At 51.3% G+C, this 57,338-nt stretch carries 51 protein-coding genes, 2 tRNA genes and 3 pseudogenes (1 of these 56 running past the window's edge); 27 read left to right on the top strand and 29 right to left on the bottom strand.

Features of this window, described 5'->3' with window-relative positions:
- The 5 genes from HPC37_RS03360 to fabB all read right to left on the bottom strand — a co-directional run.
- A protein-coding gene (locus tag HPC37_RS03360; protein WP_208121814.1) for a replication-associated recombination protein A crosses the window boundary here: on the bottom strand, positions 1–734 show its 5' portion. It extends 607 nt beyond the left edge of the window; the window shows 734 of its 1,341 coding nt (coding positions 1–734); the start codon lies at positions 732–734; its stop codon lies off the left edge, out of view.
- 14 nt (positions 735–748) lie between these two features.
- Positions 749–1,351, bottom strand: coding sequence for an outer membrane lipoprotein periplasmic chaperone LolA (gene lolA, locus HPC37_RS03355; RefSeq protein WP_208121849.1), 603 nt, complete (start codon positions 1,349–1,351; stop codon positions 749–751).
- A 62-nt stretch (positions 1,352–1,413) separates the two neighbouring features.
- Positions 1,414–4,089 (bottom strand): DNA translocase FtsK, encoded by a 2,676-nt coding sequence (locus HPC37_RS03350; RefSeq protein ID WP_208121813.1) that lies wholly within the window; start codon positions 4,087–4,089, stop codon positions 1,414–1,416.
- Between the two features lie 3 nt (positions 4,090–4,092).
- Positions 4,093–4,590, bottom strand: coding sequence for a leucine-responsive transcriptional regulator Lrp (lrp, locus tag HPC37_RS03345; RefSeq protein ID WP_208121812.1), 498 nt, complete (start codon positions 4,588–4,590; stop codon positions 4,093–4,095).
- Between the two features lie 98 nt (positions 4,591–4,688).
- Complete coding sequence (gene fabB, locus HPC37_RS03340) at positions 4,689–5,906, bottom strand: beta-ketoacyl-ACP synthase I (protein WP_208121811.1); 1,218 nt, start codon at positions 5,904–5,906, stop codon at positions 4,689–4,691.
- A 194-nt stretch (positions 5,907–6,100) separates the two neighbouring features.
- Here fabB and mnmC point away from each other — a divergent pair, with 194 nt between their 5' ends.
- Complete coding sequence (mnmC, locus tag HPC37_RS03335) at positions 6,101–8,110, top strand: bifunctional tRNA (5-methylaminomethyl-2-thiouridine)(34)-methyltransferase MnmC2/FAD-dependent 5-carboxymethylaminomethyl-2-thiouridine(34) oxidoreductase MnmC1 (RefSeq protein ID WP_208121810.1); 2,010 nt, start codon at positions 6,101–6,103, stop codon at positions 8,108–8,110.
- Here mnmC and rnd read toward each other — a convergent pair.
- The 7 genes from rnd to HPC37_RS03300 all read right to left on the bottom strand — a co-directional run bounded on the left by rnd (position 8,107) and on the right by HPC37_RS03300 (position 16,677).
- Positions 8,107–9,261 carry a ribonuclease D gene (gene rnd / locus HPC37_RS03330; protein WP_208121809.1) on the bottom strand — a complete coding sequence of 385 codons (1,155 nt, stop codon included), beginning with the start codon at positions 9,259–9,261 and terminating at the stop codon, positions 8,107–8,109. The genes mnmC and rnd overlap by 4 nt on opposite strands.
- Complete coding sequence (gene fadD, locus HPC37_RS03325; RefSeq protein WP_208121808.1) at positions 9,254–10,954, bottom strand: long-chain-fatty-acid--CoA ligase FadD; 1,701 nt, start codon at positions 10,952–10,954, stop codon at positions 9,254–9,256. The genes rnd and fadD overlap by 8 nt, the downstream gene beginning before the upstream one ends.
- Before the next feature lie 46 nt (positions 10,955–11,000).
- The gene (locus HPC37_RS03320) at positions 11,001–11,549 is read right to left on the bottom strand and encodes a Slp family lipoprotein (protein ID WP_208121807.1); all 549 of its coding nucleotides are present in this window, start codon (positions 11,547–11,549) and stop codon (positions 11,001–11,003) included.
- A 3-nt stretch (positions 11,550–11,552) separates the two neighbouring features.
- A complete protein-coding gene (gene tsaB, locus HPC37_RS03315; RefSeq protein WP_208121806.1) occupies positions 11,553–12,266 on the bottom strand; it encodes a tRNA (adenosine(37)-N6)-threonylcarbamoyltransferase complex dimerization subunit type 1 TsaB in 714 nt (237 codons plus the stop codon).
- A gap of 120 nt (positions 12,267–12,386) precedes the next feature.
- The gene (yoaA, locus tag HPC37_RS03310; RefSeq protein ID WP_208121805.1) at positions 12,387–14,312 is read right to left on the bottom strand and encodes a DNA repair helicase YoaA; all 1,926 of its coding nucleotides are present in this window, start codon (positions 14,310–14,312) and stop codon (positions 12,387–12,389) included.
- A 2-nt stretch (positions 14,313–14,314) separates the two neighbouring features.
- Entirely contained in the window at positions 14,315–15,688 is a 1,374-nt protein-coding gene (radA, locus tag HPC37_RS03305) for a DNA repair protein RadA (protein ID WP_208121804.1), read from the bottom strand.
- Positions 15,689–15,690: 2 nt separating this feature from the next.
- Positions 15,691–16,677, bottom strand: coding sequence for a CYTH domain-containing protein (locus tag HPC37_RS03300; RefSeq protein WP_208121803.1), 987 nt, complete (start codon positions 16,675–16,677; stop codon positions 15,691–15,693).
- A 180-nt stretch (positions 16,678–16,857) separates the two neighbouring features.
- On the opposite strand from HPC37_RS03300, the gene HPC37_RS03295 reads away from it, so the two are divergent.
- The 4 genes from HPC37_RS03295 to HPC37_RS03280 are packed head-to-tail and all read left to right on the top strand — an operon-like array spanning position 16,858 to position 20,759.
- Positions 16,858–17,538, top strand: coding sequence for a TIGR00153 family protein (locus HPC37_RS03295; protein WP_208121802.1), 681 nt, complete (start codon positions 16,858–16,860; stop codon positions 17,536–17,538).
- A gap of 24 nt (positions 17,539–17,562) precedes the next feature.
- Positions 17,563–18,825, top strand: coding sequence for an inorganic phosphate transporter (locus tag HPC37_RS03290; RefSeq protein ID WP_208121801.1), 1,263 nt, complete (start codon positions 17,563–17,565; stop codon positions 18,823–18,825).
- Positions 18,826–18,880: 55 nt separating this feature from the next.
- Positions 18,881–19,489 carry a TIGR04211 family SH3 domain-containing protein gene (locus tag HPC37_RS03285; RefSeq protein WP_208121800.1) on the top strand — a complete coding sequence of 203 codons (609 nt, stop codon included), beginning with the start codon at positions 18,881–18,883 and terminating at the stop codon, positions 19,487–19,489.
- A complete protein-coding gene (locus HPC37_RS03280) occupies positions 19,476–20,759 on the top strand; it encodes a multifunctional CCA addition/repair protein (RefSeq protein ID WP_235961353.1) in 1,284 nt (427 codons plus the stop codon). The genes HPC37_RS03285 and HPC37_RS03280 overlap by 14 nt, the downstream gene beginning before the upstream one ends.
- Here HPC37_RS03280 and HPC37_RS03275 read toward each other — a convergent pair.
- The gene (locus HPC37_RS03275; protein ID WP_208121799.1) at positions 20,746–21,642 is read right to left on the bottom strand and encodes an endonuclease/exonuclease/phosphatase family protein; all 897 of its coding nucleotides are present in this window, start codon (positions 21,640–21,642) and stop codon (positions 20,746–20,748) included. The genes HPC37_RS03280 and HPC37_RS03275 overlap by 14 nt on opposite strands.
- A gap of 89 nt (positions 21,643–21,731) precedes the next feature.
- Between HPC37_RS03275 and HPC37_RS03270 the strand changes: the two are divergent.
- The 5 genes and pseudogenes from HPC37_RS03270 to tilS all read left to right on the top strand — a co-directional run bounded on the left by HPC37_RS03270 (position 21,732) and on the right by tilS (position 29,745).
- Positions 21,732–23,086: pseudogene (locus tag HPC37_RS03270) on the top strand (cation:proton antiporter).
- A 1-nt stretch (position 23,087) separates the two neighbouring features.
- Positions 23,088–26,579: a DNA polymerase III subunit alpha gene (gene dnaE, locus HPC37_RS03265; protein WP_208121797.1), complete on the top strand. Its 3,492-nt coding sequence runs from the start codon at positions 23,088–23,090 to the stop codon at positions 26,577–26,579.
- A 52-nt stretch (positions 26,580–26,631) separates the two neighbouring features.
- The gene (gene accA, locus HPC37_RS03260) at positions 26,632–27,585 is read left to right on the top strand and encodes an acetyl-CoA carboxylase carboxyl transferase subunit alpha (RefSeq protein WP_208121796.1); all 954 of its coding nucleotides are present in this window, start codon (positions 26,632–26,634) and stop codon (positions 27,583–27,585) included.
- A 12-nt stretch (positions 27,586–27,597) separates the two neighbouring features.
- A complete protein-coding gene (gene pdxY, locus HPC37_RS03255; RefSeq protein ID WP_208121795.1) occupies positions 27,598–28,461 on the top strand; it encodes a pyridoxal kinase PdxY in 864 nt (287 codons plus the stop codon).
- A gap of 9 nt (positions 28,462–28,470) precedes the next feature.
- Complete coding sequence (gene tilS / locus HPC37_RS03250) at positions 28,471–29,745, top strand: tRNA lysidine(34) synthetase TilS (RefSeq protein ID WP_208121794.1); 1,275 nt, start codon at positions 28,471–28,473, stop codon at positions 29,743–29,745.
- A gap of 40 nt (positions 29,746–29,785) precedes the next feature.
- Here the strand turns inward: tilS and HPC37_RS03245 are convergent, their stop codons facing one another.
- Positions 29,786–31,129 carry an NCS2 family permease gene (locus tag HPC37_RS03245; RefSeq protein ID WP_208121793.1) on the bottom strand — a complete coding sequence of 448 codons (1,344 nt, stop codon included), beginning with the start codon at positions 31,127–31,129 and terminating at the stop codon, positions 29,786–29,788.
- 187 nt (positions 31,130–31,316) lie between these two features.
- Between HPC37_RS03245 and galE the strand changes: the two genes are divergently transcribed.
- Complete coding sequence (galE, locus tag HPC37_RS03240) at positions 31,317–32,333, top strand: UDP-glucose 4-epimerase GalE (protein ID WP_208121792.1); 1,017 nt, start codon at positions 31,317–31,319, stop codon at positions 32,331–32,333.
- 49 nt (positions 32,334–32,382) lie between these two features.
- Positions 32,383–33,678: an AmpG family muropeptide MFS transporter gene (locus tag HPC37_RS03235; protein WP_208121791.1), complete on the top strand. Its 1,296-nt coding sequence runs from the start codon at positions 32,383–32,385 to the stop codon at positions 33,676–33,678.
- Here HPC37_RS03235 and gloB read toward each other — a convergent pair.
- On the bottom strand, positions 33,675–34,370 hold the full coding sequence (gene gloB / locus HPC37_RS03230; protein WP_208121790.1) for a hydroxyacylglutathione hydrolase: 696 nt from the start codon (positions 34,368–34,370) through the stop codon (positions 33,675–33,677). The genes HPC37_RS03235 and gloB overlap by 4 nt on opposite strands.
- 29 nt (positions 34,371–34,399) lie before the next feature.
- Here gloB and HPC37_RS03225 point away from each other — a divergent pair, with 29 nt between their 5' ends.
- A complete protein-coding gene (locus tag HPC37_RS03225) occupies positions 34,400–35,116 on the top strand; it encodes a methyltransferase domain-containing protein (RefSeq protein WP_208121789.1) in 717 nt (238 codons plus the stop codon).
- Here HPC37_RS03225 and rnhA read toward each other — a convergent pair.
- Positions 35,101–35,565 carry a ribonuclease HI gene (gene rnhA / locus HPC37_RS03220; protein ID WP_208121788.1) on the bottom strand — a complete coding sequence of 155 codons (465 nt, stop codon included), beginning with the start codon at positions 35,563–35,565 and terminating at the stop codon, positions 35,101–35,103. The two genes, HPC37_RS03225 and rnhA, sit on opposite strands and share 16 nt — an antisense overlap.
- 67 nt (positions 35,566–35,632) lie before the next feature.
- Here rnhA and dnaQ point away from each other — a divergent pair, with 67 nt between their 5' ends.
- From dnaQ to HPC37_RS03205, 3 genes are all read left to right on the top strand, one after another.
- Positions 35,633–36,394, top strand: coding sequence for a DNA polymerase III subunit epsilon (dnaQ, locus tag HPC37_RS03215; RefSeq protein WP_208121787.1), 762 nt, complete (start codon positions 35,633–35,635; stop codon positions 36,392–36,394).
- A 91-nt stretch (positions 36,395–36,485) separates the two neighbouring features.
- A tRNA-Asp gene (locus HPC37_RS03210) sits at positions 36,486–36,562 on the top strand.
- A gap of 35 nt (positions 36,563–36,597) precedes the next feature.
- Positions 36,598–36,674 (top strand) — tRNA-Asp (locus tag HPC37_RS03205).
- 45 nt (positions 36,675–36,719) lie between these two features.
- On the opposite strand, the gene tehA is transcribed toward HPC37_RS03205, so the two are convergent.
- Positions 36,720–37,667 carry a dicarboxylate transporter/tellurite-resistance protein TehA gene (gene tehA / locus HPC37_RS03200; protein ID WP_235961349.1) on the bottom strand — a complete coding sequence of 316 codons (948 nt, stop codon included), beginning with the start codon at positions 37,665–37,667 and terminating at the stop codon, positions 36,720–36,722.
- Positions 37,668–37,816: 149 nt separating this feature from the next.
- Entirely contained in the window at positions 37,817–38,263 is a 447-nt protein-coding gene (locus HPC37_RS03195; RefSeq protein ID WP_208121786.1) for a Z-ring associated ZapG family protein, read from the bottom strand.
- Between the two features lie 282 nt (positions 38,264–38,545).
- On the opposite strand from HPC37_RS03195, the gene rplM reads away from it, so the two are divergent.
- Positions 38,546–38,974 (top strand): 50S ribosomal protein L13, encoded by a 429-nt coding sequence (rplM, locus tag HPC37_RS03190; protein WP_208121785.1) that lies wholly within the window; start codon positions 38,546–38,548, stop codon positions 38,972–38,974.
- 16 nt (positions 38,975–38,990) lie between these two features.
- Positions 38,991–39,383 (top strand): 30S ribosomal protein S9, encoded by a 393-nt coding sequence (rpsI, locus tag HPC37_RS03185; protein ID WP_208117633.1) that lies wholly within the window; start codon positions 38,991–38,993, stop codon positions 39,381–39,383.
- A gap of 115 nt (positions 39,384–39,498) precedes the next feature.
- Here the strand turns inward: rpsI and HPC37_RS03180 are convergent, their stop codons facing one another.
- Complete coding sequence (locus tag HPC37_RS03180; protein WP_235961347.1) at positions 39,499–40,395, bottom strand: Dyp-type peroxidase; 897 nt, start codon at positions 40,393–40,395, stop codon at positions 39,499–39,501.
- Positions 40,396–40,542: 147 nt separating this feature from the next.
- Positions 40,543–40,833 (bottom strand): BrnA antitoxin family protein, encoded by a 291-nt coding sequence (locus HPC37_RS03175; protein WP_208121784.1) that lies wholly within the window; start codon positions 40,831–40,833, stop codon positions 40,543–40,545.
- 164 nt (positions 40,834–40,997) lie between these two features.
- On the opposite strand from HPC37_RS03175, the pseudogene HPC37_RS03170 reads away from it, so the two are divergent.
- The 3 genes and pseudogenes from HPC37_RS03170 (at position 40,998) to HPC37_RS03160 (ending at position 42,488) form a co-directional block, all read left to right on the top strand.
- Positions 40,998–41,275 (top strand): annotated as a pseudogene (locus HPC37_RS03170) (type II toxin-antitoxin system RelE/ParE family toxin).
- A gap of 9 nt (positions 41,276–41,284) precedes the next feature.
- Positions 41,285–41,557, top strand: a complete 273-nt coding sequence (locus HPC37_RS03165) for a HigA family addiction module antitoxin (protein WP_208121783.1) — start codon at positions 41,285–41,287, stop codon at positions 41,555–41,557.
- Positions 41,558–41,678: 121 nt separating this feature from the next.
- Complete coding sequence (locus HPC37_RS03160; protein ID WP_208121782.1) at positions 41,679–42,488, top strand: 5'-nucleotidase, lipoprotein e(P4) family; 810 nt, start codon at positions 41,679–41,681, stop codon at positions 42,486–42,488.
- Between the two features lie 37 nt (positions 42,489–42,525).
- Here the strand turns inward: HPC37_RS03160 and selD are convergent, their stop codons facing one another.
- A complete protein-coding gene (gene selD, locus HPC37_RS03155; RefSeq protein WP_208121781.1) occupies positions 42,526–43,617 on the bottom strand; it encodes a selenide, water dikinase SelD in 1,092 nt (363 codons plus the stop codon).
- A gap of 266 nt (positions 43,618–43,883) precedes the next feature.
- Here selD and HPC37_RS03150 point away from each other — a divergent pair, with 266 nt between their 5' ends.
- From HPC37_RS03150 to oppF, 5 genes are all read left to right on the top strand, one after another.
- Positions 43,884–45,524 carry an ABC transporter substrate-binding protein gene (locus HPC37_RS03150; protein WP_208121780.1) on the top strand — a complete coding sequence of 547 codons (1,641 nt, stop codon included), beginning with the start codon at positions 43,884–43,886 and terminating at the stop codon, positions 45,522–45,524.
- Positions 45,525–45,594: 70 nt separating this feature from the next.
- Entirely contained in the window at positions 45,595–46,515 is a 921-nt protein-coding gene (gene oppB, locus HPC37_RS03145; protein ID WP_208121779.1) for an oligopeptide ABC transporter permease OppB, read from the top strand.
- A 20-nt stretch (positions 46,516–46,535) separates the two neighbouring features.
- Positions 46,536–47,447: an oligopeptide ABC transporter permease OppC gene (gene oppC, locus HPC37_RS03140; RefSeq protein WP_208121778.1), complete on the top strand. Its 912-nt coding sequence runs from the start codon at positions 46,536–46,538 to the stop codon at positions 47,445–47,447.
- 11 nt (positions 47,448–47,458) lie between these two features.
- Complete coding sequence (gene oppD, locus HPC37_RS03135) at positions 47,459–48,439, top strand: ABC transporter ATP-binding protein (RefSeq protein WP_208121777.1); 981 nt, start codon at positions 47,459–47,461, stop codon at positions 48,437–48,439.
- Positions 48,439–49,434: a murein tripeptide/oligopeptide ABC transporter ATP binding protein OppF gene (gene oppF, locus HPC37_RS03130; protein WP_208121776.1), complete on the top strand. Its 996-nt coding sequence runs from the start codon at positions 48,439–48,441 to the stop codon at positions 49,432–49,434. Before oppD ends, oppF begins: the two co-directional genes overlap by 1 nt.
- A 27-nt stretch (positions 49,435–49,461) precedes the next feature.
- On the opposite strand, the gene HPC37_RS03125 is transcribed toward oppF, so the two are convergent.
- From HPC37_RS03125 to HPC37_RS03110, 4 genes and pseudogenes are all read right to left on the bottom strand, one after another.
- Complete coding sequence (locus HPC37_RS03125; RefSeq protein ID WP_208121775.1) at positions 49,462–50,115, bottom strand: ABC transporter ATP-binding protein; 654 nt, start codon at positions 50,113–50,115, stop codon at positions 49,462–49,464.
- Positions 50,112–50,908, bottom strand: a pseudogene (locus HPC37_RS03120) (ABC transporter permease). Before HPC37_RS03120 ends, HPC37_RS03125 begins: the two are co-directional and overlap by 4 nt.
- Before the next feature lie 11 nt (positions 50,909–50,919).
- On the bottom strand, positions 50,920–52,074 hold the full coding sequence (locus HPC37_RS03115; RefSeq protein WP_208121774.1) for a capsule biosynthesis protein: 1,155 nt from the start codon (positions 52,072–52,074) through the stop codon (positions 50,920–50,922).
- 8 nt (positions 52,075–52,082) lie between these two features.
- Positions 52,083–53,252: a polysaccharide biosynthesis/export family protein gene (locus tag HPC37_RS03110; RefSeq protein ID WP_208121773.1), complete on the bottom strand. Its 1,170-nt coding sequence runs from the start codon at positions 53,250–53,252 to the stop codon at positions 52,083–52,085.
- A gap of 157 nt (positions 53,253–53,409) precedes the next feature.
- On the opposite strand from HPC37_RS03110, the gene kdsA reads away from it, so the two are divergent.
- Positions 53,410–54,246, top strand: coding sequence for a 3-deoxy-8-phosphooctulonate synthase (gene kdsA, locus HPC37_RS03105; RefSeq protein ID WP_208121772.1), 837 nt, complete (start codon positions 53,410–53,412; stop codon positions 54,244–54,246).
- Here kdsA and HPC37_RS03100 read toward each other — a convergent pair.
- From HPC37_RS03100 to HPC37_RS03085, 4 genes are all read right to left on the bottom strand, one after another.
- Positions 54,232–54,771, bottom strand: a complete 540-nt coding sequence (locus tag HPC37_RS03100; protein ID WP_208121771.1) for a capsular polysaccharide export protein, LipB/KpsS family — start codon at positions 54,769–54,771, stop codon at positions 54,232–54,234. The two genes, kdsA and HPC37_RS03100, sit on opposite strands and share 15 nt — an antisense overlap.
- A 117-nt stretch (positions 54,772–54,888) precedes the next feature.
- Positions 54,889–55,449 (bottom strand): capsular polysaccharide export protein, LipB/KpsS family, encoded by a 561-nt coding sequence (locus HPC37_RS03095; protein WP_208121770.1) that lies wholly within the window; start codon positions 55,447–55,449, stop codon positions 54,889–54,891.
- Complete coding sequence (locus HPC37_RS03090; protein WP_208121769.1) at positions 55,449–56,315, bottom strand: capsular polysaccharide export protein, LipB/KpsS family; 867 nt, start codon at positions 56,313–56,315, stop codon at positions 55,449–55,451. The genes HPC37_RS03095 and HPC37_RS03090 overlap by 1 nt, the downstream gene beginning before the upstream one ends.
- Positions 56,312–57,175, bottom strand: a complete 864-nt coding sequence (locus HPC37_RS03085; RefSeq protein ID WP_235961345.1) for a CgeB family protein — start codon at positions 57,173–57,175, stop codon at positions 56,312–56,314. The genes HPC37_RS03090 and HPC37_RS03085 overlap by 4 nt, the downstream gene beginning before the upstream one ends.
- Between the last annotated feature and the right edge of the window lie 163 nt (positions 57,176–57,338).

Here is a 57,338-nt window from a genome sequence, read left to right as displayed (position 1 = left end):
CGGGCTTGCCGCTCGCCGAGCACGTCGGTGAGCAGTGCTACCGTCAACGTTTTCGCACCGTCTTGCTCGCTCGCCATGTCGATCATCATCTCCAAGCAATTGAGCGCCAAGCGTGCATCGCCGTTGACGTATTCCGCCAGCATGGTGAGCAAATTGTCATCCAGCACAATGGCCTGGCCACCGTAACCGCACTTTTCATCTTGCAGCGCGCGCTCCAGCACGCGTGTGATGGCGTGAGTATCTAATCCCTTCAGGCGATAGACCCGCGCGCGGGATAAAATCGCGCTGTTGAGCTCAAAAGAGGGGTTTTCGGTGGTCGCGCCAATGAAAATAATCGTGCCGTCTTCAATATAGGGCAAAAAGGCATCTTGCTGGCTTTTGTTGAAGCGGTGAACCTCATCAACAAACAAAATCGTGCGTTTATCACAAGTGCGGTTGTGCTGCGCCTGCTCAATCGCGGCGCGGATTTCTTTCACGCCCGATGTCACCGCCGAGATGCGTTCCACCTCGGCGTTGATCCGTTGCGCCATGATTTCTGCCAAGGTGGTTTTGCCTGTACCAGGCGGCCCCCAGAGGATCATGGAGTGAATGTGGCCGGCCTCAATTGCGCGGCGCAGCGGTTTGCCCGGGGCGAGAATATGCTCTTGGCCATAATAATGGTCAAGAGTTTGTGGGCGCATCCTCGCCGCCAGTGGGCGGAAATCGGGGGCGAAATCGAAGGTTAAATTGCTCATCACCGCACTTTGGGTTAGCGTTGGTCGTCTAACTCAACCCCTTTTGGCACTTTGAAGCTAAACACGCTCGCGTCAATCGGCAAGTTGTTGATGTTGCGCAGCTGATACAAATTCGCCTGCCCGTCTTGCTCGATGGTGCTGAAGTTTTTCAACAAGCCGTTGGCATCAATGCGGATTTGGAATTTTTTAATGTTGCTGTTTTTGGCTTTCGGCACCAAGGTGAAGTTGTCGCCTTGCTGGGTAACTTTGTACTGCTGCCACTTGGCCGCGTCATTGGTGGTGAGCAAAATAAACGGCGTGTTGACAATCGCGTCAGCCACTTTTTTGGCGGTCACTTGCTGCACAAATGGGTCGTAATACCACAGCGTTTTACCATCAGCAATAATGTGAGTTTCTTGCGGGCTTTGGGTGTCTAGACGGAACAAATTTGGGCGTTTCACCTGAAATTTGCCGCTGCCTTCTTGCACCAATTTGCCTTGCGTGGTGGTCACGCGCTGGGTGAAATCGGCTTTGTATGATGATACTTGCGATAAGCGTTGTTGCAAATCACCCGCCGCGTCGGCCAGCGCGGTGCTGGCGATGGCGCCCAGTGCAAAAGTGAGTAACGTTTTTTTCAATACTGTCATAACTGTCCTCTTAATCAACCTGTTAGGTTAGACCGCACTTTACCTGCGAAGTTCTAGAAGTCATTGCGCGGGGCTAAGATCTCGCGCTTGCCGTTGGTTGGCGCGGAGACAATCCCCTGCGCTTCCATTTGGTCAACAATGCGCGCGGCGCGGTTAAAGCCGAGTTTGAAATTGCGCTGGATAGACGAAATGGAAATTGTGCCTGTGTTGAGGACAAATTCCACCACAGTATCAAACAGTTCATCGAGCTCATCATCACTGCCGCCGATCGCACTTTGGGTTTCTTCGTCATCTTGCGAAACGGTGATTTCATCAAGATATTGCGGGGTACCACGCGCGCGCCAGTCATCGGCGACACTTTGCACGTCGCTGTCGGTCATAAACGCACCATGAATACGCACCAGCTCTGAGGTGCCAGGGCCGGCGTAAAGCATATCCCCACGCCCGAGCAGCGCTTCTGCGCCGTTGGTGTCTAAAATGGTGCGGGAGTCAATTTTGCTCGCCACGGTAAAGGCAATGCGGCTTGGCACGTTGGCTTTAATCAGGCCTGTGATCACATCCACCGACGGGCGTTGGGTGGCCAAAATCAAGTGAATACCCACCGCACGCGCTTTTTGCGCCAAGCGTGCAATTTGCTCTTCCACTTGTTTGCCGGCCACCATCATTAAATCGGCAAACTCATCGACCACCACTACAATGTAGCTCATTTTTTCCAGCGGTGGCGGCGCGTTGTCCATACTGTCGCGCGGCTTCCAAATTGGGTTTGGAATCGGCATTTGCATCTGCTCGGCTTGTTTGATTTTTTCATTAAAGCCTTCAATGTTGCGCACATAAAGCGCTGACAGCAGCAGATAACGGCGTTCCATTTCGTCCACGCACCAGCGCAGCGCATTAGCCGCTTTTTTCATGTCGGTCACAACCGGCGTTAACAAGTGCGGTATGTCTTGATAAATCGACAATTCCACCACTTTCGGGTCAATCATAATCATGCGCACGTCTTCTGGCTTGCGTTTATACAGCAGGCTCAAAATCATGCTGTTCACGCCCACCGACTTCCCAGACCCAGTAGCACCGGCCACCAGCAAGTGTGGCATTTTGGCCAAATCTACCACCACAGGCTCGCCACTGATGTCTTTGCCCAGCGCCATTGGCAGCAATGCTTTGCTTTCTCTAAACTCGCGGCTGTCAAACACCTCACGCAGGCCAACCGTTTGGCGGTGTTTGTTTGGCGTTTCAATCCCGATATACGGCTTGCCTGGAATCACTTCGGCAATCCGAATGGCACTGAACATCAACGCCCGCGCCAAATCGCTATCCAGCCCTGACACTTTTGAGGCTTTCACGCCAGGTTCCAGCTCAAGCTCATAGCGTGTGACCACCGGGCCGACCAGCACGTCTTTGACCTGCGCTTTTACGCGGAAGTTGGCCAGCTGCTGCTCAATGCGCGCGGAGGTGGCGTGGATTTCGCTTTTGTCGACCGACAAACTCTGGGTTTTCATCGGCTCGAGCAAATCCAGTGTTGGCAATGCGGTGCTCGGTTTGGCTTTTTTGCTTGGCATGCTACTTTGCAGCAATGGGTGAATCAGCGTGCCGTGAGCGGCGTAATCTTGGTATTGCGGCGGCTGTTTTTGCGCGTGCGCTTGAATTTTCGCCAACTCTTCTTCGGCGCCTAGTGCTTTGGCGCGCTCGGCCAGTTCTTGCGCTTTTTGTCGCTCTTGCTCGGCAAAGGCTTTGGCTAATTGCGCTTGCACGGGGTCGAAAAGCGCCTCGTCATCATCACGTTCAACCGCACTTTGATTTTGCGTTAAGAGCTCATCAGGCAAGGTGAGGTCGAAAAGATCATCTTTGGGCTCTTCACGGGCTTCTTTGCCCACATTTTGCGCAATTTCATTCATCGAGCGAATGGTTGGGATGCTCACCGCAGGCAGCTCTGGCACTTCAATCACCGTGGTATGGGAAAAGTCAGGCATTTCCTCAGGCTCGGCCAGTACCGTTGGGCTTTCAATCGGCGGCAATGGTTTGAGCGCGACCGCACTTTCCACCTCAATTGGCTCAAGCTCGGCCAGCTCTTCAGGGCTTTTCACTGCAATCGGGGCAGGCTCCTCACTTGGCGGCATAAATAGCGGATCAAGCTCGCGCGGTTGGGGTTCTTCATCGTCATATTTTGCTGTCAGCCAGTGATAGCCACTAAGCAGCAGCATCACCAGCGACATGCCCGCGCTTAAAATAAAGCCCACCACTGCAGCACAAAACGCCACCATAAAGGTGCCAAACATGCCCAGCGTTGGGTAGAGATGTTTCACGATAAACGCGCCCAGCACGCCGCCTGCGAGATGAATTTCACTATTAGACAGCAGCAAAGACGCCAGCGCGGTCAGCCCGCATAGCAGCAAAGCAAAGCCAAACAGGCGCACCAGCACGCGGCTTTTGCTGAAATTGTCTTGCCAGCGGTTGCGCAGCAGCAAAATGGCTGAAATCACCAGCACAAACGGCAAAAAGTTGGCCAGCGAGCCAAACAGCGCAAATAAAATATCAATGCACATCGCGCCAAAGTGGCCGGCCTTGTTGAGGGTGTCTTGCTGCGGGCTGGCGACAGTCCAGGCGTTGTCAAACGCGCTGTAGCTCGACCAGGCGATAATCAAATAGACCCCAAAAAGCACGCACAAGCCCAGCACGAGCTCAACGAGGTAATGCTTGGCGCTGTAAGGTGGTTTAAATCGTTGAATCATAATTTACTCTGTTTTGGCCTTGGCTTTAATTTGAATGAGGTTGCTTTTTTTCACTTCTTCCATCACCACATAGGTGCGGGTGTCGTTCACCCCTGGCAGGCGCAGCAAGGTGGTGCCGAGCAGTTGGCGATAGGCCGCCATGTCGGGCACGCGGGTTTTTAACAGGTAGTCAAAGTCCCCTGAAACTAAAAAGCACTCTTGAATTTCATCGAGTTTTTGCACCGCTTGGTTAAATTCTTCAAACACATCGGGCTTGCCGCGCACCAGTGTGATTTCCACAATCACCAGTAGCGGCGAGTCCAAAAGCTCTGGGTTGAGCAGCGCGCGGTAGCCCATAATAATGCCCTGCTTTTCCAGCCGGCGCACGCGCTCAAGGCAAGGGGTGGGCGAAAGCCCGACTTTTTTCGATAAATCAATGTTGGAAATTTTGCCGTTTTGCTGCAGCTCTTGCAAAATTTTGATGTCGGTGGCATCAAGCGTTTTATTATTTTTTTTAGACATAACAGTTCCCATCACAAAGTGCGGTATCAGTTTACTTGATTTTCACCTGATTTTAAACAAAAAAGCCCGCACGCGGCGGGCTTTTGGGCACAACTCAATTATTGATAACGTTTGAATACCAGCGTGGCGTTGGTACCGCCAAAGCCAAAGCTGTTGGACATCACGGTGTCGAGTTTCACATCGAGTTTTGGCTCGGTGACAATGTTCATGCCTTGGGCTTTTTCATCCAGCGTGTTGATGTTGATGCTCGGCGCGATGAAATCGTGGTTAAGCATTAACAGGGAATAAATCGCCTCATGCACGCCTGCCGCCCCCAGCGCGTGGCCGGTCATCGCTTTAGTAGCGGAGATGGCCGGTGTGTTGTCACCAAACACCTCACGCACCGCTTCTAGCTCTTTCACATCCCCCACAGGGGTAGAGGTGCCGTGTACGTTGAGGTAATCCACTGGGCTGTCAAGATTTTCCATCGCTTGACGCATGCAGCGCGCCGCGCCTTCACCGCTTGGCGCCACCATGTCATACCCATCAGATGACGCGCCATAGCCGACAATTTCAGCATAAATAGTCGCACCGCGAGCAAGGGCGTGTTCAAGCTCTTCAACCACCACGATACCGCCACCGCCTGAAATCACGAAACCGTCGCGATCGGCGTCATAGGTGCGCGAGGCCAGCTCTGGCGTGTCGTTGTACTTGGTTGACAACGCGCCCATGGCATCAAATTCGCAGGCACATTCCCATGCCAACTCTTCAGCGCCGCCGGCAAAAACCACATCTTGTTTGCCGAGTTGAATCAGCTCAACGGCGTGGCCAATGCAGTGCGCGGAGGTGGCGCAAGCAGAGCTAATTGAATAATTCATCCCTTTGATTTTAAACGGGGTGGCCAGGCAGGCAGACACGCTCGAGGCCATGGTTTTGGTCACTGCATAAGGGCCGATGGCCTTCACGCCGCGAGGGCCGCGCATAGCATCGGCCGCGACAATTTGATTGTGCGGTGAGCCAGCGCCTGCGCCCACCACCAAGCCGGTGCGGGTGTTAGAGACTTGCTCTTCGCTTAAGCCTGCGCTGTCGATGGCTTGTTGCATAGAAAGATAAGCATAAGCGGCCGCATCGCCCATAAAGCGCATCACTTTGCGGTCGATCAGATCTTTAGGCTCAATTTTCAGCATGCCCGCCACTTGGCTGCGCATGCCAATTTCAGCAAATTCGGGCATGGCACGAATGCCTGATTTGCCCGCTTTGAGCGCGTCAAGCACCTCTTGTGCATTGTTGCCAATGCTTGACACAATACCGAAACCTGTAATCACTGCTCTTTTCATGTTTAAACCTTTCTTTAACTGTGGATATTTCAACGTACAACTGTTAGCTGAATACGTTACTATAAATTAAAACATTGCAAGCATTATCCCGAAATTCTTTGAGTTTGGATTCTTTTGTGACTAAATTTTCGCCAACTGTGCGCGCATTTCTTTTCTCGATGGCGTACAATAAGCAAAAACACAAAAGGCCGCTTATGACAACGCAAACACCCTTTGCCAACGTGCGCTTTGATGCCCACAACACCCCTTATTCAACGCAATTTGATGATATTTACTTCATGCCCGCGCAAGGCTTTGAGGAGGCCAATTATGTTTTTTTGCAAGGCAATCAACTCCTTGAGCGCTGGCAAGCCTGGCGCAAACCGCACTTTGTGATCGCTGAAACGGGCTTTGGCACGGGCTTGAACTTTCTCGCCTGTTGCGCGCTGTTTGATGCCTTTCGCGCACAACACCCGCAGGCGCCGCTCAAGCGCTTGTTTTTCATCTCTTTTGAAAAATACCCGCTCACCCAGCAAGCACTGACTCAAAGCCACCAAGGGTTGACAAGCCTTGCGCCCTATTGCCAGCAGTTGGCAAAGCATTGGATTACCACGCCCGTTCCAGGCTGCCACCGCCGCCATTTGGGCGATCACATCACTTTAGATCTATGGCTCGGTGACGTGCACGACAGCCTGCCGGCGCTGGGGGATTATTACAACCAGCGTGTTGACGCGTGGTTTTTAGACGGCTTTGCCCCGAGTAAAAACCCGCAAATGTGGACAGACGCCCTCTTTGAACAGATGTTTCGCCTAAGTCACCAAGGCACCACTTTTGCCACCTTCACCGCGGCCAGCAAAGTGCGGTTAGGCCTTGAGGCAGCAGGCTTTGTAGTAGAAAAACGCAAAGGCTTTGCCCACAAGCGCGAAATGCTCACAGGCTTTAAGCCCAACAAAAGTGCGGTTGCCGCTGAAATACCGTGGAGCGCCTTCACGCCTGGGGAAAACACGCGAGAGGTGGCCATTATCGGCGGTGGCGTGGCGAGCCTGTTCACCGCACTTTCTCTGCTTAAACGCGGGCTTGCCGTGACGTTATATTGCCAAGACGACAGCCTCGGTCAGGGCGCCTCGGGCAATGCACAAGGCGCGCTCTACCCGCAATTGAGTGATGATGATAGGCGCAATTGTGAGATTTATGCCCACAGCTTTCTTTATGCCAAAAGCATCTTGCCTGAATTGAGTGACCAACTCGGCGGAGTGGAACAAGGCTGGCATGGCGTGGCACTTTGCGCTTACAACTGTAAGGTAAAACATAAATTAGACAAAATCGCCCAGCAGTGGCAGCCGCCGTTGTTTGCGCTTAAATCGGCTGACGAATTGACCGCACTTTGTGGCATTGACATCCCCCATTCAGGTGGCTTTATCGCTGAGGCGGGCTGGCTCTCACCTCAACAGCTGATGGCGCAAGGTGCGCACTATTTGCAAAAGTGCGGTGTCAAGATGGTCACCAACACAGCGATTGACCAGTTAAGCGCGCTCGACGATGGCCGCTGGCAGCTCAGTGCGGCTGACCGCACTTTTACGCACGAGTCCGTGGTGCTCGCCTGCGGGCACAATCTCACCGCATTTGAGCAAACGCACAAGCTGCCGCTCTACCCTGTGCGCGGGCAGGTGAGCTACGTGCCGACAACGCCAGCGCTGCAAGGGCTCAAGGCGGTGGTCTGCTTTGATGGCTACCTCACGCCCCACAATGCCGCGCAACACCACTGCCTGGGCGCCAGCCATGTGCGCGAAAGCACCAACCGCACTTTTTCAGCGCATGAACAGGAAGAAAATAAAGCGCGCTTAACGCAGAATATTGATCTTAAGTGGGCTCATGAAGTGGATGTTTCGGCAATGCAAGGCAACGTGGGCGTGCGCTGTGGCACGCGCGAGCGTCTGCCGATCATGGGCAATGCACCGCACTTTGAGGGCATCGCGCAGGCGTATCGCAATTTATTTAATTTGCGCCGACGCAGGCAGCCGATTGTCAACGCGCCTTGTTGGCGCAATCTTTACCTGCTCGGCGCGCTCGGCTCGCGTGGGCTGACCAGCGCACCACTGTTGGCGGAGAGTTTGGCCTCGATTATTGCCAATGAGCCCGTGCCGCTGTCGCAACCGCTGCTGCACGCCCTCAACCCAAACCGCACTTGGGTGCGCAAATTACTCAAAGGCACGCCGATTGACTAATCAGCGTGGGCGGATTCAGCAATCGCGGTGCTGGCCAGCAGCGCCTCACCAAACGGTGCCCGCCAGCCTTGCAGCAAGCGCGGCAGCGGCAAATCTTGCGCGGGGTTGTACCAATGCCATTTGATCAGCTGGTGCAGCCATTTGCGGCTGGCCAAGCGCTCTTTGGCGATGTTTTCAGGGATGAGACTTTCAAGCTGATGCTGCATAAACTTCATGCGTTTTTTATAATCCGCTTGGGTGGCGATTTGATCAATCGCTTGCGGGTGGCTCTCTGCCGAGGCTTTTTGCGCTTGCGCAATCAGCTGCACAATTTTTTTGCCATAAAGGCGGGTGGTTTGCGGGTGAACGCCAAATTCACTCAGCGCCGCCGGTTGCTTGATCATCGCCTTGGCGGCATTGAAAAGTGCGGTTTCTTTGATGATGAAATTCAGCGCAATGTCGTTTTCCATCGCCAGATTCAGCCGCCACTGCGCCAGTAATTTCAGCGCTAAAAGGCGCTCGCCTTGCAGCCGCCACGCGTTGCCGATGTTGAGATACGCCAGCTCTGGCTTGAGCACGCGCGTGGTTTTTTCACATAAATAATCGCACTCTTCCATTACCGCACTTTGCCAATGCGTTTTCAGACCTTCACGCATTTGGCAAAACAGCGGCAGCAGATAATAAACATCAGCGCCTGCGTAGCGCAGCTGCTCGTCGCTCAACGGGCGGGCAAGCCAGTCGGTGCGGGAGGCGCCTTTGTCGAGCGTGATGTCGAAATAGTGCGAAATCAGCGCGGCAAAGCCCATAGAGCTGTTAAAGCCCATGAAATCCGCCATGATTTGGGTGTCGATCATCGGAGTTGGCATTTGCTTGAAATAGTGCGCAAACACCTCTAAATCTTCACTGCACGCGTGCAGCACTTTCAACACACAGTGGTTTTTTAAAAGTTCAACAAACGGCGTGAAATCACTGATCGCCAGCGGGTCAATCAGGCATAACTGCTCGCCGTCGTAGAGTTGAATCAAGCCAAGTTTTGGATAAAACGTGCGGGTGCGGATAAACTCCGTATCCAACGCGACCACGCTTCGCTCAGCGGCCTTGGCGCACACCTCGGCGAGGCGTTGATCGCTGTCAATCCATTGGTAATCGATTTGCACTGGGATGTTAGTCATTGTCACTGTCTTGTTGGTTAAATTTGGCTAATTCTTCATCACGCACCACGCGGCGGAGGATTTTGCCGACATTACTTTTCGGCAACTCGGTGCGAAATTCCACTTCACGCGGCACTTTGTAGCCGGTCAAATGCTGCCGGCAGTGGTTGCGCAGCTCATCTTGGGTCAAACTTTCATCGCGTTTAACCACAAAAATTTTCACTTTTTCGCCACTGCGCGCATCTGGCACGCCAATGGCCACCACTTCCGCCACTTTGTAGTTGAGCATCACCACATCTTCAATCTCGTTCGGGAAGACGTTAAAGCCTGACACGTTAATCATATCTTTTTTGCGATCGACAATTTTGAGGTTGTGATCTTCACCCATCACGACGATGTCGCCTGTTGCCATCCAGCCGTCTTTAAGCACCTCGGCGGTCGCCTCTGGGCGCTGCCAGTAGCCTTTCATCACTTGATCGCCTTTCACCCACAGCTCTCCACGCTCACCAATGCCAACCTCCTGGCCTTCGTCGTTGAGGATTTTGATGTCGGTGTTCGGCACGGGCACGCCGATGTTGCCATTGTGCTCTTTGGCGTGCGGCGGGCAGGCGGCAATCAGTGGCGAGCACTCGGTCATGCCGTAGCCTTCAATAATGTTGGTGCCAGTGAGTTTATGCCAGCGCTGGGCCACCGATTGGTTGACGGACATGCCACCGGCCACCGTCAACAACAAGGTGGAGAAATCCAACTCGCGGAAGTTTTCGTTGTTGAGCAAGGCGTTGTATAAGGTGTTCACGCCGGTTATCGCCACAAACGGATGGCGCTTGAGCTCACGCACAAAGCCGTTGATATCGCGCGGATTGGTGATCAAAATCCCGGTTAAGCCCAGCTCCACGAAGAGCAAACAGTTCACCGTCAAGGCAAACACATGGTAAAGCGGCAACGCGATGATCGCCTCACGGTGTTGCGAGTTGCGTAAAAAAGGCTCCGCCACCCATTTGGCTTGGAAGATGTTGGTCAAAATATTTTTATGCGTCAGCATCGCGCCTTTTGCCACACCTGTGGTGCCGCCCGTGTATTGCAAAAAGGCGATATCTTCAGGTTTCACCACTGGCTGGACATATTGGCGGAATTTGCCAATGCGCAGCACTTCGCGGAAGGTCACAGCACCTGGGAGTTTGTATTTCGGCACCAGTTTTTTGATGTATTTGACCACAAAGTTGACCAAATTGCGTTTGCCGAACGAGAGCTGATCCCCCATGCGGGTGAGGATCACGTGCTTCACGTCGGTTTCTTTCACCACACTTTCTAACGTGGCAGCAAAGGTGGAGACCACCACAATCGCTTTGGCGCCGCTGTCTTGCAGCTGATGCTCAAGCTCGCGTGGGGTATAAAGCGGATTGACGTTGACCACAATTAGGCCTGCGCGCAACACACCAAAAAGCGAGATGGGGTATTGCAACAAGTTGGGCATCATTAGCGCTACGCGGTCGCCTTGGTTGAGTTTCAATTCATTTTGCAAATAGGCAGCAAAGGCGCGGGAGCGCTCTTCGAGCTTGCGCCAGGTCAGCACCTTGCCCATGTTGATGTAGGCTGCTTGATCGGGGCGCTCGCGCACAGCGGTGTCGAACATATCGAGCAAAGTGCGGTATTTGTCGGTTTTTATCTCGCGCTCGGCATCGGGTGGGTAATTATCAAACCAAATTTTTTCCATAAACTCTTTCCGTTATTTTTTTAGGCTTTATAACAAGTTAATCCACTTATTGCAATGCTATCCGCGTTTTTATCACAGGTAATTCCAAAAATCCCCCTTGCAAGAAAAACGGCGAACGCACGCCATACCACGGGTCTTCATCGTTATAATATTCGACATACGTCTGCCAGCGGTGCACGCGCTCGGCGTTAATCACAGGAAAGCGATACTCTGCCTGGTCAATTTTGCCCAGCTGCTCGCCGGCCAATTTACCCTTGACGGTGATGTAGTGCTCTTGAATGCTCAATGGGTCGATAAAGTGCGGTATGCGTACAATAAAGCGCCCGTTGCTGTGCGCCTCAGGGATAGGCTTGGCGCTGTATTTATCCACCGGCAAACTGAGCACTTCCAGCTCGCTTTGCGTGTTGCTCAGCGCTTTGGCTGAAATCACTTTGCCACCCAAGCGCACACCCACGCACTGGCATTGGCTGTCGGCCGCGGCGAGTTGGTCAAAGCTGATTAGAGTGTGCTCACCGCGCTCCAAACCTTGTGGCGCCAGTTGGCAAGCAGACAGTGCACTGACCGCCAGTGCAAGGACTAAATAATTATATTTCATCTTCTACTCCCGGCCTGGCAGTTTTTTCCAGGTCACTTGATTGCGGATATACACAGGCTCAATCGCTAACGCGTCTTGCACCTGCCCCTGCTTGAAAGCTGCTTGGGCTAATGGCAGCATATATTGCGCTGACGGCAGTGTGATTTCAACCGCACTTTTCACCACGCTTGAAAGCGCAGGATAGGCCTGCCAGCCCGTGCCAATAAAGGCCTCAGCGTGAATGTTTTTCTCAGCAAGTATGCTAAGCAACTGCTCAGGCGGCAGCACTTGCTCCGCCATCAGCGCCTGCCAGCTGTCGAACGTTTGCTCATCAAGGGTGATGGCTTGGTGTTGCAAGGCGGAGAAATACACCTCGCCCATGCGGGCATCAATGGCGCAAAGTGCGGTTTTGGCACCGCACTTTTGATACGCCGCCTGTGCCATGGCAGTGAGGTTTGAAATGCCAATCACGCCGCAATCCACCCCCAGCGCCAGCCCCTGCACAATGCCGCAGCCTATGCGCACTCCGGTGAAGCTGCCAGGCCCGCGGCCATAAACCAACGCATCCACATCGCTAAGGGCAATGCCCGCGGTGGCCAAAATTTCATCCACCATCGGCAAAATGCGCTTAGTGTGCGCCTTTGGGCTGAGCTCATCTAAGCTTATCACCTCGCCTGCACGTAGCAACGCCACCGAGCACGCCTCCGTTGCCGTATCCAATGCCAATAAAGTTGTCATAATTCATCCCTAAAATCGCGCCTACGCGCTGTTGAGTGGGGGTATTTTAGCATAAAAGCATTGTTTTAAAATCCATTGCTATTGGCTTTAAAAGAGAAATGTTATTCATGCCTTAAATGGTTACTTTTGCGCCAAAAACACCGTTGCTTTTTCTAGATCGCGGGTGCGTTGGGCGTTGGGGAGGCTTTTGATAAAGGTTTGGCCATAAGGGCGCATGACAAGGCGGCTGTCGCAGATGATGATCACCCCGCGGTCGCTGACGTCGCGAATCAGCCGCCCTACCCCTTGTTTTAGGGTGATGACCGCACTTGGCAATTGAATGTCATGGAACGGGTCACCGCCGCGCAGTCGGCAGTCTTCAATGCGGGCTTTGAGCAGCGGCTCGTCGGGTGCGGTGAACGGCAGTTTGTCGATGATGACAAGACTCAGCGCATCGCCGCGCACATCCACCCCCTCCCAAAAGCTCGCCGTGGCGACCAGCACGCTGTCACTCTCTTGGGTGAATTTTTCCAGCAGGGCCAGCTTGCTGCTGTCGCCTTGGCAGAGCACGTTGAGCGAGGAATTGTCACGCAAAAATTGGGCTAAATCGCTCATCATTTGATAAGAGGTACACAGCAAAAAACAGCGCCCGTGGTTGGCTTCAATCACGCCTTGGAGCATCTCGCCGAGTTTTGCCGCCGTGTGACGCTGGTTGCTGGCAGGCAAATAGCGCGGCACGCACAGCATCGCTTGGCGCTGGTAATCAAACGGGGATGCCAGCACAATCTCGCGCGCTTGCGTGATGCCCATGCGTTGGCAGAAGAAATCAAACGTGCCGCCCACCTCGAGCGTGGCGGAGGTGAAGACCCACGCAGCGGGGTGATCGTTGAGCTGCTGGCCAAATTTTTCCGCCACGGTCAGTGGCGTGATGTGCAGCGTGAACAGGCGATTAAAGGTTTCATACCAATAGCAAAAGCCCGTTTGCTGAGTTTGGCAAATGCGCTCGAGGGTGGCGATGTGGCCGTTGATGCGCTCGTAAATGCTGTCGATGGTGGGGCTGCGCCCCAAGTGGGTTTTGGCCACATCACGCAAAAACGCCAGATTTTTCGCCAATGTGTCAACCGCACTTTGCGCCGCACTCGATTGCAACAGCTCACGCAAATTGCCACGCTGATTGCCGTCACCAAGCAACAAGCGGACATCTTGCACAATTTTGTTGAGGTGATCGGCCGCGGTGTTGAGCTGCTTGGCGTCTTTGAGCTCGGTGCGATAGCACAAGGTGGCATCGCGGCAGAGATCAAACAATTGCCGCGCGCTCAGTGAAAGCCCAAAGTAATGGCTGGCAACGTCGGGCAACTGGTGTGCTTCGTCAAAAATCACAATGTCGGCGTTGGGAATTAGCTCGCCAAAACCGCCCTCTTTAACCGCCATATCGGCACAAAAAAGATGGTGATTCACCACCACCAAATCGGCATCAAGCGCCTTTTTGCGCGCTTTGAGCACATAGCACTCTTTGTACTGCGGGCAATCTGAGCCTAAGCAGTTTTCATTGGTGCTGGTCAACTGTGGCAACAGCGGGCTGTCTTCAGCAATCGAGTCACACTCACTCAAATCGCCGCTACTGCTTTGCGCTTGCCATTGGCGCACGCGGGAGAGATCGGCCAGCACACTGCGATCACCGAGCACGCCTTCAGCGATGAGTTTATCAAGCCGCTCAAGGCAGAGGTAATTGCTGCGCCCTTTGAGCAGCGCCAGCTTGCCGCTGTATTGCAACGCTTTTTGAATGGTGGGCAGATCGCGTTTGTAGAGCTGATCTTGCAAATTTTTGGAGCCGGTGGAGATGATTGTTTTTTTGCCTGAAAGCATCGCTGGCACAAGATAAGCAAAGGTTTTGCCCGTGCCCGTGCCTGCCTCAATCACCAGCTGCGATGTGCCCTCGATGGCTTGGCTGACCGCACTTGCCATGGTGGTTTGCTCCGCGCGCGGCTGAAAGCCTTGAATGTGCTCAGCCAAGGTGCCGTTTTTGGCAAAGGCCTTTTTCACCGTGGTGGAGAGTTTACTCGCCATAATCAAAATTGCTCAAGCACATCCAGTGCGTCGGTGAGTTTTTTCACGGTGAACACCTGCATATCACGAATGGCGTGTTTAGGCTTGTTGGCAAAAGGCACAATCGCGCGCTTGAAGCCGTGCTTGGCCGCCTCGCTGATGCGCTCCTGCCCGCTGGCCACCGGGCGGATTTCACCGCCTAGACCCACTTCGCCAAACACCACCAAATCTTGCGGTAATGGGCGATTGCGCAGGCTCGAAATCAGCGCCAACAGCAGCGCCAAATCCGCGCCAGTTTCTGTCACCTTCACGCCACCGACAACGTTGACAAATACGTCTTGATCCGACATTTGCAAGCCACCATGGCGGTGCAACACTGCAAGCAATAACGCTAGGCGATTGTGCTCCAACCCCACCGCCACACGGCGCGGATTGGCGAGCATAGAGTGATCGACCAGCGCTTGAATTTCCACCAACAAGGGGCGCGTGCCCTCCCAAATCACCATCACTGAGCTGCCTGGCGTTTGCTCTTCGCCGCGGCTTAAGAAGATTGCGGATGGGTTTTTCACCTCTCGCAGGCCTTGCTCGGTCATCGCGAACACGCCGAGTTCATTGACCGCGCCGAAGCGGTTTTTCTGACTGCGCAAAGTGCGGTAGCGCGAGTCGGCCTCGCCTTCAAGTAAAATCGAGCAATCAATGCAGTGCTCCAGCACTTTTGGGCCAGCCAGCGTGCCGTCTTTGGTGACGTGGCCGACCATGATGATCGCCACATGGTGCGTTTTGGCATAACGGGTCAAAAAAGTCGCACACTCGCGCACTTGCGCCACGCTGCCAGGCGAGGATTGAATATCCGCCAAATGCATCACTTGGATGGAGTCAATCACCATAATTTGTGGTTTTTCAACATCAGCGGTGGCACAAATTTGCTCCACAGAGGTTTCTGACAGCATCCGCAGTTGATCGGTTGGCAAGCCTAAACGATTAGCGCGCATCGCCACTTGTTGCAAAGACTCTTCACCGGTGACATACAAGGTTTTCATTTTTTGCGACAGCGCACACATCACCTGCAACAGCAGCGTACTTTTGCCCGCGCCTGGGTGGCCGCCAATCAAAATCGCACTGCCAGGCACCACGCCGCCGCCCAGCACGCGATCCAGCTCGTGAAATTGGCTAGAAAAGCGCGGCAATTCCTGCAACGAAATTTCAGAGAGCGTTTGCACTTTGCTGCTTTGCTCGCCGGCATAGCCACTAAAACGGCTGCCCTTGGCCACCGCAGGAGCAATGCGCACTTCTGTAATGGTGTTCCACGCTTTGCAGGCGTTGCATTGGCCTTGCCAGCGGGCATATTCCGCGCCGCAGTCGTTGCATACAAAGGCTTTTTTTGCTGCTTTTGCCATCGTCACCCAATGCTCAATTGAATTAAAAAGAGATGCCGACGCGTGCACACGTTGGCGTGAAAAAGTGTTTCCAGACTGCTGGCTTGCGCCTGAGGCGGCAGTGCGGCAATGGCCTCAAGTTTGCCTAAAATCCGCGCATTGAGCTCAAAAAACTCCTCACTTGGCGCGAGCAACCGCACTTGGCTGTTTTCATTGACGATCGCCTCAATCGCTGAGCGTTGCTGTTGCCAAAATTGGTAAAGTGCGGTCAGCTCAGGCAACCCGCCTTGGCCTTGCAAGGCATATTCAATCAAGCGCAATTCATAGGCTAAAAGCGGGCTTAAATCCGCTTGCGATACCGCACTTGGTAGTGCCATTGTTGGCTTTTGTTGGCTAGGCGCAATGCCACTGAGTTGATAGCCGCGCTCGGCTTTGCTCAGCTGGCCAAAACGCGCGCCGTCAAGCGAGCTGATGTGAGAAACAAAGGTGAGCAAATCCGCCACGCTGCCGTGCTTGAGTTCAAACTCAATTTCGCTAATCGGCGCACGGCGCTCGCCTGCAATGATTTCCCCTTGGTCAAGCGCCACTTCAATCACCGCGCCAGTGCCAAGCTCCACTGTCCACGCTTGGCGCAAGAAATCGGTGCTGAAAATCGCCCGCAGGCTTGATTGCAACTGCGCTAAAGGCGGCTCAAAATTGAGCTCGCTAAACTGCGCAAAGCGGCTTAAATCAGGCTTTGGGCTGGCCAGTGGCACATTGTATTCTGGCCGCTGATGCAGCCCGCCGGTGACTTGGCCTGAGAGTTTTAACGTCAGCTCAAAGGCATCATTGACTGTGCGCACCCGCAGCCCCATTTTGTGGCGGGAGAAAAAGTGATCCTCACTGTCGTAATAACAATTGCCAAGCACCGCTTGGGTGTGTGACAGCACCCGATAATCGCTCAATGCTTGGCTTAAGAATGTTGCAACATTTTGTTTAACAAGGAGTTTAACTTCAACTTCTGGCAACATATTTATCCTTTTTTGTTTTTTGTTTGGGCTTGATTATATCAGCCTTTTTGCCATTTGTGACCTGAAAAAGGCAAAAGTGCGGTTGGCGCAATTGTCACAACGATGGATTTTTCAATGTGCAAGGGCGTGAATTTAGGTATAATGACGCTATTGTCATTATCCATTTTTAGGAGTCAAACAATGCCGATCAACAATATCTTAGGGCTTTTCGCTCAATCCCCACTCAAGCCACTGGAAAAACACTCCAAAAAAGTCAGCGAATGCTGTGATTATTTAATCCCCTTTTTTGAAGCCTCATTTGCCAAAGACTGGGACACCGCGGAGGCACTGCGTGAGAAGATCTCCCTTGCTGAACGTGAGGCCGATGTACTCAAGCGTGAAATCCGCCTGCGCCTGCCGCGCGGCTTGTTTATGCCTGTTGATCGCACCGATTTGTTGGAATTGGTCACCCAGCAAGACAAGCTCGCCAACTACGCCAAGGATGTCTCAGGCCGTGTGATTGGCCGCCACTTGTATATTCCTGAATCACTCCAAGATGACTTTTTAGCCTATGTGAAACGCAGCCTCGATGCCTCTCGCCAAGCCAATTTGGTGATTGAAGAGATGGAAAGCTTGCTGGAGACGGGCTTTAAAGGCCGCGAGTTGAGCTTTGTGAATAAGATGATCAACTCCCTTGACACCATTGAAGACGACACCGATCACCAACAAGTGGTGCTGCGCCGCGCGTTGATGGCGATTGAAGATCAGTTCAAACCGATTGATGTGATCTTTTTATACAAAATCATTGAGTGGATCGGGGTGCTGGCAGACCAAGCACAACGTGTGGGATCGCGCATTGAATTGATGCTCGCGCGCTCGTAACGAGGCTTCAAGCAAGGATTTTTTATGGAATTTATTGCACAATATGGGCAGTTGGTGATCATCATCACTGCCATAGCAGGGCTGTTGATGGCGTTTGGCATCGGCGCAAACGACGTTTCCAACGCCATGGGCACCTCGGTCGGCTCCGGCACCATCACCGCCAAACAAGCGGTGCTGATCGCGATGATTTTTGAGTTTGCTGGCGCCTATTTAGCCGGCGGTGAGGTGACACAAACCATCAAAAGCGGGATTGTTGACCCAACCCTGTTTGCCGGCGAGCCACAAACCTTGGTGCTGGGCATGATGTCGGCGCTGTTCTCCGCCGGCGCTTGGCTTTTGATCGCCTCTTACATGGGTTGGCCTGTTTCCACCACCCACTCGATTGTGGGCGCGTTGATTGGCTTTGCTTGCGTCACCGTCGGCCCGCACACCGTCGAGTGGGGCACGGTGAAAAGCATTGTCGGCAGCTGGTTTATCACGCCGGTGATTTCAGGGATTGTCGCCTACACCATTTTCATCAGCACCCAAAAGCTGATTTTCGACACCGAAACCCCGCTGGATAACGCCAAAAAATATGGCCCGTATTACATGGGGCTAACCAGCTTTATCTTGAGCATCGTCACTATGACCAAAGGGCTCAAGCACGTTGGGTTACACCTCACGGGTGTTGAAACGTTCTTAATCTCACTCGTTATCAGCATCTCTTCTATAGTGTTTTGTTATTTCTACTTCCGCAGTAAATCCTTCGAAAACCGCGTGCAAGGCGGCACCTTCGGCGGGGTGGAAAAGGTCTTTAGCATCTTAATGTTGCTCACTGCCTGCTCCATGGCCTTTGCTCATGGGTCAAATGACGTGGCCAACGCCATTGGGCCGCTTTCTGCCGTGGTGGCGATTATCCACGGCGGCGGCGTGATTGCCGCGAAAAGTGCGATTGCTTGGTGGATTTTGCCTCTCGGCGCGGTCGGGATTGTCTTTGGCCTTGCGTTGATGGGCTACCGCGTGATGGGCACCATCGGTGGCGGGATTACCGATCTCACCCCAAGCCGTGGCTTTTCGGCCGAATTTGCCACCGCTATCACAGTCGTGGTCGCCTCGGGCACGGGTTTGCCAATTTCCACCACGCAAACGCTGGTCGGCGCGGTGCTCGGTGTCGGTTTCGCCCGCGGGATCGCCGCACTCAACCTCGGTGTGATTCGCAACATCTTCGCCTCCTGGGTGATTACTTTACCCGCTGGCGCATTGTTTGCTATTATCTTCTATTATTTATTACACGCTATCTTTCTATAATTCAATTTAGGCTGGCCACACGTTGGCCAGCGACATAACTATAAACAGGATTTCTATGAAAAATAGACTGAAAACACTCATTCTCACCGCACTTTCACTTTCTCTCACCGCCCCTGTGTTGGCTGACACGCGCTATGTCACCGACGATCTCAGCACCTATTTGCGCAAAGGCGCGGGCGATGAATACCGCATTTCAGGCTCCATCAAAGCCGGCGAAAAGGTCAATGTTCTCAATCAAAAAGACAAATACAGCCTCATTCGCGACAGCCGCAACCGCGAAGGCTGGATTTTGACGAACGAACTCTCCGCTGAGCCCAGCGCTAAAATTCAAGTGCCGGCGTTGAAAAACCAAATCCAAGAGCTGAGTTTGAAACTCAACAAAATTGATGAAGAGTGGCAACAACGGGTGAGTGAAATGCAACGCCGCACTCGCCAAGCGGAAACTCAAAGCAGCCAGCTGCTAGAGCAAAATAGCCAGCTCAAACGCCAACTGGTGACAGTGCAAAACAAAAATAAAGAATATGAAGCGCTACTCAGTGCGGAAAAACAAGAAATTATCATCCGCTGGTTTTTATACGGCGGCTCGGTGATGCTGGTGGGCTTGTTGCTGGGCTTGATTATCCCACGCTTGTTCCCACGCCGTCGCCGTGATGGCTGGGCTTAATATGCAAAGTGCGGTCGAGCCTCAAATTTATCTCGTCGGCGGCGCGGTGCGTGATGCCCTGCTCGGCCTTGAGGTCAAAGACCGCGACTACGTGGTGGTGGGCGCCACGCCTGAAGCGATGCTGCGCCAAGGCTTTCGCCAAGTCGGCGCGCAATTTCCTGTGTTTTTGCACCCCGAAAGCCATGAGGAATATGCCTTGGCGCGCACTGAGCGCAAGGCCGGCCACGGCTACCAAGGTTTTGCCTTTGATTTCACCCCCAGCGTCACCCTTGAGCAAGATTTAATTCGCCGCGATTTAACCATCAACGCCATTGCGCAATCCTCCGATGGCAAATTGATCGACCCTTATGGCGGTGTGAACGATATTGAAAACCGCACTTTGCGCCACATCTCCCCTGCTTTTGCTGAAGACCCACTGCGCGTGCTGCGCGTGGCGCGCTTTTATGCCCGCTTTGCCCATCTTGGCTTTTCAATCGCGCCCGAAACGCTGGATTTAATGCGTGAGATTGTCAACGCCGGTGAGCTGAGCTTCCTCACCCCTGAGCGGGTGTGGCTGGAGTGTGAAAAGGCCTTGGTGAGCGACAGCCCGCAGTGCTTTTTCAATGCGCTGCATGAGTGCGGCGCGCTGGCGGTGTTGATGCCTGAAATCGACGCCCTTTTCGGTGTGCCTAACCCGCCTAAACACCACCCTGAGATCGACAGCGGCATTCACACTCTGATGGTGCTTGAGCAAAGCGCGCGGCTGACTGTTGGTGATGAAAGTGCGCGCAAAATCAAAGTGCGGTTTGCCGCCCTCACCCATGATTTGGGCAAGGCGCTGACCCAGCCTGAGATTTTGCCGCATCACTACGGCCATGAAGAGCGCGGCGTAAAAAGCGTCAAAGCGCTGTGCCAACGGTTGAAAGTGCCCAACACGGTGGCGCACTTTGCGCAGCTGAGTTGCCGCTTTCACACCCATGTTCACCGCATTATGGAGATGAAGCCAAGCACCATTGTGCGCTTTTTTGACCAAATCGACGCTTGGCGCAAGCCTGAAAATTTGCGTGATTTAGCGCTGGTGTGCCGTGCCGATTCCCGCGGCCGACTGGGCTTTGAAGAGGTTGAATACCCGCAAGCCGACATTGTGCTGGCGCTGTTCAACGCCGCGCAACACGCTGATGTGCAGGCCATCATCAAACAAAGTTGGCAAGGGGCACAAATCCGCGAGCAACTGGCACTGGCCCGCGCCCAGCTCGTTGAAAAAGCCAAAGTGCGGTTCACTCAAGGGTGAAGTCCATTACCAGCGGGTTGTGATCGGAGGCTTGGGTGCGCTCTGTCCAAGCATTGAGCACTTTAATGTCGCGCACAAAGATGTGATCGAGCGCGTTGTGCATAAAACGCTTGCGAAAATCGGGATTGAACTTCACCTCTTGCATGCCATAGTGCGCCACCAAACGCTGCAACAAGCGCATCCGCCGCGCCCGCCAGCTGTTGAAATCCCCGGCGAGGATAATTGGGCCTTGATGCTGGTTGATGATATCAAACATCGCTTTGAGTTGCTGCTCGTAGTTTTTTGGGTTCCATTCAAAATTGACCAAATGCACGTTGATCACCAGCAAAGTGCGGTCATCACCAAGCGGAAAATGCGCCGCTTGGGCAATTTTCGGGATACGGATCCACGGCTCTTGCTCGGAGGCGATGCAATAACGTTGCGGCAAATAATTGGCCAGCAGCATCACGCCCGACATCGCATCATGATAAGAAAATGTGCCTGCATGAATGCCGTGCCACGGCTTGCTGCGCGGCAAAATGCGCTCAAGGTGATTGTTTTGGGAGGCCTCTTGCAGCAGCAAAAAATCAGCCTGTTCGGCATAATGGCTGAGCTTGTCTTGCCAGCCACTGTCCTCGCCTTTGTGAATGTTCCAATCCACTAAACGAAAGCGCTTTTTGCGCGCAATCGGCGCGGGTGGGGCATGCTCAAAGCAGCGCAAATTGTGGGTGCTTTGTGCCACCTGCTCACTGTGGGCAGGCGCGGGCAGATTGATGGTGTCAATCTCAGGCTGGGGGAAAATTTTCAACGGTTTAATGTAATGATAAGCCACTGCCACTCCCAAGATGGCCACCAGCAGGCAGCCTAATTTGCATTTTTGTCCCATTTTGTCGCTCGCTTGCATGCTTGAGGCTAATATAACAATTTATTGCTTTACATACGAGGGGGGAATTGGTTTAATTTGCCCATTCAAATTGTAAAAAGGGACGGTTTATGGGTATTTATACCTATATTGTTTTTTATCCGCGTTGTCCATTCTCATTGGTTTTATCACCAGCAAAATCAGCGACCGCATTCAATCCACCATTGCCATCAGTGCCGCGGCCATGGTCGGCTCACTGGCGTTGCTTATCAGCGGTGCGTTAGGCTGGTTTAGTGTTGAAAATCTTGCCACCAATGTGATGCAGCAAATTGATTTCAAAAGCTTTTTGCTCAACGGCATTTTAGGCTTTTTGCTCTTTGCCGGCGCCCTTGGGATCAAAATCCCCATTTTGCGCGACCAAAAATGGGAAATCACCGTGTTTGCGCTGTTCTCAACGCTGGCCTCGACGTTTTTCATCGGTGTATTGATTTATCTCGCCGCGCAGCTCATCGCGCTGCCAATGCCGTTTATCTACTGCGTGCTTTTCGGCGCGTTGATTTCGCCAACCGACCCGATTGCCGTGCTGGCGATCATTAAAAACTTACGCGCGCCGAAGCGTTTGTCCATGCAAGTGGAAGGCGAATCGTTGTTCAACGACGGTGTGGGCTTGGTGATTTTTGTCACCATTTTCACCGTGGCGTTTAGCGGTGAAGAGCCCACACTGGGCGGGATTTTCAGCCTATTTTTGCATGAGGCGATTGGCGGGATTGTGTTTGGCTTTGTCCTTGGCGTGCTGGCGCACTATTTAATCTCCGCCACCGATGACGGCAGCATGGAGATTTTGCTCACCCTCACCATCCCCACCGCAGGTTTTATTTTGGCCAATCATTTGCACGTCTCCGGCGCCTTGGCGATGGTAGTCTCCGGCATTATGGTGGGCAACTGGACGCGCACCAAGGGCTTTTCAGAGCAAAGCCAGCGCTATTTAGATCACTTTTGGGAGATGATTGACCACTTCCTCAATTCACTGCTCTTTTTGCTTATCGGTTTAGCGTTGCTGCTCATCACGGTGTCGTGGCAGAGTTTAATTTTGCTGTGCTTGGCCATCCCGATTTGTTTGATTGCGCGCTATTGCAGCTTGTGGATCCCGTATCAAATTTTCAGTTTTTACCGCACTTATAACCCTTATACGCTAAAAATTATGACCTGGGGCGGGTTGCGAGGTGGCCTTGCGCTGGCGATGGCGCTGTCTATCCCAGGCGGTGTGGCGCTGATTGGCGACAGTGGCCTTGACGTGCGTGATGTGATTTTGGTGATGACTTACGCGGTGGTGATGTTTTCTATTTTAGTGCAGGGTGTTACCATTGAAAAAATGATTCAAGCGGCCAAAAAGGTGGACCCAAACAAAGAGGATTACCTCCGCCCAGCCAGCCGGCTTGTGAAACACAAACAAAATGACGACCTCAACGCCTATTTATCAAAATAATATGACAACACAACGCGACGACCGCGCCCGCTTTGTGCACTTGCAAGTGCACAGTGACTTTTCGATGATCAACGGCTTGGCCAAAGTCAAGCCGCTGGTGGCACAATGCGCCGAGCACAACATGGTGGCCATGGCGCTGACCGATTTCAGCAACTTTTGTGGCTTGGTGCGTTTTTATGGCGACACACTCTCCAAAGGCATCAAGCCGATTATCGGGGTCGACGTGCTGGTGCAAAGCGATCAGGCCGGCGCCGAGCCGTTTGCTTTGACGTTGCTGGCGAAGAATAATGAAGGCTACAAAAACATCACGCTGCTAATTTCCAAAGCCTATCAGCGCGGCTATTTTACAAAGCCATGGATCGATCAAGACTGGTTGATTGAACACAAAGCCGGGGTGATCATTCTCTCTGGCGGGCGCAACGGCGATGTGGGGCGCTTTTTGGTTAACGATCAACACGAGGCGGCCTTGACCGCACTTTCGTTTTATCAAACCCATTTTGCCGATCACTACTACCTCACCCTGGTGCGCACGGGCCGCGAGAACGAAGAGCGTTATATCCAGCATGCCATCGCTCTTGCGCAAGCGCAGAATATCCCCGTGGTGGCCACCAACGAGGTGTGCTTTTTAAAACAAGACGATTTTGACGCACACGAAATCCGCGTGGCAATTCACGACAGTTTCACCCTTGATGACCCCAAACGCCCGCAGCTTTACAGCCCGCAGCAGTATTTAAAAAGCGAGCAAGAGATGTGCGAGCTGTTTGCCGACATCCCGCAAGCGCTGGAAAACAGCCTGCGCATTGCCGAGCGCTGTAACGTTACCATCCGCTTGGGGCAATATTTTTTGCCGCAATTCCCAACAGGCGAGCTCAGCACCGAGGACTACCTCGTCAAGCGCGCCCGCGAGGGGCTTGAAGAGCGCTTGACCGCACTTTTCCCTGACCCGAAAGTGCGGTCACAAAAGCGCCCAGCTTATGACGAGCGGCTGCAAATTGAACTGGATGTGATCAACCAAATGGGCTTCCCGGGGTACTTTTTGATCGTGATGGAGTTTATCCAGTGGTCAAAAGACAACGACATCCCCGTCGGCCCAGGGCGCGGCTCAGGCGCGGGCTCACTTGTGGCTTATTCATTAAAAATCACCGATCTTGACCCACTGGCGTTTGATTTGCTGTTTGAGCGCTTTTTGAACCCAGAGCGGGTGTCGATGCCAGACTTTGACGTGGACTTTTGCATGGATGGGCGCGACCGCGTGATTGAGCACGTTGCTGAAATGTACGGACGTGACGCGGTGTCACAAATCATCACGTTCGGCACCATGGCAGCGAAGGCGGTGATCCGCGATGTTGGGCGGGTGCTCGGCCACCCTTACGGCTTTGTTGACCGCATTGCCAAGCTCATCCCGCCAACGCCAGGCATGACGCTGGCCAAAGCGTTTGAAGAAGAGCCGCAACTGGGCCAAATTTATGAAAGCGATGAAGAGGTTAAAGCGCTGATCGACATGGCGCGCAAACTTGAGGGCGTCACCCGCAATGCGGGCAAGCACGCCGGTGGCGTGGTGATTTCGCCTACCACCATCACTGATTTTGCCGCCCTTTATTGCGACCCAGAAGGCCTGCACCCAGTCACCCATTTTGATAAAAACGATGTGGAATATGCAGGCCTAGTGAAATTCGACTTCTTGGGCCTGCGCACACTGACCATCATCAAATGGGCGGTGGATATGATCAACGCGCGCATGGCTCGCGAGGGCAAAGATCCGATCGCAATTGAGCGCATTCCGCTTGATGATGAGGCTTCATTCAAACTGCTGCTCGATGCCCAAACCACCGCGGTGTTCCAGCTTGAATCCCGCGGCATGAAAGATTTGATCTCCCGCCTTAAACCCGACTGCTTTGAAGACATCATCGCGCTGGTGGCCTTGTTCCGCCCAGGCCCTTTGCAATCGGGCATGGTGGACAACTTCATCCGCCGTAAACACGGTGAGGAAGAGATTTCCTACCCTGATGCGCAGTATCAGCACGACTCCCTCAAGCCAATTCTTGAGCCAACCTATGGCATTATTTTGTATCAAGAGCAAGTGATGCAAATCGCCCAGGTGCTGGCAGGCTACACCCTTGGCGGCGCCGATTTGCTGCGCCGCGCGATGGGTAAGAAAAAGCCAGAAGAGATGGCCAAGCAGCGCAGCGTGTTTGAACAAGGAGCGATTAAAAATAACATCGACGGCGATTTGTCGATGAAGATTTTTGACTTGGTGGAAAAATTCGCCGGTTACGGCTTTAACAAATCCCACTCCGCCGCCTATGCGCTGGTGTCTTACCAAACGTTGTGGCTTAAGGCGCACTTCCCAGCGGAATTTATGGCGGCGGTGATGACCTCCGAGATGGACAACACCGATAAAATCGTCGGCTTTTATGACGAGTGTTTGCGCATGGGGCTGACCGTGTTGCCACCGGATATCAACAACGGGCAATACCGTTTTAGCGTGAATGAAAAAGGCGAAATTGTCTACGGCTTAGGTGCCATCAAAGGCGTGGGTGAAGCGCCAATTCGCACGATTATTGAAGCGCGCGAGCAAGACGGGCGGTTTAAAGATTTGTTTGATCTTTGCGCGCGGGTGGATTTGAAAAAAATCAACCGCCGCACGTTTGACAGCCTGATTCTCTCAGGCGCGTTTGACAAGCTCGGCCCGCACCGCGCGGCGCTGGCGAAAAACCTGCAAGATGCGCTCAAAGCCTCTGACCAACACGCCAAAGACGAGGCGATGGGGCAAGCAGATATGTTTGGCGTGCTGACCCAAGCGCCCGAAGAGGTGGAAATTGCCTATGCCAACACAGCAAAATGGTCGGAAAAAGTCATTCTTGAAGGCGAACGCGACACCTTGGGGCTTTATCTCAGCTCCCACCCAATCAGCCCGTATTTAAAAGAGTTGTCGCACTATTGCAAAAACCGCGTCAGTGACTTGCAACCCACCCGTCGTGGCCAGCTTGACAGCGCTTGTGGGCTGATTGTCAACTCGCGCATTGCGGTGACCAAAAAAGGCAACCGCATTGGCATCATCACCCTTGACGACCGCTCAGGGCGGCTGGATGCCACGCTGTTTGGCGAAACGCTCGAGCAATACGGCCAATTTTTGAATAAAGACAACATTGTGATTATCACCGGCCAAGTCAGCTTTGATGAATATTCGCAAGGCAACCGCATGAACGTACGCGAGCTGCAAACCCTTGATCAAGCCCGCAGCCGCTATGCCAAAAGCCTGGCCTTGAGCGTGAATGAAGCGATGCTGACACCGCACTTTGTCAATCAGCTCAAAGCCACCTTGAGCCCGCACAGCGAAGGCGTGCTGCCAGTGCATATTTATTATCACTCCAGCCTTGGCCGCGCGCGGCTGCATCTGGGCACCGCTTGGCGAATCACCCCCACAGATGCGCTATTAGACGCCCTAAGCGCCATGCTCGGTGAACAACAAGTTGAGCTAGAGTTTGATTAATTTGTGCTATACTGCCAAAATACACCAAAACACCTTGATTTAAGGAAATATGATGAGCCAGGAATTTTTAGATTTTGAGTTGCCGATTGCGGAATTAGAGGCCAAAATTGAGTCGTTGCGCGCGGTCACTCACGAAGATGACAAAATCAATCTTGATGATGAAATCAAACGCTTGCGCAAAAAAAGCGAAGAGTTAACCAAAAAAACCTTTGCCAACCTTGACCCATGGCAGGTGTCTAAAATGGCGCGCCACCCACAGCGCCCATACACACTTGATTATATCAGCGAAATTTTCACCGAGTTTGAAGAGCTGGCAGGCGATCGCGCCTTTGCTGACGACAAAGCCATTGTCGGTGGCATTGCCCGCCTTGACGGCAAGCCTGTGATGGTGATTGGCCACCAAAAAGGCCGCAGCGTGAAAGAAAAGGTGCAACGCAACTTTGGCATGCCCGCCCCTGAGGGCTACCGCAAAGCGCTGCGTTTGATGCAGTTGGCTGAGCGCTTTAACATGCCGATCATCACCTTTATCGACACCCCAGGCGCCTACCCCGGCGTGGGCGCGGAAGAGCGCGGCCAATCAGAGGCGATTGCGCGCAATTTGCGTGAGATGTCAACGCTGAAAGTGCCGGTGGTGTGCACCGTGATTGGTGAAGGTGGCTCTGGCGGCGCGCTGGCCATTGGTGTGGGTGATAAAGTCAATATGCTGCAATACAGCACCTATTCGGTCATCTCGCCTGAAGGCTGCGCCTCGATTTTGTGGAAAAGTGCGGAAAAAGCGCCACTGGCCGCAGAAGCGATGGGCATCACCGCTAAGCGCCTCAAAGAGTTGAAACTCATCGACAACATCATTGAAGAGCCATTAGGCGGCGCGCACCGCGACGTGCCAGCGATGGCGAAAATGCTTAAAGCGCGCATTGTTGATGACCTCAACGAGCTCAGCACCTTGGATAGCGACGCCTTGCTTGCCCGCCGTTATGACCGCTTGATGAGCTACGGCTACTGCTGATAAAGGATACCCATGAAAAACGTTTTATCCATTCAATCCCACGTGGTCTATGGCTACGCGGGCAACAAAGCCGCGGTGCTGCCGATGCAGCTGCTGGGCATGGATGTGTGGCCACTCAACACGGTGCAGTTTTCCAACCACACGCAATACCAAAAATGGAAAGGGATGGTGATCCCCAAAGAGCAAATTGCCGAAATCACCCAAGGCATTGCCGAGATTGACGCCCTACACGAGTGCGATGCGGTGCTCTCGGGCTACATTGGTGCCGCGGAGCAAGGCCAAGAGATTTTAAACACCGTGCAACGCATCAAATCACTCAACCCGAATGCATTGTATTTTTGTGACCCCGTGATGGGCCACCCAGACAAAGGCTGCATTGTCGCCCCGGGTGTGGCGGAGTTTTTAATCCATGATGCCCTGCCGCAGGCGGACATTTTAGCGCCAAATTTGATTGAGCTGCGTGAGCTCACCGGCCTCAAAGTGGAAGATTTCACCGGCGCGCTCAAGGCGATTGAGCACCTGCTCTCACGCGGGGTGAAAAAGGTGCTGGTGAAGCACTTAAGCAAAGTTGGCAAAGACAGCTCGAAGTTTGAGATGATCCTCGCAACAACAGCGGGCATTTGGCATATCAGCCGCCCGCTGCATGAGTTTGTTGGGCGTGAGCCTGTCGGCGTGGGTGATTTGACCAGCGGCGTGTTTTTAGCTAATTTGCTCAATGGCATGGACGATGTCAGCGCCTTTGAGCACACCGCTAATGCTGTCAATGATGTGATGAGCGCCACCCAGCGCGCGGGCAAATACGAGCTGCAAATTGTCGCCGCACGGCGTGAAATCATGCAGCCGCAAAGCCACTACCGCGCTGAGAAGATCGCCTAAGGCTTGACTGTGGGGCTTTATTCCAACTTTTGCGCCACCCTCGCGCACCACGCCCCACACACGCACCGCTTCCTGCTCGCCTTTAGTGGCGGGCTGGATTCAACCGCACTTTTACTTTTATTCGCGCAATATCAAACGCAACACCCGCACGTTGAGCTGCGCGCGGTGCATATTCACCATGGCTTAAGCCCAAAGGCGGACGCGTGGGCGGCGCACTGTCAAGCGCTGTGTGCCCAGCTGGGCGTGCCGATGGTGATTGAACACGTCAAGTTAAGTGGCAGCAACATCGAGGCGCAAGCCAGGCAGGCGCGTTATGCTGTATTTACGCGGCTTTGCCAGCCGAATGAAATGCTTGTCACTGCCCACCACGCGCAGGATCAAAGCGAAACCTTTTTGCTTGCGCTTAAGCGTGGCAGCGGTTTGCAAGGCTTGAGCGCCATGCTGGTGATGAAACGCCGTGGCGAGATGGTGCATTTTCGCCCACTGCTGACGCAAACGCGCGACAGCCTGCTTGCCTTTGTGCAAGCGCATAATGTGGCGTGGGTAGAGGATGAAAGCAACGCCGACACGCGCTTTGATCGCAACTTTCTCAGGCACACGATTTTGCCACCGCTGCGCCAACGCTGGGGGCAGATTGACCACATGATCGCCCAAAGCGCTGAGCAGTGTGCCCAGCAGCAAGCGTTGATTAACGAGCTGTTGCAACCGCACTTTGCCCCGCGTTTTAATGCGCAGGACGCCAGCTTGAGCGTGCGCGATTGGCACAGGCTGTCAACGCACTTGCAATTGGCTTTATTACGCCACTGGCTGACACGCGAGCTGGCCTCGCCTCCGAGCCAAAAGCAGCTCTCGGCAGTGCTTGACAATGTGATTGGCGCCAAGCACGATGCCTGCCCGCAGGTGAGCGTGGGTGAGCGCGTGGTGCGGCGCTTTCAACATCGGCTTTATTTGACACCGCACTTTGCCCCCACACGGCACTGGCAAGGCTGGCTGATGGACGGCCACAGCCTCACGTTGCCCGACGGCCTTGGCCAGCTGCATTTGTCACAAGGTGAAATCACCTGGCTTGACCGCACTTTTACCTTAGGCCAGCCGTGGCCAAAAGTGCAAGTGCGGTTTGATTACAGCGGCAAAGTGCGGTTAAGGCCAACAGCGCGTAACACCGAGATAAAAAAACTCTGGCAGCAGTTTGGCATCCCGCCGTGGGTACGCTGCCGCACTCCGTTAATTTTCGTCAATGATGAGCTAATTGCCGCTTTGGGCGTGTTCAACGTGCAGGCATAAAAAATCCGCCCATACAGGCGGATTGTCTGTCAAAGTGCGGTTAAATCGCCCAATGCCCTGCGTAAAAAGCAACCAAGGCGATGGCGATGATCACCGTGCCGAGGTTGAGCTTTTTAAACTCGCCTGAGACCACACGGCCAATCACCAAGCTTGCAAAGCCGAGCATGATGCCGGTGACGATGTTGGCGGTCAGCACGATAAACACCGCGCAAATAAGCCCACTCATAGCGCCAACAAAGTCATTGAAATCGAGCTTGGAAACATTGCTGAGCATCAACAACCCCACATACATCAACGCCGGCGCCGTGGCATAGGCTGGTACAATGAAGGCCAATGGTTGGAAGAAGATCATCAACAAAAACAACACGCCAACCACAATTGCGGTGATGCCAGTTTTGCCCCCCGCGGCTGTGCCCGCGGCGGATTCAATATACACCGCCGCTGGTGCTGTGCCGAGCAACCCTGAAAGCACGCTGCTGACGGAGTCAGATGTCAAGGCTTTGCCGCCGTTGATGATTTGCCCTTGTTTGTCGAGCAAATTGCCTTGGCCGGCCACCGCGCGGATAGTGCCGGTGGCGTCAAACACCGCGGTCATCACCAGTGCGAACACCACAGGCAAAATCGCTGGCTGCAGCGCACCTAAAATATCAAGCTCCATCACCAATGAATGCTCTCCAAATGACGGCTGTTTGAAAATCTCACCGCTGAAGGTCACGGCAGGGTCGGCCACAATGCCGATAATGGTGATGGCGATAATCACCAGTAAAATGCCACCTTTGACTTTGAGCTTTTCAAGCCCGATGGTCACCGCCAAGCCGACCAACGCCATGATGACAGGAAATGAAGTGAAATCCCCCATTTTCACTGGCAGGCCGGCGTCGTTTTTAATCACCAAGCCCACGCCGTTGGCGGCAATCAGCAATAAAAACAGCCCAATGCCGATGCCAGCGCCGTTGGCAATCGCACTTGGCAGGTTGCGCAAAATCCAGCTGCGGATGCCGGTTATGCTAATCAGCGTGAACACCACCCCCATTAAAAACACCGCGCCGAGCGCGACAGGAATACTCACCTGCTGGCCGAGCACCAAGCTAAAGGCAGTGAAGGCGGTCAGTGAAATGGCGCAACCAATCGCCATTGGCGCATTGGCCCAAAAGCCGATCAAAATCGAGCCGAGGCCGGCGACCAAGCAGGTGGCGATAAACACTGATTCCGGCGGGAAGCCTGCGGCGCTGAGCATATTCGGCACCACAATCACGGAATAAACCATCGCTAAAAAGGTGGTCAAGCCTGCGATCACCTCTTGGCGCACGTTGCTGCCGCGCGATGACAACGAAAAATGTTTGTCGAGCCAACCGCGCTCGCTGGATGGGGTTTGGGCGTTCATAAAAGTTCCTTTGGTTAATAAAAGTGCGGTGCTATTTTACTCAATGATGGATTAATAATCCATCAGCTTATTCAAAATTTTTGCAACGCTGTTTTTTGTTTTAATTGCGCTTTTTTGTGACTTTGGGCGATGCATTTTTTGCCAAAAGGCTATACACTAAGACAAATTTGTTTTGGAGGACGCAAGTATGGCAATTTTAGTTACAGGTGGCGCAGGCTACATTGGATCACACACCGTGTTAGAGCTGTTAAACGCAGGCCAAGACGTGGTGGTTTTAGACAACCTCTCCAACGCGAGCGCCACGTCATTAGAGCGTGTGAGTGCGCTCACGGGCAAAACTGTGCCGTTTTATTTAGGCGATATCAACGACAGCATCGCGCTGCAAGAGATCTTCAGCCAACATAAAATCACTGCCGTGATCCACTTTGCTGGCCTCAAAGCGGTGGGCGAAAGTGTGCAAAAACCCATTGAATATTACCGTAACAATGTCGAAGGCACCCTCAATTTGATTGACGAAATGCGCAACGCAGGCGTGTTCACCATCGTGTTTAGCTCATCCGCCACCGTCTACGGCGACCCGCAAACCGTGCCGATCACCGAAGACTGCCCTGTGGGTGGCACCACCAATCCGTACGGCACATCAAAATTTATGGTGGAGCGCATTTTAACCGACGTGGCGGCCTCTGACTCACGTTGGAGCGTGACTTTGCTGCGCTACTTCAACCCTGTGGGCGCGCACCCAAGCGGCCAAATTGGTGAAGATCCGAACGGCATCCCGAACAACTTGCTGCCGTATATTAGCCAAGTAGCAATCGGCAAGCTCAAAGAGCTGTCGATTTTCGGCAATGACTACGACACCCCAGACGGCACGGGCGTGCGCGATTATATCCACGTGGTCGACCTTGCCCTCGGCCATTTGAAGGCGCTTGACCGCCACCAAGGCGACAGCGGCTTGCACATTTACAACCTCGGCACCGGCCAAGGCTACTCCGTGCTCGACATGGTGCACGCGTTTGAAAAAGCCAACAACATCACAATCCCATACAAAATTGTGCCGCGCCGCCCAGGTGACATCGCCACTTGCTACTCCAACCCAAGCCGCGCCGAGCGTGAGCTGGGCTGGAAAACGCAATTTAGCCTTGAGCAGATGATGCAAGACACCTGGAATTGGCAAAAAAATAATCCAAACGGCTACCAAGACTAACCACCCGACCGCATTTTGCCATTCAAAGTGCGGTTTTTAAGGATGTTTCATGCGTGATCAAGCACCAACCTTAATGCAGCAAATTTTCACTCGCCGAATGCTGATCTGCCTTTTTGCGGGGTTTAGCTCCGGCCTACCGCTGTATATCATCATTTCACTCATCCCGCTGTGGCTGCGCACCCAAGAGGTGGATTTAAAAACCATCGGCTTTTTTGCCCTCACCGGCCTGCCCTATATTTGGAAGTTCCTCTGGTCACCGGTGCTTGACCGCTATGTGCCGCCGTTTCTCGGCCGCCGCCGGGGCTGGATGCTGATTTCACAAGTGTTATTAATCGTCTCCCTTGCGTTGTTTGGCTTTTTAGATCCCAAAGAGCACAGCCAGCTGACACTGATTGCCGCACTTGCCACGCTGGTGGCGTTTTTCTCCGCCACGCAAGATATTGTGATTGACGCTTATCGCCGCGAAATCCTGCCTGATGCAGAGCTCGGCCTTGGCAACTCGCTCAGTGTTAATGCTTATCGCATCGCGGGCTTTGTGCCAGGCTCTTTGTCGCTGATTTTGGCCGATATTTTGCCGTGGCGCAGCGTGTTTATGATCACCGCACTTTTCATGCTGCCAGGGATTTTGATGACGCTGTTTTTAGCCTTTGAGCCAAAAATTGATTTAGGACGCAACCGCACTTTACGTGCCATGGTGGTTGAGCCGTTCAACGAGTTTTTCACCCGCAAAGGGCTTGTCTCGGCACTTGGGATTTTGGTGTTTATCTTTTTGTATAAAATCGGTGACACCATGGCCACCGCACTTATCACGCCGTTTTATTACGACATGGGCTTTAGCAAAACGCAAATTGGCTTGGTGGTGAAAAATGCCTCGGTGTGGCCAATGCTGCTCGCGGGCATCGCAGGTGGCGTGATTATGCTCAAAATTGGCATCAACCGCGCGCTGTGGCTGTTTGGGCTGGTGCAAATTGTCACTATTCTCGGCTTTGCTTGGCTCGCCTCTTATGGCCACTTCGATGTGGTGGACACCAAAGCGCTGGTGATTTTGACCATTGTGGTGGCGGCGGAATATATCGGCATCGGGCTTGGCACTTCGGCCTTTGTGGCGTTTATGGCGCGGGAAACCAACCCGCTTTACACCGCAACGCAGCTGGCGCTGATGACCAGCCTCGCCGCCCTGCCGCGCACGATCTTCAACTCCTTTGCCGGCTCGCTCATTGAATTTTTTGGCTACTATCACTACTTTTGGTTCTGCTTTGTTATCGCCATCCCTGGCATGCTGTGCCTGATGTGGGCCGCCCCGTGGAATGGCGAAAAGCAAGCCAAAAGTGAAAGTGCGGTCTAAAAGTTATCTTTGGCTTGGCGCAAGCGCGTGAATTCCTCCAGCGTTTGCGCTTGCAAAAACGGGTTGATTTCCCGCTCTGCTTTCAACGTGGTCGGCAAGCTTGGTTTGCCGGCCTTGCGCAAAGCCTCCACGCGCGCCATCGCTTCATCCACCGCCGCACTCGGGCATTTGGCTTGGGCGAAGGCGAGGTTCGCACGGGTGTATTCATGGGCGGGGCAAACAATGGTGTCCGCAGGCAGCTGATTGATGCGCTTTAAGCCTGCAAACATCGCAGCATAATCGCCCGTGAACACCCGCCCGCAGCCGGCTGAAAACAGGCTGTCGCCACAAAACAGATGCCCTTCAATCACATAGCTCACATGCCCTTGGGTGTGGCCAAAGGTCGGCAGCACCTCAACGGTGTAGCCGGCAATCGACAACGGGCTATCGGGCACCACAACGTGAAAATCACCTGCCACCTCACGCGGAGCGTAGACTTCAAGCGCTGGGTAACGCGCCACAATACCGGCTATGCCGCCGGTGTGATCGCCATGGTTGTGGGTGATCAAAATGGCCGCCGGCGTCATGCTATGCGCACTGAGGTATTCCAACACGGGCTCAGATTCGGCTGGGTCGATGATCAACGCGCCGCGTTGATGACTTTGATAAAGCCAAATATAGTTGTCATTTAATGCATTTAATGGTATCAACATAGTGTGTCCTTAACAGTTGGGAGAACATCATGCAGCGCGCCAAATCCACCACGGCATTCAAGCAGCCCCACAGCTGGCAGCAGCTCAAACACGGTGAGCGATACTGCCAGGCGTTGAGTGCGTTTTTCACGCCTTGGGCGCACAAGCGCCGCGCCCTTTCGCATGTGTTTCTCGGCAATTTAAGTGGGGAACTTCTACCCCCCGATGGGCAAAATCTCAATTTGCAGCTCAGCGCCAATCCAGAGCACTTCACCCACAACAGTGCGCGCGTGCTGGTCAAAGCCGACCTCAACCACCTGCCATTGGTGGAAACCAGTGTGGATAACTGCTGGCTGGCCAACACCTTGAATTTTTGCCAAGACCCGCACCAAGTGCTGCGCGAGGTCAACCGCGTGCTGTGCGACGATGGTTATCTTTTCCTTTCGCTGTTCAACCCGTGCAGCACCTTGGTGTGCAAGCGGCAATTTCACGACGTCAGCGCGCGCAACCGCACTTTGCCTTTTCGTCAGTTTATTCTCTACCGCGTGATCGACTGGCTCGATTTGCTCGGCTTTGAGATTATCGACAGCGCCTCGCTTGGGCGGCTCTCATTGCTCTCAGGCAATCACCTGCGCGCGATTGTGGCACGCAAAACGCGCCTTTCGCCAACACTCAACACGGAAAAAGTGCGGTTTCGCCAGCCACTGTTGCAGCCGAGCACCGCCTTGACCTCGCGCCCGAGCGCGTCTTCTCAGCCTTCGCAGTAGCCTTCATCTTCCCGTGTTGGGTTTTCCGCCCCTTGGCGGGCAAGGGCGTCCACGCGCTCGTTTTCCACGTGCCCTGCGTGGCCTTTCACCCAGTGCCACTCAATTTGGTGGCGGGCAATGGCGTCATCAAGCCGCTGCCATAAATCTTTGTTTTTCACCGGCTGCTTGGCCGCCGTGCGCCAGTTGTTGCGCTTCCAGTTGTGGATCCACTGATTAATGCCGTTTTTCATATATTGGCTGTCGCTGTAAAGCACCACGTTACACGCACGCTTAAGTGACTCCAGCGCAAGGATCACGGCCAGCAGCTCCATGCGGTTGTTGGTGGTGCGCGCATAGCCTTGTGAAATCGTTTTTTCATGCTGTTTGTAGCGCAACAACACCCCCACGCCGCCAGGGCCTGGGTTGCCCAAACATGAGCCGTCGGTGAATATTTCAATCTTGTCTGTCACTGTGATAAACTCCTTAAACTGCAAGAATACCTTAAAACAGACAAAATCCCAACACACAAGGAAGATTATGGCCAATGCAACCCCAACGCGGCAAGTGGTGCTGGATACCGAAACCACCGGCATGTGCAACGAGGCGGGCAAACCGCACTTTGACGGCCACCGCGTGATCGAAATTGGCGCGGTGGAGATGATTAACCGCCGCTTAACCGGGCGCACGTTTCATGTTTACATCAAGCCTGATCGCAGCGTTGACCCAGAGGCCATCGCCGTGCATGGTATCACCGATGATATGCTCTCCGACAAGCCGGAGTTTGACCAAATCGCGCAAGAATTTATTGACTTTATCCGCGACAGTGAGCTTATCATTCACAACGCGCCGTTTGACGTCGGCTTTTTGGATTATGAATTTAGCAAAAGTGCGGTCAAGGCGATTCAAACACAAAAAATTGCCGACCTTTGCTTGGTGACCGACAGCCTGACCATGGCGAAGAAAAAGTACCCTGGCAAGCGCAATAATTTGGATGCGTTGTGCGATCGCCTCAACATCGACAACAGCAACCGCACATTGCACGGCGCGTTGCTCGATGCCGAGATCCTCGCGGATGTCTATTTGAAGATGACTGGCGGGCAATTTGCGTTGTTTGAAGACGAGCAAGCCGCCCAGCGCGGTGGTGCGGGGCAAAGTGCGGTCAAGCTGCCTGAGCAAGCGGTGGCCAATTTGCGCGTGCTTGAACCCAGCGCGGAGGAACGCGCCGCCCACGAGGAATACATGAAGCTGATTAACAAAAAAAGTGGTGACAATTGCCTGTGGCAAAAACGCGTGCATTAATTCGGCTATGGATTAAGCAAATAAAACAGAATTGTCAAAAAAAGGGTTGACTGAATCGCTCAACCCTTATATTATGCCCCCACTTTAGCGCGGAGTGGTAGTTCAGCTGGTTAGAATACCTGCCTGTCACGCAGGGGGTCGCGGGTTCGAGTCCCGTCCATTCCGCCAACTTTTTCACTCAACGTGAGTAGTCATCTAATTCAGGAGTGGTAGTTCAGCTGGTTAGAATACCTGCCTGTCACGCAGGGGGTCGCGGGTTCGAGTCCCGTCCATTCCGCCATTTAACACGCACAGCCAATTGCTGTGCGTTTTTTTATGCCTCAGACTAGGCGGGGAAGAATTTGCCCCGCAGCAGCTGCACCAGGGTGCCGAGCACTAAAAGCGCGATGCACGCTGAGCCAAACACAAAGAACACAAAGCCCAAAGTGTCCATGCCCCACTCAGGCGAACCCATGAGATACACCCCCGCCGTGGCCATGGAGGCCAGGCCGAATGAAAAGCCCCAAAATGAGATTTTAAAGCTATTTTGCACAATCCACGGCAGCAAGCGTAGCAAAAAGAGCAATTGCAGCAAGCCATAGCCAATCAACGCCAAAGCGAAATAATCCATTTTGCCATCGACAATATGCAAATACGTGTTTACCGCCACAAACGCTGGCGCGAGTTGAATGCTCAAAATCGGCCGCGACGCCTCCGCCACGGGGGTGGCGTTGCGTAGGCGCTGCAAAATGGCAGGCTCTAAGGTGAGCCAGGAAATCATACCCATGCCGAAAAACAGCATGGCATAGTTTGGCAAATCCAGAGATTTCAACGCAATCGCGCTGACAAAATTGGCCGCCACGGTAGGCAAATACAAAATCGGCGTGGTGGCCTCAACAGGGTGCCCACCGCGCCACAGGCCAGCAGAGCGATAAGCGGCAAACAGTAATTGCGCAACCGTGCCGAGTGCGATCAACATGGTGGCCAGCGCAGGCAAACTTGGCTTGATGCTTAAGCTAAATAGCATCAACGTGATCGGGATCAGGCTGAAAAAGCAGCATTGCACTTGGTTTAAAAATTCTTTTTTCACTTGGCTGAAATTGAGCGTGAATTTCGCCACATAAAACAGCACAAACAGTAGCCAAATCACGTTTGATGCCATCAGTACCGCACTTGACACCGAGCCTGCCAGCCCTTGCATTTGTTCATATTGCCGCCAGCCAAGGCCGATGGCAAACAGCCCTAGTGTGATGCTGAAATAGCTAATCGGCAGAGTTAATAATTTTTTTTGCATGATAAAATCCTTTTGCACCTATTCAATGGGTGCAGTATAACCAAAAGGGCGCAAACACGGTTGACTAAATCGCTTAATTTTTTGCGCTTTAGTCCAAGGCTTGTTTACGCACGCGGCATTAAAAAACCCAGCCTGCGCTGGGTTAGAGGTTATTTTTGTTCGGTTTTTAACAAACCTGATGAGCCTTTGGAGTAATCTTTTGGCGGCTCGCTGACAGTGGCGGGGTTGGACACCTCTCCTTCGAGTGTCACCTCACGCGTCTCAACAGGGGCCAAAAGTGCGGTTTGGTTGAACAGCGCTTTTGATTTGTCTTCCGCCAGCATGGTCACAGAGGAGTTCGCTAAATGTTTATAGAGCTTTTGATAATCCTGCGCGAGGGTTTTCATCAAATCCGCACTTTCAGCAAAGTGAGCCTCCAGCTTGGCTTTTTGTTCGTCCACCTCGTGGCGCATTTGTTTAAGTTCAGATTGTGTTTGCAATTGTTTGCGCACATTGCCGCTGCCGGCGCGAATAACAAAAAACGCAATCACAAAGCCGATAATTAACCCACCAACACCCATAAGCCATAACTGTTGTGTGGTTGTAAGTTGCTCCATAATCCCTCCTAGCAAAAAATCAAACAGTGATGAGAGAAATTATAATCGGAATTTGCCCGATGTCTAACCCCAAAACGCATTTTTGCCACGCAAGGCACGTTTTTTGCGAAAAAAATTCGCAATTTGATTTTAGATTCAGTATAATCTTGCGACCCTGTTATTACATTGGTTTTCCCAGCCGTGTAAAATTTTTAACTGTAACAAACACTCGAAGGGGTGGCTTGACAGTTTAAGGTGTGCTCTTTGAGCATAGGGTTTAAATTTTTATAAATGGTATTTTTAATGAAAACTTTTGTAGCAAAACCAGAAACCGTCAAACGTGACTGGTATGTAGTGGATGCGACAGGTAAAACATTAGGTCGCCTCGCTACGGAAATCGCAAGTCGCTTACGTGGTAAACACAAAGCTGAATACACTCCACACGTCGATACAGGTGATTACATCATCGTAATCAACGCTGAGAAAGTTGCTGTTACTGGCAAAAAACACAGCGATAAAATGTATTACTGGCACACAGGCCACATTGGTGGAATCAAGCAAGCGACTTTTGCTGAGATGATCGAACGTCGTCCTGAGCGTGTGATTGAAATCGCAGTTAAGGGTATGTTGCCAAAAGGCCCATTGGGTCGTGCGATGTATCGTAAATTGAAAGTGTACGCTGGCGCTGAGCATAATCATGCTGCACAGCAACCACAAGTATTAGACATTTAATCACGGGGTCAAGACTATGGCAGAGAATCAAAACTACGGCACAGGCCGCCGCAAAAGCTCTTCAGCCCGCGTGTTTATCAAACCGGGCAGTGGTAAAATCACTATCAATCAACGTGAACTCGACGTTTACTTCGGCCGTGAAACTTCACGCATGATCGTACGTCAGCCGTTGGAATTAGTGGAATTAACCGACAAGTTAGACCTCTACATCACTGTTAAAGGTGGTGGTATTTCTGGTCAAGCTGGTGCTATCCGTCACGGTATCACTCGTGCATTGATGGAATACGACGAAACCCTTCGCCCAGCACTGCGTGCTGCAGGCTTCGTAACACGTGACGCGCGTCGCGTTGAACGTAAAAAAGTGGGTCTTCGCAAAGCACGTCGTCGTCCACAATTCTCAAAACGTTAATTTTTACGTTTACCCAACAAAAGCCGATGTTTCATCGGCTTTTTTATTGCCTATCACACACAAAAAAGTGCGGTTCGCCTCAGCCAACCGCACTTTTACTCAACCGCACTTGATGTTATTCGCTTAACGCCTCAAGTTGCTCAACCGATGGCGCGTAATAATAGCCGCCACTGACCGCTTTGGTGAAGCCTAAAATGCGGTCGGTTTTGCCATCAAGCTCCCCGAACATGCTCAGCAGCTGTTGCTCAATGTTGTGCAACCGCGCGCAATAAGAGGCAAAATAGAGCCCATGAGCGCCGCTGACTTTGCCATAAGGCAGGCTTTGGCGTAAAATTTTCAAGCCTTCGCCGTTTTCTTTCAAATCCACCCTTCCTACATGCGAGGTGTCTGGCACATCATCAAGCTCGATGCTGTCAGGCTTGGTGCGGCCAATCACATTTTCTTGCTTGGCGTCGGTCAATTTGTGCCATTTGGCCAGCTGGTGCTCGTAGCGCTGCACAAACAAATAGCTGCCGCCTGCATCTTGCCCGTCGGCAATCACCGCCACACGCGGGCGATCGGCCGTCACGGGGTTTTCGGTGCCGTCAACAAAGCCGGTTAAATCCCGCTCATCAACCCAGCGGAAGCCGTGGGTTTCTTCCTCAACCTCAATCCCTTGGCCGAAAACCTCCATCGCCATCAAACCTGCTGAAAAGCAAACATCTTGGCGCAGCGCTTGGATATGAATTAGCATATCGCGCTGGGTCGCCGGCGCACTCAAATTGCCTTTGCCTAGCGTGGTGAAAGGCTTGAGCTCAGGCGCGGAGCCTTCATTTTTGATTTGTGTCCAAATCCCATGACCAAAGGCCAACACAGCGCCAAGGCCCGCATCAGGATATTGGTGTTGCAACTGCCCAATATTATCCAAAAAAGTACGACACTGGCGTTTCACCCACGCCAAATCCTGCACCTGCGCTTCAATAAAAATCCCCGCGCGACAGTGCTCTAACAAAATTCCGCTTTGTGCAGACATAATCACTCCTTCGTTGTTATTATCGCGCTATTCTACCCCAAATCGCGCCATATCAAAATCACATTGCACTGAATTTGATATAGGTCATGCCGACCGCACTTTAGCTGGCACAAAAAAAGCCACGCAACGCGTGGCTTGGGTATTAGATTAGCCTAATGTTTTGACATAATTGAGCAATGTTTCATTAATGCGGCTTTGCCAGCCTTTGCCCGTAGCTTTGAACGCGGCGATCACCTCTGGCGAAAGGCGCAACGTGACCAGCTGCTTGGTTGGTGCTTTTTGCTTGCCACGCACTCGCTTGCGTTCTTGGGTGTGCGCCAATGCTCTGTCGACAAACTCAGGCGGCATCACCTCTTTAAGCGGTTTGGCCAAGGCAAAATCGGCTTGAGTTAACTCGCGAACCTCACCTTGATTATTGGTTAATGGTTTTTTGTTCATTTCGCCCCCTTGTCAATTAGGCATTTACAGTAGGGTTTATGCGATAATCTTACCTAATTGTAGCTACAAAAAGCAAGTTATAATGATTTGTTATAATCCATATTAGGCTTGATAAAAACAATTGTATAGTGTATGGTTACAGCATACCAATCAAAGAGAGAGTTATGATTAAATCTTTTGCCCATAAAGGACTTGAACGCTTTTTACGACTGGATCCACCGCTGGCATTCAAGTCAAACACGCAGCAAAATTGCGATTGCAATTAACTGCACTTAACAGTGCCGCAAAAGTTGAAGATTTGAACGCGCCTTCATGGCAACTCCATCCGTTGAAAGGCGACTTAAAAGGACATTGGGCGATCTCTGTCAATGGCAACTGGCGGGTCACCTTTAAGTTTGAAAACGGCAATGCGTACATTGTCAATTATCAGGATTACCACTAGGAGGTAAGAATGAACATGCATAACCCTGCGCATCCTGGTGAAGTGCTCAAAGAGTACCTTGATGGGATTTCTGTCACACTGGCGGCGAAAAAGCTTGGTGTCACTCGGGCCACACTCTCGCGCATTTTAAATGGTCACTCAGGCATTAGTGCTGAAATGGCACTGCGTTTGGCCGCGGCCTTAAACACCAGTCCAGATATGTGGCTTTCAATGCAAGTAGAGTATGATTTGTGGAAGGCAAAGCAACACAAACCTGTTGGCGTGCAACTGATGTTTGCTTAAAAAAATGGCCGCTATTTTCAAAAATCACGGGCTGCATCACATTTTGACAAAATGCGCTTGCGCTAGCTTGATTTTGAAATAATAATGAAGTGGCGTTTTTTTAATCTATAAGGAGAGTTGTATGAAACAGTGGAAACTTGGGGTGTTGTCGTTGTCGGTTGTGGTGGCGTTGACAGGTTGCGCGGTGCAATCTGACAACGGCGAGGCGCAATTGACACAGCAAAGCGTGATGGGTGTGAACTGGATGCAGCAATCAGGTGAATACCAAGCGCTGGCCTACCAAGCATTCAATACCGCCAAAGTGGCATTTGACCACGCCAAAGTGCGCAAAGGCAAGAAAAAGGCCGTGGTGGCCGACCTTGACGAAACCTTGGTCGACAACAGCGCCTATGCTGCCTGGCAGGCCAAAAACGGCAAAAGCTTCAGTGGCGACACCTGGACACAATGGGTCAACGCTCGCCAAGCCACAGCCTTGCCTGGTGCGGTGGCCTTTGCCAATTATGTCAACAGCCATGGCGGCACCATGTTTTATGTATCCAACCGCAAAGCCAAAGGCGAGTTTGACGGCACAGTGGACAACATGAAACAGCTTGGCTTCACTGGCGTGAGTGACAAAACTGTGTTGTTGAAAACCGACAAATCGGCCAAATCTGCCCGCTTTGCTGAAATTGAAAAACAAGGTTATGAAATTGTGCTGTATGTCGGCGACAACCTTAACGACTTTGGTGATGCCACCTACCACAAACTCAATAGCGAACGCCGCGATTTTGTGGCACAAAATGCCAAACTCTTCGGTAAAAAATTCATCGTGTTGCCAAACCCGAACTACGGCGACTGGGAAGGCGGCTTGGCTGATGGCTACTTCAAAAAAGACAACGCTGGCAAACTCAAAGCCCGTGAAGATGCCCTCAAAGCCTGGAGCGGCAAATAAAACACAAAGTGCGGTTTGACCGCACTTTTTTTGCGCTTTAAACCACGCTAATTAACGGCTGGCATGCTCGCACGGTGGTTAGCTCACCGATTTCATACAATGCCACGCCTTGCGCCGCGGCGGTGGCTTTGAGATCTGCCACGCCGTCAAGGCTCACGGCCACCAGCAAGCCGCCGGAGGTTTGTGGGTCACACAAAATAGCGCGTTGCTTGTCGCTCATCGGCCCAATGTGGTGCCCGTAGCTGTCGAAATTGCGCTTGCTGCCGCCTGGAATGCAGCCCTTTTCAAGGTAATAATCGAGATCACTTAAGCGCGGCACATCGGCAAACCGCACTTTCGCCTGCACGTTCGAGCCTTGGCAAATTTCACTTAAGTGACCTAGTAGCCCAAAGCCTGTCACATCGGTGAGGGCGTGCACATCACTGAGCTCGGCAAAATCCGCGCCAATTTTGTTCATTTGACACATCAGCTCGGCGGCTTTGCCCACATGGGCGGCTTTGAGTTTGCCCTTTTTCTCCGCAGTGGTGTAAATGCCGATGCCCAATGGCTTGGTTAAAAAGAGCTTGTCGCCAGCCTGCGCTTGATTGTTTTGTTTGACTTTGTCGGTGGCGATGATGCCTGTCACCGCCAGGCCAAAAATCGGCTCGGGCGAGTCAATGCTGTGGCCGCCCGCCAGGGAGATGCCCGCTTCTTTGCACGCAGTGCGCCCGCCGTCGACAATCCGACGCGCCACTTCAGGCGGCAGCTTGTCGATAGGAAAGCCTAAAATCGCAATCGCCATAATCGGCCGGCCGCCCATGGCGAAAATGTCGCTGATCGCATTGGTAGCGGCAATGCGCCCAAAGGTGAACGGGTCGTCAACAATCGGCATGAAAAAGTCGGTGGTGGAGATGATCCCCGTGCCATTGCCGATGTCGTACACCGCGGCGTCATCGCGGCTGTCGTTGCCCACCAGCAAATGCGGGTCAAGCCATTTGCCCGCTTCAGAATGGAGAATTTTATCCAGCACTTTGGATGCAATTTTGCAGCCACAGCCCGCGCCATGGCTGTATTGGGTGAGGCGAATTACATCACTGACCACATTATTAAATTGTTGTTCGTCGTTTTCATTAAGGGAATGTTCTTTCATCTTCGCTCCTTGGGTTGTGCGCATAGGCACAGGATAGCACAAAACCGCACTTTATGCTTTGCTCGGCGCATTTGCATAACAAAGGCATAACGTTTGTAGGTGATTTTTGCCGATTCGGTTAAAAAAGAACGCGTATTTTATAAAAATATAGCAGAGAGAAGAATTACACAAATTTATGCAATGGATTATTTAATTTATTGCGAATTTATGAAAAAATAGCGCTTTACATCTGTTGAACTGCCATTGTGGCGATTAAGGAGAATGTTATGACACTTCGTCTATCCAAATTAAGCTTAGCCATCGCGCTTGGCGTGAGCACCCTCAGCCTCAGCGCACTGGCCGCACAAGTGCCTGCAGGCACCGAGTTGGCCGACAAACAAGAGCTGATTTACAACAACTCATCCGAGCCTGCCAGTCTTGATCCGGCCAAAATTCAAGGCGACGTTGAAGGCAACGTGACCCACCAACTCTATGAAGGCCTTGTCACCTCCGACAACGACGGCAAAATTTTGCCAGGCGTGGCCAAATCTTGGGAGCACTCCGACGATTACAAAACTTGGACATTCCACCTGCGTGACAACGCCAAATGGTCCAACGGCGACCCTGTCACCGCGCAAGATTTTGTCTATTCATGGCAACGTTTGACTGACCCGAAAACCGCCAGCCCTTATCAAACCTTTTTGGAATTTGCCTCTGTGAAAAACGTCAAAGACGTTATCACGGGCAAAAAACCACCAAGCGAATTGGGCTTGAAAGCACTTGACGACCACACTTTTGTGATGGAACTTGACGCCCCTGTACCATACATCGACAAACTTGTTGAGCACTATGCCCTGCTGCCAGTGAACAAAAACGTGGTTGAAAAATACGGCGATCAATGGACTAAAGTGGGCCACTTGGTGGGCAACGGTGCGTTCAAACTTGACGATCACCGTGTGAATGAAAAAATCGTGCTGGTGCGCAACCCACACTACTGGGACAACGAGCACACCGTGCTGAACAAAGTGACCTATTTGCCGATTGTGGAAGCGAGCACCGACGTGAACCGCTACCGCGCAGGTGAAGTGGACATCACCGGTAAATCCCTGCCGCCTGAAATGTTCCAAAAACTCAAAAAAGAGCTGCCAGATGAGCTGCTGGTGAGCCCAATTTTGTGTACTTACAACTTTGAGTTCAACACCAAAAAAGCCCCATTTGACGATGCTCGCGTACGCCGTGCGTTGGCGATGTCGCTTGACCGCAACATCATCACCGACAAAGTGCTCGCCCAAGGCCAAAAACCGGCTTATGTCTTTACCCCGCCTGCGGTGCTCGGCTCTGATGGCATCAAAGACCCAGAATGGGCGAGCTGGAGCCAAGACAAACGCAATGAAGAAGCGCAAAAATTGCTAGCCGAAGCGGGCTTTACTAAAGACAAACCGCTGAACTTCAGCCTGCTTTACAACACCGATGAAAACCACAAAAAAGTGGCCATTGCTGCCAACTCCATTTGGAAGAAAAACCTCAACGGTGCGGTGAACATGAAGCTTGAAAACCAAGAGTGGAAAACCTACATCGACACCCGCCACAGCGCCAACTTTGATGTGGCCCGCGCTGGCTGGTGTGCCGACTACAACGAGCCGACCACCTTCTTGAACTACTATTTGTCAAACTTCACGGCCAATACTGCGTTTTATAACAACCCTGAGTATGATAAACTCATGGCCGATGCCAAAGTCAACGCCACCGATGAAGGCCGTGCGGAAGACTACGGCAAAGCGGAAGCGTTGTTGAACCAAGATATGCCAGCGATTAACGTATATCACTACGTGCAACCGCGTTTGGTGAAAAGCTATGTGAAAGGCTTTGCGGCCGACAACCCAACACAGGCTTATTACATGAAAGATGTTTACATCATCAAACATTAATTTGGCTTAGCGCAAAGTGCGGTTAGCATAGCTGACCGCACTTTCCCTTTTTTTAACGAATTGAAACCCCATGCTTAAACTGATTTTTCGACGGCTCTTGCAAGCAATTCCAACGTTGTTTATTTTGATCACGCTGTCTTTTTTTATGATGCGCCTTGCACCAGGCAGCCCGTTTTCTAGCGACAAGGTCTACCCACCTGAGGTGATGGCCAACATTGAGGCAAAATACCACCTCAACGAACCGATTTTAACCCAATACGGCAATTATTTAGTCGATCTCGCCCACGGTGATTTTGGCCCGTCGTTTAAATATAAAGATTTCACGGTCAACCAACTGCTGGCTGAATCCATCCCCGTGTCATTAAAACTGGGCTTTTTTGCCTTTATTGTGGCGTTTGTCTGCGGTGTGAGCGCAGGTACGTTAGCGGCGGTGAAGCAAAACAAATGGCTCGATTATGTGATCATGACCTTTGCCATGACAGGGGTCGTGATCCCCAGTTTTGTGGTGGCGCCACTGTTGGTGCTGGTGTTTGCCATTTTGCTCAAATGGCTGCCGGCCGGCGGCTGGAATGGCGGGCAATTAAGCAACATTGTGCTGCCGATGACCGCACTTTCTCTTTCTTATATCGCCAGCATTGCGCGGATCACCCGTGGCTCGATGATTGAGGTGCTGCACTCCAACTTTATCCGCACCGCCAAGGCCAAAGGCCTGCCAACGCGGCGGATTATTTTAAAACACGCCCTGCGCCCAGCCCTGCTGCCAGTGATTTCCTACATGGGCCCCGCGTTTGTTGGGATCATCACAGGCTCGATGGTGATTGAAAGCATCTTCGGCCTGCCTGGCATTGGCCAGCTGTTTGTTAATGGCGCGCTCAATCGCGACTATTCTTTGGTGTTGAGCCTGACCATTTTGGTCGGCGCGTTGACCATCACCTTCAACGCGGTGGTGGATATTTTATACGCCATTTTAGACCCGAAAATCCGCTACTGATGCGCCGCAAAGGACAGTTTATGTTAACCAAAAAAGACGACACTCAATTATTAGAAAAAGTGGCCGAACAAAGCCTTGAAATTGAAGGGCGCAGCCTGTGGCAAGACGCACGCCGGCGGTTTTTTCACAACAAAGCGGCCCTGGTGAGCTTGTTTGTGCTGATTTTGATCTGCTTGTTTGTGATTTTCGCACCTATGCTCAGCCCCTTCCCGTTTGACGACACCGACTGGGGCATGATGTCTAACCCGCCAGATTTTGAAACCATGCACTATTTTGGCACCGACTCCTCCGGCCGTGACTTGCTGGTGCGCGTGGCCATTGGTGGTCGCATTTCACTGATGGTCGGCATTGCCGGCGCCTTGATTGCCGTGCTGTTCGGCACGCTTTATGGCGCCACATCAGGCTATGTTGGCGGCAAAGTGGATGCGGTGATGATGCGGATTTTGGAAATTCTCAACTCCTTCCCGTTTATGTTTTTTGTGATTTTGCTGGTGACCTTCTTCGGGCAGAATATCTTTTTGATCTTCCTTGCCATCGGCATGGTCTCGTGGCTTGACATGGCGCGGATTGTGCGCGGTCAAACCTTGAGCCTCAAGCGCAAGGAGTTTGTGGAGGCGGCGATTGTGTGCGGCTCGTCCTCGCGCAAAATCATTTGGAAGCACATTGTGCCCAACGTGCTGGGCGTGGTGGTGGTGTATGCCTCACTGTTGGTGCCGAGCATGATTTTGTTTGAATCATTTTTGAGCTTTCTTGGGCTAGGCACACAGGAGCCGCTGAGCAGCTGGGGTGGCTTGCTCAACGACGGCGCGCGCTCAATGGAGTTTATGCCGTGGCTGCTCATCTTCCCGGCGCTGTTTTTGGTCATCACGCTGTTTTGCTTCAACTTTATTGGCGACGGCCTGCGTGATGCGCTCGATCCAAAAGATCGCTAAGGACAATAATAATGCAACATACACAATCGGATTTACTGTTAGATGTCAACAATTTGCGTGTCATTTTCAGCACGCACGACGGCGATGTAACCGCCGTCAACAACCTCACCTTCTCGCTTGAGGCGGGGCAAACCCTTGGCATTGTGGGGGAATCTGGCTCGGGGAAATCGCAAACGGCGTTTGCCATCATGGGCCTTTTGGCTGACAACGGGCGGATTGAAGGCTCGGCCAAGTTCAACGGCAAAGAGATTTTGAACCTGCCAAAACGCGAGCTAAACCGCTTTCGGGCTGAGCAGATCTCAATGATTTTTCAAGACCCAATGACCTCACTCAACCCGTACATGAAAGTGAAAGATCAGCTAATGGAAGTGCTGATGCTGCACAAAGGCATGGATAAAAAAACCGCCTACAACGAATCGCTAGCGATGCTTGATGCGGTGAAAATGCCCGAGGCGAAAAAGCGCATGGAGATGTATCCGCACGAATTCTCAGGCGGCATGCGCCAGCGCGTGATGATTGCCATGGCGCTGCTATGTCGGCCAAAATTATTGATTGCCGATGAGCCGACAACCGCACTTGATGTGACCGTGCAAGCGCAAATCATGACGTTGCTCAACGAGCTCAAACGTGAGTTTAACACCGCGATTATTATGATCACCCACGATTTAGGTGTGGTGGCTGGCATTTGCGACAACGTGCTGGTGATGTACGCCGGGCGCACCATGGAATACGGCAATGCTGAGCAAATCTTCTACAACCCAACACACCCGTATTCCATCGGGCTGATTGAAGCGGTGCCGAAGCTCAATGAAGAGAGCCACCAGCTCACCACCATTCCAGGCAACCCGCCAAATTTGCTCAACTTGCCAAGCGGCTGCCCGTTTCAACCGCGTTGCCGCCGTGCCAGTGCCCAATGCCTGCAAGCGCCTGCCCTTGAGCGCTTTGACGGCAACCGCCTGCGCGCGTGTTTTATTCCAGTGGGGGAAATCTAATGCCAACACAACAACCCAAATTGCTGCTGGAAGTGGATAACTTAAGCGTTCACTTCCACATTAAAAACGATAAAAAAAGCTTTTTTGCCAAAACGCAAACCCTCAAGGCCATCAACCACGTCTCTTTCAAGCTCTACCAAGGGGAAACGCTGGGCATTGTGGGTGAATCGGGCTGTGGCAAATCCACCTTGGCGCGCGCCATCATTGGCCTAGTGCCGTCGGCGGCGGGCAAAATGGTGTGGCTGGGGCAAGATTTAAGTCAGCAAACCCAAAAGCAGTGGCATGCCATCCGCAATGATATTCAAATGATTTTTCAAGACCCATTGGCCTCGCTTGACCCGCGCATGACCATTGGCGACATCATTGCCGAGCCGCTGCGCAACTACCAGCCGAATCTCAGCCGTAAAGAAGTGAAAGCCCGCGTGCAAGCGATGATGGAAAAAGTCGGCCTGCTGCCCAACCTCGTCAACCGCTACCCGCATGAATTCTCCGGCGGCCAGTGCCAACGCATCGGCATTGCCCGTGCATTGATTGTGGAGCCAAAACTGATTATTTGTGACGAACCTGTCTCGGCACTGGATGTATCGATTCAAGCGCAGGTGGTGAACTTGCTCAAATCCTTGCAGCAAGAGATGGGGCTGTCGCTGATTTTTATCGCTCACGATTTGGCGGTGGTCAAGCACATTTCAGACCGCGTGCTGGTGATGTATCTCGGCAACGCTGTCGAGCTGGGGGATTATGTTTCGGTTTACACCGACACCAAACACCCGTACACCAAAGCGCTGATGTCGGCGGTGCCGATCCCTGACCCGAACCTTGAGCGCAACAAACACATCCAGCTTTTGGAAGGGGATCTCCCCTCGCCTATCAACCCACCGAGTGGCTGCGTGTTCCGCACCCGCTGCCCACTGGCCGACAGCGCCTGCGCCCTCAACAAGCCAGAGCTCAAAGGCAGCGAACGCCACCAAGTGGCCTGCGATAAAGTGGCGGTTTAAAATAAAAAGTGCGGTTTAACCGCACTTTTATTTTTGGGAATTGTTGTAGTATTCGTATGCCGCGTCGATGGACGGGAAGTTGTGCATATAGCCTTGTTCGAGCACCAGCGCGTTGTCACAGTATTCCCGAATGGCTGATGGACTGTGGGAAACGAGAATAATCGAGCGGTCTTTGCGCTTTTCAAATAACTCGTATTTACACTTGGCGGAAAAGCGCGAATCCCCCACCGCGATCACCTCATCAATCAAATAACAATCAAACTCGACCGAGAGCGACAGTGCAAAGGCTAAGCGCGCCTTCATCCCAGAGGAGTATTTTTTCACTGGCTCGTAGAGGTAATCTCCCAGCTCAGAGAACTCTTCGGTGAAGCGCTTAACGTAGTCCACATCCACGTCATAAATCCGGCAGATAAAGCGCAAATTATCCATGCCCGTCAAACTGCCTTGAAAAGCCCCCGAGAATGCCAGCGGCCACGAGATGCTCATGGAGCGATGAATGGTGCCAGTGGTGGGTGGCTCCACCCCACTGATAAGGCGAATCAGCGTTGACTTGCCCGCGCCATTGCGCCCGAGAATGCCAATCTTTTCACCCTTTTCGAGCTTGAAGTTGATATCATGCAGCACAGTTTTCCAACCACTACGGGTTTGGTAGCGTTTGCTTACGTTTTCAACAGCAATCATGACGGCTCAATTCCTTTGCTATACTTCATTACCAATGTTAACCCTAAAATTAACATAGATATATTAACTATAAAAAGATAATATGGATTATCTAAAGTAATGACCTCATCTCCAAAATATCCTTTCCGAAACATTTCTGTGCCATGTACCATTGGTAAATATAAAATATATTCTTGAACTGGATGCGGTAAAGAATTAACAAGAAAAAAACTCCAGAAAGGGGCATCATCAAAATACTTAAGGTACCCCAGACTTTACCTAATGGCTCGAAATAATACGCTAATGAAGAAATTATCAATCCTAGTGAAAATGCAAACATTCCCATTAGAATCCAAGAAATTAACATATATGCTATATCTTTAGGGGGATTGATTAAATCAATACTGATCAAAAAACACATCAGCAGTACTTGTGCAATCGTTGCTCCCACTACCTCAAGTATTAATCTAGAGAATAAAACATCTAATGGTTTAACATTCCTATGATATAGCAAACTAGTATTAACGCTTATAGCACCAATCATTCTAGATGAGGCATTTCTCCACATCATCATCATTGGATATCCAGTTATTATAAAAGCAATAATATTGAGTGTTGAAATTTGATCAGCTTTCAAATAATACCACATAGAAACCATCAATGAAGTCATTAATAATGGTTCAATAAATAGCCAGAAAAATCCGATATTGTTCCGTCCATATCGAGTGATTATCTCTCTCATTAAAAGCGCACCAAGCACTCTCTTCTGGATTTTTAATGAATCTGTAAAAGTCGTTCGGTCGCCATAGCGCACAATATTGCTCATCAGTTTTTATGCTCTCGGATGCTGGCGATCAACAGGCTCAATGCACCATATAAAATCAAGCCAATGATCAAAGTAGATAAAATATTATAAAGTCGCTGTGGCAAAAGCGCCAAGTCAGGCTTGCTTGGTTGGCTAATCACCTCCAAATATAGCTGCTGACGCTCTGCTTCATTTTTCGCACTCTGTAAAGAGGTCAATGCACTGGTCAACTGCTGCTGTGCCAAGGTGTTATCTAGCATCAAGCGTTGGTATTCCGCCGTTTGGTTCACCATCGAACCATCACCGCCGAGCACGGACTGCATTTGTTGTGCAATCTCGCGTTTGATGCTTGCTTCACGGCTTTTGAGGGTTTTCACCTGCGGGTTATTTGGGGTGATAGACCGCACTTGGTCAAGCTGGGTTTGGATAGCGATCAGCTCATCTTGCAGCTTGGAGATCAGTGTCAGCATCAATTCAGATTGCGATTTAACATCAAAAATACCATTTTTCACGCGGTATTCTCTCAGAGCTTGCGCACTCATATTTACATTCTTTTCTGCCTCCTCAACTGTTTGTTGAGCGAATTTAACAGTGTCTCTTTTTGCTCTTTCATTGAGTTGATTGATTAACTGCTCACCCTGTTTTAACAATTCTTTGTTAATTCGTTGCGCATCTTCTGCACTAAAGGCCTTTATTGAAAGCGTAGCGATACCTGAAGCAGGATCCAGTCCTATACTTTCTTGCTTTTGAAAATAGTGGTAAAAAGACTCTTCCTCAGTATCAAAGCCAAACGGCGCAAAGCGGGAGATGAGATCGCCTTTTTCGGTATAAAACTGCCGCACAGGCAGCACTTTTTGCAAATCAGCCAGCGCTGTGCGAGAGCGCATAAACGCCTGCACGGTGAAGGTGTCGTCCTGCGAGCGAGCAAAACCAATATTCTGTAACAGTGCACCAAAGCCACTGAGGGAGGCTTGGCTGCGTGATGAGCGCACCACAAAAGACGATTCAGACACATACACATCCGACGCCCACAGGCTGAAATACACCGCTGAAAACAGTGTTGGGACGATGACCGTCACCCAAAACAACGGCTTGAATTTTTGCCATAATGGCTTTTTGGCTTTTGCCACAACCGCACTTTGGCTTGGTTGAGCTTGTTGTAATTCTTCTGCCATGGTTACCTCTAATCTGAAATGCGCTCAACACTGTTGACGGTGCCCAGTGTTGGTGTGGTGATCGAGAAGATCAAACGCAAGAATTTTTGAAACTCGGCCAACGGCGCGTTAGACACATACACGATGTCGTGATCTTCCACCGGGAAGTGCTGCAACCAAAATAGCGACTTCGGCTCCAACAAGTTCAAGCGATACACCGTTGGGATATCCATGCCCGAGGTGTAGCCATTATTCGCCCATTTTTGCTTGTCGGTGAGACTGAGCTCATCAAATGGAATATAACGGAAGACAAACACCCCACGCGGATCGGAGCGGTTGTCCAACAGCCCGCCCATGCGGCCAATGGCCTCGGCCAGCGTCAAGCCCTTGGCGGCAAACCGCACTTCACGATTGGAGCCCACAGCCCCCATGGCGGTGAAGCTCAGAGGATTATTTAGCAGCGTGACCACATCACCCGAGCGCAGCGGGATGTTCTCTTTTGGGTTTGAGACGAGTGAATCAAGCGCAATGGTTTTCACCTGATTACCGCGGGCCAGCTGCACGGAAACATTGCGCATGTTATCTGACGCGCCACCCACTGCTGCCACGGCATCAAGCACGCGCTCACCATGGGCGGTGAGCGGCATGCGCACGCCATTGCCTTGGCGCAGCACCGTCACATTGGCGGAATTATTTTTCACGATGCGCACCATCACCTGCGGCTGATTAGCCATGCCAGCCAAACGGCGGCGGATATCAGATTGGATTTGCTCTGGCGTTTTGCCACGCACCGCCACCGCACCAATAAACGGCACCGTGATGCGGCCATTCTCACTCACCATTTGCTCAGGCAAGCGCGTGACATCTGACGCCCCCGCGCCCGATTGGCTGAGCACAGAGCCAAACAGCACCGCCGGCGGCGCCTCCCAAATCACAATGTCGAGCACATCGCCCACATTCACCGTGCCGCGATAAACCCCCGCATGGCCACTGAGGTGGCTAAACGACTGCGCCTGCTTTTGCCGAAACAGCTGCTGCGCCACTTGGTCGTTCACCTCAATCACATCCACCGTTGGCAGCTCATTTTCAGCATTTTTTAGCTCAATCACCTTGCTTTGACTTGGGCCAGAGGTTGGCATTAATGAGCAGCTGAATAAAGTTGGCAGTACTAATGCGATAGTACACATTTTTTTTAACATATTTTCTAAATCCACTAATGTATATCAGCTAATGTAGCAGCCTACAATATTACTCTTGTAATTATAATTTCTCAAGTGTAGAACTTGATCTAGTACGAGTGAAAAAAATGAATTACAATAACACTAATTTTAATAGCTTTATAGAACGTCTTAATATATGAAAATTTCAAATTTAACACTCTCAAACACCTCCCCCTTCACGCTCTTCGGTGGCATTAATGTGCTGGAGGATTTGGATTCCACGCTGCGCGCCTGTGAGCAGTATGTGGCTGCCACGCAAAAGTTGGGCATTCCGTATGTTTTCAAGGCATCCTTTGACAAGGCGAACCGCTCTTCCATCCACTCTTATCGCGGGGTGGGGCTTGATGAGGGAATGAAAATCTTCCAAGCTGTTAAGCGTGAGTTTGATGTGCCAGTGATCACCGATGTACACGAGCCGTGGCAGTGTGAGATTGTGGCAGAAACTTGCGATGTGCTGCAGCTGCCGGCATTTTTGGCGAGGCAAACTGATTTGGTGGTGGCGATGGCGAAAACGGGCCGCACCATCAACATTAAAAAGCCGCAATTTTTGAGCCCACACCAAATGAAAAACATTGTGGAAAAGTTCAATGAGGCGGGCAATGAGGATTTGATTTTATGCGAGCGTGGCGCCAATTTTGGTTATGACAATTTGGTGGTGGATATGCTCGGCTTTGGCGTGATGAAAAAGGTCTGTGGCAATTTGCCGATTATTTTTGATGTCACCCACTCACTGCAACAACGTGAGGCGGGCGCTACAGCCTCTGGCGGGCGGCGTGACCAAGTGCTTGACCTAGCGCTGGCTGGCATGGCAACCGGCCTGGCGGGGCTCTTTTTGGAAGCGCACGCCAACCCCGACCAAGCCAAATGCGACGGCCCAAGTGCGCTGCCACTGAACTTGTTGGAAGACTTTTTAACCCGTGTGAAAGCCGTGGATGACGTGGTGAAATCTTATGATAAACTAGCTATCATTTGATTTATAGATAAAAAGACTTAATAAAACGCGAAGTTGTATAACTTTTCTACAAAGCCAGTTAGATGATATCTGACTGGCTTTTTTATTTAAATTTTTTTCATTTTGTATTTTCATAACTGCCATAAGAGGTGTTAGCCGTTTACTTTTATACACATCAAAATAAAATGGATAAACCACCATTGCACCTGCGATTAACTCATTTAATGACAACTTTCGGGTTCTTCTAGATATGGGTTCTTTATCTATGGTTAAGCCCCAGCCAGCATAAAATGGCTGACCATAGCATACAACCTTTTTATCTCTTAATAATGCCTCAAATCCAGCTAGAGATGTAATAGTATGCACTTCATCAACCGCATCAATACAGTCTAAAATATTAGCATCAAGAACAATTTGATCTGCTACTTTTAATACTTCATCTTGCGCCAATCCACCAATGCGATTGCCACTGACCACATCTGGATGTGGCTTATAAATAATATATGAGTCCGGATAGCTTTGACGAACTGCTTTTAAAAGCTCCATATTTTTTTAATTTTAGGCGAGCCAAAACGAATGGAGGCATCATCTTCAACCTGCCCTGGCACTAAGATACACTGCATGGGTTTTGGCTTAGGTAAGGCCAACGCACCAGTTCCTACATTATATTTGCCTATTTTTTAAATCAACCAATTGCTGGTGCAATTTATTTGCATCTTGTAATTGCCGCGCTGAAAACGAATACTTTTCCAAGATCATTTCTAAACGTGAAGCTGTAGTCGAATCAAAATAAATACCTAAATGATCAATCACCAAAGAAATTGGAGGCACTAAATTAGAACCCAGCCCCACAGATCGAATGAATCCATCCTCCATCGTGAGTAAAGTGCGGTTTTGCTTTTCGGCATACTGACGTATTTCAGGATTTTTTCGCCCCCACACCACAATCTTCTCTGGTTGATGTTCAGTATTAGTCTGCTTTGTGACTAAAGTATGAAGACTATCATAAAACACTAAATTATTATTATATGTTTTTAGGAATGGGGCTATGATTTGACGCTTCCACCATGAAAATCCGACAGCGATAAGAGTCCCCTCCAGCAAAGTCGCGCGCTCTTTTTCTGTAACGAGATAATCAATCACTTCAAAAATGTCTGTCACTTGATTTTCAGACGGCATCTTATAAACACTGTATCGTAAATAAGCAGCAGCAAAAAGTTCCATTACAGTACGCTTTTTTGCACGTCGTCCCTGTAGGTACAGCTGCTCAATATGCGGATGACGATCATCACAAACACCCCAACCGCATACCAAGGCACGCCAAATGTTATTACTTTTTTATTATATAATAGTGCTTCAAACCCAAGTTGAGAAGTTACAGTATATACACAATCAAAACAGCTGAATAAAAGCCTTGGTTCAATATTCTCACTTAAAAAATAAACATTGGGATGTTGGGAAAATTTTTTCAAATAGCCTTGCTTTTTACCTGCTAATACATCAGGATGAACCTTAATCCAATATTCAGCATGAGGATTTTCAGCAACTGCCGTTTCAAACATCTCACGAAAAGTAGCCTCATCAGCCATACCATATTTAAGTGCCAAATCACCGACTGTTTGATCAACAAGTAGAATCTTAGTTTGCTGACTATGCTGCAAGTAATCAGGCAAATGAAAACTGTGGTTATTGTATTTCGACAACCCATACTCAGTTATAAGTTTGATCGCACGACAGGAGTCAGACAGCAGATTAGTCAAGTCATCTTGATTTAAAATACGCTCTAAACGAGAAGGAGATGTGGCGTCATAATAGATGCCGACATCATCTTTCACGATACTTAAAGGCTGCTCACCACATACACCTGGTAAAACAGAGCGCAAGAACCCATCTTCTAGCAAAAGAAAGTCTGTTTGCCACTGATTAGCTAATCTCACCGCCCGCAAACCGCTCTTCTTTCGCCCCCAACCTATTCTCGTGGCGCTTGTTTTACATATACCCCAGTCTTTTTTTAACTCAACACCAAAAAAAGCTTGAGCGTTGAATCTACGCCACAAGCCGTAATCAAACCAGGTGACAGCAGTATTCATCGGTTCACAACCTTCATGATTTCATCTAAGCGGTGCTGCCAAGTATGATGTTTTGCCACGTATTCAGCGCCGGCTCGAGCTTTTTCTAAATCAAGCTTACTTGGACCATGCTTTAATCGCTCGAATAAAGCGTGCATTTCTTCCTCATCATCAACCACATGACAAAAATCCGCAAACAATCGCTCAACCGACAAAGCCGAATTAGTTACAGCAATTCCTCCACACGCCAAAATTTCCACAAGACGACGAGAAAACATGGTGTTAGAGTCCGTAATAGTATTCACATTTAACGACACCAAATAGTCTTTATAGATAGCCGCCGTGTCAGCATAGTTTACCGCAGGTAAAACATTCATATGCGCGAGCGGTGGATAACGATAGTTATCTGACTTGCGATTAGAATTACGATCAAACACTGTTAAACCCAACTGCGTATTTGAGGCCGTCTGAAAAGCCATATTTTGCCATTGACGTCGCACATCATGAATATGATGACTATAACTTCCCACAAAATTCGCACGATGATATTTAAAATGAAAACCATCAAAAAAATGAAATTTTGGCTGAACCGCAAACATTAAGGAATGCACAGATGCATCCTCACCCATTACTGCCTTATACCGAGGTATACAATTTTCATCCACTGTGAAAACATGATCAAAATGCCTTGCAGAATCGATAAAACGGTTAAAATGCACCGAATCTTCTTTATTCCAAAAAACAGTTGGGATCCCTTTATCTTTCGCACGGTTAATTAGCCTAACTAAGGCATGATTATTACGCTTCGGTACATCAGGATAAGCTGCAATTTTATATTTCCAAGAGTTTTTGTAGCCTTTCCATGCCGACTCTACCAGCAATATACTAGATTTACCAAGTTTAAATCGATCAAAAAACTTCTAGAATAATTAACTAGTGAAATATTTTCACAAAATAAAGATTGTGACGTTAATTCATCCCCTATAAATATAACTTTAATTTTTCACCCCACATAGACTAATTTTAAGTTAGAAAGCATAATAT

Origin of the sequence: Spirabiliibacterium mucosae, from assembly GCF_014884965.1 — a bacterium.
GTDB classification, from domain to species: domain Bacteria; phylum Pseudomonadota; class Gammaproteobacteria; order Enterobacterales; family Pasteurellaceae; genus Spirabiliibacterium; species Spirabiliibacterium mucosae.
Note: the sequence above shows the minus strand (reverse complement) of the source record. Positions and strands in the feature narration are given on the sequence as shown.

What these genes read in the sequence shown, in the direction of transcription:
- oppF (WP_208121776.1), top strand. Translation starts at nt 48,439, where the DNA reads ATGCCAACACAACAACCCAAATTGCTGCTGGAAGTGGATAACTTAAGC.
- HPC37_RS03195 (WP_208121786.1), bottom strand. Translation starts at nt 38,263, where the DNA reads ATGGAGCAACTTACAACCACACAACAGTTATGGCTTATGGGTGTTGGT.
- HPC37_RS03285 (WP_208121800.1), top strand. Translation starts at nt 18,881, where the DNA reads ATGAAAAATAGACTGAAAACACTCATTCTCACCGCACTTTCACTTTCT.
- HPC37_RS03275 (WP_208121799.1), bottom strand. Translation starts at nt 21,642, where the DNA reads ATGCAAGCGAGCGACAAAATGGGACAAAAATGCAAATTAGGCTGCCTG.
- selD (WP_208121781.1), bottom strand. Translation starts at nt 43,617, where the DNA reads ATGAAAGAACATTCCCTTAATGAAAACGACGAACAACAATTTAATAAT.
- galE (WP_208121792.1), top strand. Translation starts at nt 31,317, where the DNA reads ATGGCAATTTTAGTTACAGGTGGCGCAGGCTACATTGGATCACACACC.
- fabB (WP_208121811.1), bottom strand. Translation starts at nt 5,906, where the DNA reads ATGAAAAGAGCAGTGATTACAGGTTTCGGTATTGTGTCAAGCATTGGC.
- HPC37_RS03150 (WP_208121780.1), top strand. Translation starts at nt 43,884, where the DNA reads ATGACACTTCGTCTATCCAAATTAAGCTTAGCCATCGCGCTTGGCGTG.
- tehA (WP_235961349.1), bottom strand. Translation starts at nt 37,667, where the DNA reads ATGCAAAAAAAATTATTAACTCTGCCGATTAGCTATTTCAGCATCACA.
- HPC37_RS03160 (WP_208121782.1), top strand. Translation starts at nt 41,679, where the DNA reads ATGAAACAGTGGAAACTTGGGGTGTTGTCGTTGTCGGTTGTGGTGGCG.
- HPC37_RS03175 (WP_208121784.1), bottom strand. Translation starts at nt 40,833, where the DNA reads ATGAACAAAAAACCATTAACCAATAATCAAGGTGAGGTTCGCGAGTTA.
- mnmC (WP_208121810.1), top strand. Translation starts at nt 6,101, where the DNA reads ATGACAACGCAAACACCCTTTGCCAACGTGCGCTTTGATGCCCACAAC.
- HPC37_RS03100 (WP_208121771.1), bottom strand. Translation starts at nt 54,771, where the DNA reads ATGGAGCTTTTAAAAGCAGTTCGTCAAAGCTATCCGGACTCATATATT.
- HPC37_RS03245 (WP_208121793.1), bottom strand. Translation starts at nt 31,129, where the DNA reads ATGAACGCCCAAACCCCATCCAGCGAGCGCGGTTGGCTCGACAAACAT.
- rpsI (WP_208117633.1), top strand. Translation starts at nt 38,991, where the DNA reads ATGGCAGAGAATCAAAACTACGGCACAGGCCGCCGCAAAAGCTCTTCA.
- gloB (WP_208121790.1), bottom strand. Translation starts at nt 34,370, where the DNA reads ATGTTGATACCATTAAATGCATTAAATGACAACTATATTTGGCTTTAT.
- HPC37_RS03350 (WP_208121813.1), bottom strand. Translation starts at nt 4,089, where the DNA reads ATGATTCAACGATTTAAACCACCTTACAGCGCCAAGCATTACCTCGTT.
- HPC37_RS03320 (WP_208121807.1), bottom strand. Translation starts at nt 11,549, where the DNA reads ATGAAATATAATTATTTAGTCCTTGCACTGGCGGTCAGTGCACTGTCT.
- oppD (WP_208121777.1), top strand. Translation starts at nt 47,459, where the DNA reads ATGCAACATACACAATCGGATTTACTGTTAGATGTCAACAATTTGCGT.
- accA (WP_208121796.1), top strand. Translation starts at nt 26,632, where the DNA reads ATGAGCCAGGAATTTTTAGATTTTGAGTTGCCGATTGCGGAATTAGAG.
- HPC37_RS03180 (WP_235961347.1), bottom strand. Translation starts at nt 40,395, where the DNA reads ATGTCTGCACAAAGCGGAATTTTGTTAGAGCACTGTCGCGCGGGGATT.
- HPC37_RS03300 (WP_208121803.1), bottom strand. Translation starts at nt 16,677, where the DNA reads ATGTTGCCAGAAGTTGAAGTTAAACTCCTTGTTAAACAAAATGTTGCA.
- HPC37_RS03165 (WP_208121783.1), top strand. Translation starts at nt 41,285, where the DNA reads ATGAACATGCATAACCCTGCGCATCCTGGTGAAGTGCTCAAAGAGTAC.
- dnaE (WP_208121797.1), top strand. Translation starts at nt 23,088, where the DNA reads ATGACAACACAACGCGACGACCGCGCCCGCTTTGTGCACTTGCAAGTG.
- oppB (WP_208121779.1), top strand. Translation starts at nt 45,595, where the DNA reads ATGCTTAAACTGATTTTTCGACGGCTCTTGCAAGCAATTCCAACGTTG.
- HPC37_RS03290 (WP_208121801.1), top strand. Translation starts at nt 17,563, where the DNA reads ATGGAATTTATTGCACAATATGGGCAGTTGGTGATCATCATCACTGCC.
- rplM (WP_208121785.1), top strand. Translation starts at nt 38,546, where the DNA reads ATGAAAACTTTTGTAGCAAAACCAGAAACCGTCAAACGTGACTGGTAT.
- kdsA (WP_208121772.1), top strand. Translation starts at nt 53,410, where the DNA reads ATGAAAATTTCAAATTTAACACTCTCAAACACCTCCCCCTTCACGCTC.
- HPC37_RS03090 (WP_208121769.1), bottom strand. Translation starts at nt 56,315, where the DNA reads ATGAATACTGCTGTCACCTGGTTTGATTACGGCTTGTGGCGTAGATTC.
- HPC37_RS03295 (WP_208121802.1), top strand. Translation starts at nt 16,858, where the DNA reads ATGCCGATCAACAATATCTTAGGGCTTTTCGCTCAATCCCCACTCAAG.
- fadD (WP_208121808.1), bottom strand. Translation starts at nt 10,954, where the DNA reads ATGGAAAAAATTTGGTTTGATAATTACCCACCCGATGCCGAGCGCGAG.
- HPC37_RS03115 (WP_208121774.1), bottom strand. Translation starts at nt 52,074, where the DNA reads ATGGCAGAAGAATTACAACAAGCTCAACCAAGCCAAAGTGCGGTTGTG.
- lrp (WP_208121812.1), bottom strand. Translation starts at nt 4,590, where the DNA reads ATGTCTAAAAAAAATAATAAAACGCTTGATGCCACCGACATCAAAATT.
- rnd (WP_208121809.1), bottom strand. Translation starts at nt 9,261, where the DNA reads ATGACTAACATCCCAGTGCAAATCGATTACCAATGGATTGACAGCGAT.
- HPC37_RS03125 (WP_208121775.1), bottom strand. Translation starts at nt 50,115, where the DNA reads ATGATTGCTGTTGAAAACGTAAGCAAACGCTACCAAACCCGTAGTGGT.
- tsaB (WP_208121806.1), bottom strand. Translation starts at nt 12,266, where the DNA reads ATGACAACTTTATTGGCATTGGATACGGCAACGGAGGCGTGCTCGGTG.
- HPC37_RS03280 (WP_235961353.1), top strand. Translation starts at nt 19,476, where the DNA reads ATGGCTGGGCTTAATATGCAAAGTGCGGTCGAGCCTCAAATTTATCTC.
- HPC37_RS03235 (WP_208121791.1), top strand. Translation starts at nt 32,383, where the DNA reads ATGCGTGATCAAGCACCAACCTTAATGCAGCAAATTTTCACTCGCCGA.
- yoaA (WP_208121805.1), bottom strand. Translation starts at nt 14,312, where the DNA reads ATGGCGAGTAAACTCTCCACCACGGTGAAAAAGGCCTTTGCCAAAAAC.
- HPC37_RS03110 (WP_208121773.1), bottom strand. Translation starts at nt 53,252, where the DNA reads ATGTTAAAAAAAATGTGTACTATCGCATTAGTACTGCCAACTTTATTC.
- radA (WP_208121804.1), bottom strand. Translation starts at nt 15,688, where the DNA reads ATGGCAAAAGCAGCAAAAAAAGCCTTTGTATGCAACGACTGCGGCGCG.
- dnaQ (WP_208121787.1), top strand. Translation starts at nt 35,633, where the DNA reads ATGGCCAATGCAACCCCAACGCGGCAAGTGGTGCTGGATACCGAAACC.
- oppC (WP_208121778.1), top strand. Translation starts at nt 46,536, where the DNA reads ATGTTAACCAAAAAAGACGACACTCAATTATTAGAAAAAGTGGCCGAA.
- pdxY (WP_208121795.1), top strand. Translation starts at nt 27,598, where the DNA reads ATGAAAAACGTTTTATCCATTCAATCCCACGTGGTCTATGGCTACGCG.
- HPC37_RS03225 (WP_208121789.1), top strand. Translation starts at nt 34,400, where the DNA reads ATGCAGCGCGCCAAATCCACCACGGCATTCAAGCAGCCCCACAGCTGG.
- HPC37_RS03095 (WP_208121770.1), bottom strand. Translation starts at nt 55,449, where the DNA reads ATGGAACTTTTTGCTGCTGCTTATTTACGATACAGTGTTTATAAGATG.